The organism is Providencia sp. 6390 (assembly GCF_058148425.1).
Genome location: NZ_JBYVYL010000003.1, coordinates 230686 through 288356 on the forward strand (window position 1 = coordinate 230686; position 57671 = coordinate 288356).

At 40.1% G+C, this 57671-nt stretch carries 43 protein-coding genes (2 of these 43 only partly in view); 15 read left to right on the forward strand and 28 right to left on the reverse strand.

What is annotated here, in order from left to right; translation table 11 throughout:
- Positions 1–943, reverse strand: the 5' portion of a protein-coding gene (gene celB / locus AC3Z9T_RS08465) for a PTS cellobiose transporter subunit IIC (RefSeq protein WP_490125754.1). 341 nt of this gene lie to the left of the window's left edge; only the first 943 of its 1284 coding nucleotides appear in the window; its start codon is at positions 941–943; its stop codon lies off the left edge, out of view.
- Between the two features lie 190 nt (positions 944–1133).
- Between celB and AC3Z9T_RS08470 the strand changes: the two genes are divergently transcribed.
- The 3 genes from AC3Z9T_RS08470 to ybaK all read left to right on the forward strand — a co-directional run bounded on the left by AC3Z9T_RS08470 (position 1134) and on the right by ybaK (position 3367).
- A complete protein-coding gene (locus tag AC3Z9T_RS08470) occupies positions 1134–2009 on the forward strand; it encodes a hypothetical protein (protein ID WP_490125755.1) in 876 nt (291 codons plus the stop codon).
- A gap of 62 nt (positions 2010–2071) precedes the next feature.
- A complete protein-coding gene (locus AC3Z9T_RS08475) occupies positions 2072–2872 on the forward strand; it encodes a TraB/GumN family protein (RefSeq protein ID WP_490125756.1) in 801 nt (266 codons plus the stop codon).
- 18 nt (positions 2873–2890) lie between these two features.
- Positions 2891–3367 carry a Cys-tRNA(Pro)/Cys-tRNA(Cys) deacylase YbaK gene (gene ybaK / locus AC3Z9T_RS08480; protein WP_490125757.1) on the forward strand — a complete coding sequence of 159 codons (477 nt, stop codon included), beginning with the start codon at positions 2891–2893 and terminating at the stop codon, positions 3365–3367.
- Between the two features lie 202 nt (positions 3368–3569).
- Here ybaK and ushA read toward each other — a convergent pair whose 3' ends face one another.
- Positions 3570–5240 carry a bifunctional UDP-sugar hydrolase/5'-nucleotidase UshA gene (ushA, locus tag AC3Z9T_RS08485; protein WP_490125758.1) on the reverse strand — a complete coding sequence of 557 codons (1671 nt, stop codon included), beginning with the start codon at positions 5238–5240 and terminating at the stop codon, positions 3570–3572.
- A 271-nt stretch (positions 5241–5511) separates the two neighbouring features.
- On the opposite strand from ushA, the gene AC3Z9T_RS08490 reads away from it, so the two are divergent.
- Entirely contained in the window at positions 5512–6735 is a 1224-nt protein-coding gene (locus AC3Z9T_RS08490) for an MFS transporter (RefSeq protein ID WP_490125759.1), read from the forward strand.
- Between the two features lie 353 nt (positions 6736–7088).
- Positions 7089–8831: a YbaL family putative K(+) efflux transporter gene (ybaL, locus tag AC3Z9T_RS08495; protein ID WP_490125760.1), complete on the forward strand. Its 1743-nt coding sequence runs from the start codon at positions 7089–7091 to the stop codon at positions 8829–8831.
- Positions 8832–8892: 61 nt separating this feature from the next.
- Here the strand turns inward: ybaL and AC3Z9T_RS08500 are convergent, their stop codons facing one another.
- From AC3Z9T_RS08500 to apt, 13 genes are all read right to left on the reverse strand, one after another.
- Positions 8893–10329, reverse strand: coding sequence for a hypothetical protein (locus tag AC3Z9T_RS08500; RefSeq protein ID WP_490125761.1), 1437 nt, complete (start codon positions 10327–10329; stop codon positions 8893–8895).
- 144 nt (positions 10330–10473) lie between these two features.
- Entirely contained in the window at positions 10474–10575 is a 102-nt protein-coding gene (locus tag AC3Z9T_RS08505; RefSeq protein ID WP_490125762.1) for a hypothetical protein, read from the reverse strand.
- Between the two features lie 5 nt (positions 10576–10580).
- On the reverse strand, positions 10581–10724 hold the full coding sequence (locus AC3Z9T_RS08510; RefSeq protein ID WP_490125763.1) for a hypothetical protein: 144 nt from the start codon (positions 10722–10724) through the stop codon (positions 10581–10583).
- Between the two features lie 185 nt (positions 10725–10909).
- Entirely contained in the window at positions 10910–11686 is a 777-nt protein-coding gene (locus AC3Z9T_RS08515; protein ID WP_490125764.1) for a DeoR/GlpR family DNA-binding transcription regulator, read from the reverse strand.
- Between the two features lie 706 nt (positions 11687–12392).
- Positions 12393–13706, reverse strand: coding sequence for an inosine/guanosine kinase (locus AC3Z9T_RS08520; RefSeq protein ID WP_490125765.1), 1314 nt, complete (start codon positions 13704–13706; stop codon positions 12393–12395).
- A 191-nt stretch (positions 13707–13897) separates the two neighbouring features.
- Positions 13898–15025 (reverse strand): LPS O-antigen length regulator Wzz(fepE), encoded by a 1128-nt coding sequence (gene wzz(fepE) / locus AC3Z9T_RS08525; RefSeq protein WP_490125766.1) that lies wholly within the window; start codon positions 15023–15025, stop codon positions 13898–13900.
- 123 nt (positions 15026–15148) lie between these two features.
- Positions 15149–16114 carry a ferrochelatase gene (hemH, locus tag AC3Z9T_RS08530; RefSeq protein WP_490125767.1) on the reverse strand — a complete coding sequence of 322 codons (966 nt, stop codon included), beginning with the start codon at positions 16112–16114 and terminating at the stop codon, positions 15149–15151.
- A 119-nt stretch (positions 16115–16233) separates the two neighbouring features.
- Positions 16234–16878 (reverse strand): adenylate kinase, encoded by a 645-nt coding sequence (gene adk / locus AC3Z9T_RS08535; RefSeq protein WP_490125768.1) that lies wholly within the window; start codon positions 16876–16878, stop codon positions 16234–16236.
- A gap of 192 nt (positions 16879–17070) precedes the next feature.
- On the reverse strand, positions 17071–18945 hold the full coding sequence (gene htpG, locus AC3Z9T_RS08540) for a molecular chaperone HtpG (protein WP_490125769.1): 1875 nt from the start codon (positions 18943–18945) through the stop codon (positions 17071–17073).
- 198 nt (positions 18946–19143) lie between these two features.
- Complete coding sequence (recR, locus tag AC3Z9T_RS08545; protein ID WP_070925174.1) at positions 19144–19743, reverse strand: recombination mediator RecR; 600 nt, start codon at positions 19741–19743, stop codon at positions 19144–19146.
- Entirely contained in the window at positions 19743–20072 is a 330-nt protein-coding gene (locus AC3Z9T_RS08550; RefSeq protein WP_070925175.1) for a YbaB/EbfC family nucleoid-associated protein, read from the reverse strand. The genes recR and AC3Z9T_RS08550 overlap by 1 nt, the downstream gene beginning before the upstream one ends.
- 49 nt (positions 20073–20121) lie before the next feature.
- Positions 20122–22038, reverse strand: coding sequence for a DNA polymerase III subunit gamma/tau (gene dnaX / locus AC3Z9T_RS08555; RefSeq protein WP_490125770.1), 1917 nt, complete (start codon positions 22036–22038; stop codon positions 20122–20124).
- A 95-nt stretch (positions 22039–22133) separates the two neighbouring features.
- The gene (gene apt, locus AC3Z9T_RS08560) at positions 22134–22685 is read right to left on the reverse strand and encodes an adenine phosphoribosyltransferase (RefSeq protein ID WP_490125771.1); all 552 of its coding nucleotides are present in this window, start codon (positions 22683–22685) and stop codon (positions 22134–22136) included.
- Positions 22686–22823: 138 nt separating this feature from the next.
- On the opposite strand from apt, the gene priC reads away from it, so the two are divergent.
- The gene (gene priC / locus AC3Z9T_RS08565) at positions 22824–23372 is read left to right on the forward strand and encodes a primosomal replication protein PriC (protein WP_490125772.1); all 549 of its coding nucleotides are present in this window, start codon (positions 22824–22826) and stop codon (positions 23370–23372) included.
- On the opposite strand, the gene AC3Z9T_RS08570 is transcribed toward priC, so the two are convergent.
- The gene (locus tag AC3Z9T_RS08570; RefSeq protein ID WP_490125773.1) at positions 23357–24349 is read right to left on the reverse strand and encodes an FUSC family protein; all 993 of its coding nucleotides are present in this window, start codon (positions 24347–24349) and stop codon (positions 23357–23359) included. The two genes, priC and AC3Z9T_RS08570, sit on opposite strands and share 16 nt — an antisense overlap.
- Before the next feature lie 422 nt (positions 24350–24771).
- On the opposite strand from AC3Z9T_RS08570, the gene AC3Z9T_RS08575 reads away from it, so the two are divergent.
- Positions 24772–24942 carry a DUF2496 domain-containing protein gene (locus AC3Z9T_RS08575; protein WP_490125774.1) on the forward strand — a complete coding sequence of 57 codons (171 nt, stop codon included), beginning with the start codon at positions 24772–24774 and terminating at the stop codon, positions 24940–24942.
- On the opposite strand, the gene mscK is transcribed toward AC3Z9T_RS08575, so the two are convergent.
- The 3 genes from mscK to acrR all read right to left on the reverse strand — a co-directional run bounded on the left by mscK (position 24939) and on the right by acrR (position 29534).
- Positions 24939–28316: a mechanosensitive channel MscK gene (gene mscK / locus AC3Z9T_RS08580; RefSeq protein ID WP_490125775.1), complete on the reverse strand. Its 3378-nt coding sequence runs from the start codon at positions 28314–28316 to the stop codon at positions 24939–24941. The genes AC3Z9T_RS08575 and mscK overlap by 4 nt on opposite strands.
- Positions 28317–28396: 80 nt before the next feature.
- Positions 28397–28750 carry a DsrE/DsrF/TusD sulfur relay family protein gene (locus AC3Z9T_RS08585; RefSeq protein ID WP_490125776.1) on the reverse strand — a complete coding sequence of 118 codons (354 nt, stop codon included), beginning with the start codon at positions 28748–28750 and terminating at the stop codon, positions 28397–28399.
- A 136-nt stretch (positions 28751–28886) separates the two neighbouring features.
- The gene (gene acrR / locus AC3Z9T_RS08590) at positions 28887–29534 is read right to left on the reverse strand and encodes a multidrug efflux transporter transcriptional repressor AcrR (protein WP_490125777.1); all 648 of its coding nucleotides are present in this window, start codon (positions 29532–29534) and stop codon (positions 28887–28889) included.
- A gap of 137 nt (positions 29535–29671) precedes the next feature.
- Here acrR and AC3Z9T_RS08595 point away from each other — a divergent pair, with 137 nt between their 5' ends.
- The 4 genes from AC3Z9T_RS08595 to AC3Z9T_RS08610 all read left to right on the forward strand — a co-directional run bounded on the left by AC3Z9T_RS08595 (position 29672) and on the right by AC3Z9T_RS08610 (position 40261).
- Positions 29672–30859: an efflux RND transporter periplasmic adaptor subunit gene (locus AC3Z9T_RS08595; RefSeq protein WP_490125778.1), complete on the forward strand. Its 1188-nt coding sequence runs from the start codon at positions 29672–29674 to the stop codon at positions 30857–30859.
- Positions 30860–30874: 15 nt separating this feature from the next.
- Complete coding sequence (locus AC3Z9T_RS08600; RefSeq protein WP_490125779.1) at positions 30875–34036, forward strand: efflux RND transporter permease subunit; 3162 nt, start codon at positions 30875–30877, stop codon at positions 34034–34036.
- A 191-nt stretch (positions 34037–34227) separates the two neighbouring features.
- Complete coding sequence (locus AC3Z9T_RS08605) at positions 34228–35154, forward strand: two-partner secretion domain-containing protein (protein ID WP_490125780.1); 927 nt, start codon at positions 34228–34230, stop codon at positions 35152–35154.
- Positions 35155–35416: 262 nt separating this feature from the next.
- A complete protein-coding gene (locus AC3Z9T_RS08610) occupies positions 35417–40261 on the forward strand; it encodes a TcdA/TcdB pore-forming domain-containing protein (RefSeq protein WP_490125781.1) in 4845 nt (1614 codons plus the stop codon).
- A 65-nt stretch (positions 40262–40326) separates the two neighbouring features.
- On the opposite strand, the gene AC3Z9T_RS08615 is transcribed toward AC3Z9T_RS08610, so the two are convergent.
- From AC3Z9T_RS08615 to dgt, 7 genes are all read right to left on the reverse strand, one after another.
- Positions 40327–41712, reverse strand: a complete 1386-nt coding sequence (locus AC3Z9T_RS08615) for a DASS family sodium-coupled anion symporter (RefSeq protein WP_490125782.1) — start codon at positions 41710–41712, stop codon at positions 40327–40329.
- A 266-nt stretch (positions 41713–41978) separates the two neighbouring features.
- Positions 41979–43280: a phosphopyruvate hydratase gene (eno, locus tag AC3Z9T_RS08620; protein WP_369514715.1), complete on the reverse strand. Its 1302-nt coding sequence runs from the start codon at positions 43278–43280 to the stop codon at positions 41979–41981.
- A 62-nt stretch (positions 43281–43342) separates the two neighbouring features.
- The gene (gene pyrG / locus AC3Z9T_RS08625) at positions 43343–44980 is read right to left on the reverse strand and encodes a glutamine hydrolyzing CTP synthase (RefSeq protein WP_369514716.1); all 1638 of its coding nucleotides are present in this window, start codon (positions 44978–44980) and stop codon (positions 43343–43345) included.
- Between the two features lie 818 nt (positions 44981–45798).
- Positions 45799–46593 (reverse strand): nucleoside triphosphate pyrophosphohydrolase, encoded by a 795-nt coding sequence (gene mazG, locus AC3Z9T_RS08630; protein WP_490125783.1) that lies wholly within the window; start codon positions 46591–46593, stop codon positions 45799–45801.
- Between the two features lie 84 nt (positions 46594–46677).
- Positions 46678–48915, reverse strand: coding sequence for a GTP diphosphokinase (relA, locus tag AC3Z9T_RS08635; protein WP_490125784.1), 2238 nt, complete (start codon positions 48913–48915; stop codon positions 46678–46680).
- A gap of 9 nt (positions 48916–48924) precedes the next feature.
- Entirely contained in the window at positions 48925–50259 is a 1335-nt protein-coding gene (gene rlmD, locus AC3Z9T_RS08640; RefSeq protein WP_490125785.1) for a 23S rRNA (uracil(1939)-C(5))-methyltransferase RlmD, read from the reverse strand.
- A gap of 185 nt (positions 50260–50444) precedes the next feature.
- Positions 50445–51968, reverse strand: coding sequence for a dGTPase (dgt, locus tag AC3Z9T_RS08645; protein WP_490125786.1), 1524 nt, complete (start codon positions 51966–51968; stop codon positions 50445–50447).
- Between the two features lie 113 nt (positions 51969–52081).
- On the opposite strand from dgt, the gene mtnN reads away from it, so the two are divergent.
- Both mtnN and btuF read left to right on the forward strand, forming a co-directional pair.
- A complete protein-coding gene (gene mtnN / locus AC3Z9T_RS08650; protein ID WP_490125787.1) occupies positions 52082–52774 on the forward strand; it encodes a 5'-methylthioadenosine/S-adenosylhomocysteine nucleosidase in 693 nt (230 codons plus the stop codon).
- A 64-nt stretch (positions 52775–52838) separates the two neighbouring features.
- Positions 52839–53654 carry a vitamin B12 ABC transporter substrate-binding protein BtuF gene (btuF, locus tag AC3Z9T_RS08655; protein ID WP_490125788.1) on the forward strand — a complete coding sequence of 272 codons (816 nt, stop codon included), beginning with the start codon at positions 52839–52841 and terminating at the stop codon, positions 53652–53654.
- 53 nt (positions 53655–53707) lie between these two features.
- Here btuF and erpA read toward each other — a convergent pair whose 3' ends face one another.
- A complete protein-coding gene (erpA, locus tag AC3Z9T_RS08660; RefSeq protein WP_070925196.1) occupies positions 53708–54052 on the reverse strand; it encodes an iron-sulfur cluster insertion protein ErpA in 345 nt (114 codons plus the stop codon).
- Between the two features lie 218 nt (positions 54053–54270).
- Here erpA and hemL point away from each other — a divergent pair, with 218 nt between their 5' ends.
- Both hemL and nadS read left to right on the forward strand, forming a co-directional pair.
- Positions 54271–55560, forward strand: coding sequence for a glutamate-1-semialdehyde 2,1-aminomutase (gene hemL / locus AC3Z9T_RS08665; RefSeq protein WP_490125789.1), 1290 nt, complete (start codon positions 54271–54273; stop codon positions 55558–55560).
- Positions 55561–55747: 187 nt separating this feature from the next.
- Positions 55748–56032, forward strand: a complete 285-nt coding sequence (gene nadS, locus AC3Z9T_RS08670) for a NadS family protein (RefSeq protein ID WP_490125790.1) — start codon at positions 55748–55750, stop codon at positions 56030–56032.
- 59 nt (positions 56033–56091) lie between these two features.
- Here nadS and mrcB read toward each other — a convergent pair whose 3' ends face one another.
- Positions 56092–57671, reverse strand: partial view of a bifunctional glycosyl transferase/transpeptidase gene (gene mrcB, locus AC3Z9T_RS08675; RefSeq protein ID WP_490125791.1) — the 3' portion only. 943 nt of this gene lie beyond the right edge of the window; only the last 1580 of its 2523 coding nucleotides appear in the window; its start codon lies off the right edge, out of view; its stop codon occupies positions 56092–56094.

The following is a 57671-nucleotide window of genomic DNA, read 5'->3' on the forward strand; positions in this document are numbered from 1 at the left end:
CTTCGCGAATGCTTTTACTGCGTGCAAAAATCAACATTGCAATCACTAATGACAGTGTTGCACCAGCCCCGCCCATCCAAATCATGTCAAAGAATTGTTCTGTGATGACATGTGGAGGTGTCATACCTGCTTGAATTGCAGCGATGTTATCGGTTTGGTTTTCCATCCATAAAGGACGAATAATGCCGTTGACCATGGAGCCTGAGTTGATCCCAACAGACCACAGCAAAGTGATACTAAGGCCAGTTAACAGTGCACCCACATAGGAGGTGCCGAAATGGCGCATTGGTGTCGCCAGTGTTTGATAAATAAACTGATGAACAGTTTCATAACTGGTTTGTGCCACTAATGTGCGGATCGCTAATACTAAAATCACCACTAATAGAGCAGGGATCAATGCGGCAAATGACTCTTGAACGGCAGGTGGAACCCCTTCAGGCATTTTGATCACCCAATTTTTGCGTTTAATGTAGCAAAATAGTTCCGTCCAGATTAATGAACCGATCATAGCAACGAATAGTCCTTTACTACCAATCCATTCGGTTGAAATAACGGTGACGTTACCCAGTGATTCCGCTTTCAAGAAAGGCGTTAAAATTAAAAAACAAATTAGCCCTAAAATGCCGCAAGAAACCTGATCTTCGTTATAGTGTTCAGCTAATCGATAAGCCACCATAAAACTGATAAACAAAGACATGGTAGAAAATACAGCATTGAAAGGGATTTCAACAATACTTGTCCAGCTCGCGCCAAAAATACCTGTCATGAACTGTTGGTAGGCTTGATTTGGAAAAGAAGAGATAATTAGCATCACCGACCCAACGATGATGAATGGCATAAAAGAGACATATGCGCCGCGAATAGCACACAGATGTCTTTGCTGCGCGGCTTTAGCAGCCAATGGCATCAATTTGGCTTCTAAGTAATCGAGCACCTTACTCATAGTAAATCTCCCGTAAAAGGCGATATCGGATCTAACAGGCTGAGGTTATGGTTAATTTTTTGTTTGCTTGCCGGCGACCTGATTATTGCCCAAGGCAATTTAAATAAAGTTGCGATAGGTCACAGTATTTAGTTCAGAATGAATTAGTCTCATAAGATTAGATACCATCACCGTTAGGGAAAAAGCCAGTATGGAAATCAAATTACATGCGAATGCCACCACCACTCCAAGAGTACGGCGTTACCTACAGCAGTCAGACAAAAGTGACCGAGAACTGGCAAAAGAGTTAGGAATTTCTGTGTCGACAGTACGCCGTTGGCGGGTTAGACAAGAGGTTGAAGACCAAAAATCCACCCCAAAAAATGTACACAAGGTAATGAGACAAGAACAAGTGGATCTTGCTCTTTGGTTAAGAACTCACTTTGTGTTGCCACTGGATGAATTGGTCACCTGCATCAATGAAGGTATGGGGCAAGCTATCTCACGAGCCAGCCTAGATCGCTTACTGAAAAAAGGTGAAATGGTGCATATGAACGTGCTCGGCTCTCGTGTGTTAAAGGGAAAAAAAGCCATTCAAAGTGGTGAACAGTGCGGTAAAGTAAAATTATATTACCGTCGTTTAAATTTACTACCACAGGATGGTGGCCAGTTACATTTATTGTGGCTAGAAGAGCAAGTCAGCGGCTTTTCCTGTGTCGATATTTTTCAAGGTATCTCTGCACAGTTGGTGGTTAATTGGCTAAAAGAAATACAAACCAGACTACCTGCTGATATGCAATGTCTTGAGACTGAAAAAAGAAATTTATTTTTAGAGTCCGTATTTGATGAACACCCGCTACAACAATGGTGTGCCGAGCAAGGGCTCGCACTCAACTATTTCGATGTTGAACATGAATCATCATTACGGCTCGATATTTCATTATCGACCCTATTACCCGCTACCAATGGATTGCCATTAGCTGAATTTCTGCCTTATGTTGTACAAATGTATAATCAGCAGTGGGTACAAAAGAAGCTCGGTGGCTTAACCCCCCACGAATTTTGGCAACAAAATAGCGCGAAGTGAGTCGAAAATTGTGCCAAGATTGTTTAACCTAATGGATTGATGATGAAATACGGGGAAGTACTATGGTCAAGCTGCTCGAAAACTTAAAAAATTGGCTTCATATGGAAGCCGCACCGGCCTACCCTTACCCCGCGATCGATGTCCGTTTATCGAAAAAATTAAAGTTACACATCGTTGGCAGCATCCATATGGGTACTGAAAATATGTTCCCACTGTCTGATATTTTACTCGATAAACTCAACCATGCAGATGCTTTAATTGTTGAAGCCGATATTACGGATATGCGTACGCCCTTCACGCAAGACGAACTTTCACGTGCCCCCATACAGCATCGCTTAACTGACGATGAATACGCCTTGTTTATTCATTACTGCCAAGAAATCCATCAAGATCCAGCACAGTTTGATTCATTACCTTCATGGCAAATAGCGTTGATTTTACAGGCCACCCAAGCTCAAGGGCTAGGGTTGCGAGGGCAATATGGCATTGATTATCAGTTATTACGTAACGCTCAGTCGCAACAAAAAACCATCATTGAGCTTGAAGGCACTGACTCGCAAGTCGAATTGTTGTTAAAACTCCCTCAAGAAGGCTTGCCTTTATTACAAGACACATTAGAACATTGGCGCACCAATGCCCGCTCGCTACAAACTATGATCAGTTGGTGGCTTGATTATCAGCCAGAGAACCACATCACATTGCCTAAAACGTTCAGTGATGATGTTTATCAAGTGCTTATGGCGCAACGTAATCAAGACTGGAGTGCTAGGTTGAAATCATTACCTGATGGCAACTATGTGGTCGCAGTTGGCGCTTTACATTTATTTGGGGATGGTAGTTTAATCGATTATCTACGCAATTGAATACAAATAGGTATAATAATGACTCCCGCAGTAAAATTATTAGAAAAACAAAAAATTAGCTTCACCATTCACCCCTATGAACATGATCCAAATGAGCATAATTTTGGTGATGAAGCGGTCAATAAATTAGGGTTAGATGCCAAACAAGTCTTCAAAACACTACTTGTCGCACTTAATGGTGATCAAAAAAGCCTCGCTGTCGCTGTCACACCCGTGTCAGGGCAACTAGATCTAAAATTGGTTGCTAAAGTATTTAAAGTGAAGAAAGTTGAAATGGCTGATCCTCAAATTGCCCAAAAAACCACGGGCTATTTAATCGGTGGCATTAGTCCATTAGGCCAAAAGAAACGCCTACCGACAGTAATTGATAGCCAAGCACAACAATTTGCCACTATGTTTATTTCGGGTGGCAAACGAGGGTTAGATATTGAATTAGCGCCTGCTGATTTAGCCAGTGTGCTGAATGCGACATTTGCTGAGATCAAAAAAGATTAACCGATATAAACTCAAAATAATTCGAGGTGCAGCTAGGCGACAAGTGAGTGAGTCGCTAGGAGCATAGATAACTATGTAACTGGCACGAGTGAACGCAGTTACTGATACCTTAACGAAAAGCGCTGCAACTTGAAGTATGACGAGTATAAAAAGCAAACAACTTAAGCCACCAACCCATTCAGTGGCTTAAGTTAGACAGTGATTATTTGTTTTTATAAACAATTTCACCTTTTGGTTCATAATCTGCTGCTTTAAGTGGTGAATGTTTTTCAATATAACCTTTCAGCACTTCAGCATCGACAAAGCCAGTATTCACATAGCTTGGATGGCTATCGATTTTCGGATATCCATCACCACCGATCGCATTGAAATTCAATGTCGCCATACGGTAGGTTTTTTGTGGGTCAACTGGTTTGCCGTCGATTTTCACATCACTGATACTACCATCTGCATTTAATGTCAGACTCACATTATAGAATTGTGCATAAGCACCTGAGTCAGGCTTCATATTTGCAGCTGCTTGCAAATAAGGCAGTACCTCACTACCTTTAAAATCCACATACACTAATTCGTTCGTGAAAGGTTGAACCTTCAATACATCTTTATAGGTGATGTCACCACTCTCGATGGAGTCACGAACGCCACCACCACTCATAATCGCAAAATCGGCACCTGCACGTTCTTTTTGTGCAGCTAACAATAAGTGCCCCATATTGGTCTGAACAAAACGCACTTTACTGCGGTCACCTTCAAGCTTACCGTCAACAGCACCCACTTTAACATTCAGTTGTTCGCCACCTTTCTCTTGATAAGGAGTCAAAAGCTTCATCATTTCTGGGTTATGTGCGATTTCTTGAGTGTAATAAACACGTTCACTTGTCCCGTCATCTTTAGTGACTTTTTTCTTCAAGTTAATTGGGATCAGTTGATAGTGTTTTAGCGTGAATTTGCCATTTTTAAATTCAAAATCAGCTCGACCCACATATTTACCCCACTCATGGGCTTGTACTATCCATGTGCCATTTTGATTATCAGGGGCACAAGGCGTTCCCGGTACATAATCAACTTGTTTGTAATTTTTATTCTCTGCTGACATGCAAACGGGATCTTGTGAATGCCCACCGACGATCATATCCAAATAACCTTCAGGTAAGCTACGAGCCATTTCCACATCACCCGGTGCATTTGAACCATGTTGCCCATCATCATAATGCCCCATATGGGTTGCTGCGATAATGATATCTGGCTTCTCTGTTGCACGAAGCTCTTCGACGACTTTTTTTGCTTCAATTGCGGGGGTTCTAAACTCTACATCAGGGAAGTTGGCTGGATTGCCCAATTTTGCCGTGTCATCGGTGGTTAAACCTAATACTGCAATTTTCACACCTTGCTTATCAAAGACTTGATAAGGCTTGAATAAGCGTTTGCCAGTACTGGTTTGGTAAATATTTGCTGATAAAAATGGGAAGTTGGCCCATTTTTCTTGAGTACGTAACACATCAAGTGGATTATCAAATTCATGGTTACCTAATGCCATCGCATCGTAACCTACTAAATTCATGCCTTTGAAATCAGGCTCTGCATCTTGTAAATCTGACTCAGGAACACCTGTATTGATATCACCGCCTGAAAGTAATAAAAGACTGCCACCTTGTTTAGCTACTTCATCACGGATTTCATCAACAACGGTTTTTTGTGCCGCTAAACCGTATTCGCCATGGTCATTATGCCAAAAATGGCCATGATGGTCATTGGTATGCAAGATAGTAATATTATAGGTTTTATCTTTTTCCCAAGCATTTGCCAATGCAGCAGGCAACAATGCTAAAGATACCGTCAATGCACAGACGGATGCTTTAAAGGTTAACTTCATTTTTTTCTCCCTGCTAATATAAATTTCATGCGTTATGTGTAGATAATAAGCTTAATATTAAAAGACTGTTTATAGCATAAAACTGCGATCATAATCGGTTACAGCCTGCATAAATCAGCGCTTGTTTCATCAAATTGAGACATCAATCAAATTAATACCGTAAGTGATTTTATTACACGCAATATTTATTGATTTTAATAAATTGTAGATCAGTTATATTGATAACAATTACGCAACACCATTTTACAACCACAACCAGAAGTTAATCATTATGAGTGAACAAGCAAGCAACCCCAGTAATACGACGCCAACCAAACCCATAGGCAAAACAGGAAAAACCGTTTTTAGTATCCTAAGTGCGATCAGCTTTTCTCATTTACTCAATGATATGATCCAGTCGCTGATATTAGCTATCTACCCGTTGTTACAATCTGACTTTTCATTAAGCTTTGCACAAATTGGCTTGATAACTCTAACTTATCAAATAACAGCCTCATTATTGCAACCCATTATTGGTTACTATACCGATAAGCACCCACAACCTTATTCACTACCAATCGGGATGGGTTTCACCTTAACTGGCCTTCTGCTGTTAGCAATGGCTGAAACTTTCCCTGTGATCTTGTTAGCCGCAGCACTAGTGGGTACAGGCTCTTCAGTGTTCCATCCTGAGTCGTCGCGTGTTGCTCGTATGGCTTCAGGTGGTCGTCATGGACTTGCACAATCCTTTTTCCAAGTTGGTGGTAATTTAGGTGCCTCTTTAGGACCTCTATTAGCAGCATTGGTGATTGAACCTTATGGTAAAGGCAATGTAGGTTGGTTCTCACTCGCAGCGCTTTTAGCCATTGTTGTGCTATTACAAGTGAGCCGTTGGTACAAACAACAGCATCGCGCAGCCAGCAAAAAACCGGCTCATCATGTTGAGATTAAAGTTATTCCACGTAAAGTGGTGGTCGGCTCGTTAGCTGTGCTACTAGTTTTAGTGTTTTCTAAATACTTCTATTTAGCCAGTATTAGTAGCTACTACACCTTTTATTTAATTGATAAGTTCGGCGTTTCAGTACAAAACGCACAGATACACTTATTTATTTTCTTATTTGCTGTTGCAGCAGGCACCATGATCGGTGGGCCTGTCGGTGATAAAATCGGTCGTAAATACGTTATATGGTTTTCTATCTTAGGTGTTGCGCCTTTCACACTGCTGCTTCCTCATGCTTCTCTTTTCTGGACTAGCATTTTGACCGTTATTATTGGGTTGATACTGGCGTCTGCGTTTTCTGCCATTTTAGTCTATGCACAGGAGCTGATCCCCGGTAAAACAGGCATGGTTTCAGGGCTATTTTTTGGATTAGCGTTTGGCATGGGAGGCGTTGGTGCAGCCGTGCTAGGCCAAATTGCTGATAAGACCAGTATTGAGCAAGTCTATCAATATTGTGCTTTTTTACCCTTACTTGGCATTTTTACTGTATTATTACCAAATCTAGAACAAAAATAGCCATTTTTCTTTATTTTGCCCATAGTTATCGAAACATAAGTATGGGCAGTTCCCTCTATATCCCACTTAAAATTCAACAAAAAATCATATAAATGACATCTTTGTAACGATTTAGCACTAAAAAAGCACTTTTATTTGAAAAACATTGAAATTTTTTAAGGAAATTTTTCTCAAATAACGCTAAAATAGCAACTCTGCCATTCACAACATCAATTAATACCCTAAATAATTAGAATTGTAGCTAATCAAAAAGTGACTGAATGCCTAAATCACACAGATGATTTTGTGACTTGGGCTAACGAAACCAATAATGCTGCGCTTCAAAGTATGATGGGAATTTTAGAGGAGACTAAATGGAGCATTCTACGCCCTTAATCACAACCATTGTTGGTGGTCTCGCCCTTGCATATTTGTTAGGTATGATCGCTCAGCGATTAAAAATCTCCCCTCTCGTGGGTTACCTAGCCGCAGGTGTTTTAGCCGGTCCTTTTACACCGGGTTTTGTTGCCGATACGACTCTTGCGCCTGAATTAGCTGAAATTGGCGTTATTCTGCTAATGTTTGGCGTTGGTTTACATTTTTCGTTAAAAGATCTGTTAGCCGTTAAAGCGATAGCCATCCCCGGCGCTATTGCACAAATTGCCGTCGCCACCCTATTAGGTTTAGGTCTTTCCACGCTATTTGGCTGGGGAACGTTCTCAGGGATTGTATTTGGCCTGTGTTTATCAACCGCCAGTACCGTTGTATTGCTACGGGCCTTAGAAGAACGACAGCTGATTGAAAGCCAGCGTGGGCAAATCGCTATCGGTTGGTTGATTGTTGAAGACCTAGCGATGGTACTGACGTTAGTGCTGTTACCTGCTGCTGCGGCTATTATGAATTCTGAGCAAGCAAGCTTTAGTGAATTACTATTAGGGCTTGCTTGGACTATTGGTAAAGTAGTCGCCTTTATTTTCATTATGATAGTGATTGGTCGCCGCGTTATTCCATGGATCTTATCGCGTACCGCCTCGACGGGTTCTCGTGAGTTATTTACCCTTGCCGTGCTTGCCTTAGCTTTGGGTATCGCATATGCAGCTGTTGCGCTATTTGATGCCTCGTTTGCCCTAGGTGCCTTCTTTGCAGGCATGGTACTCAATGAGTCAGAGCTGAGCCATCGTGCAGCACAAGATACTTTGCCACTGAGAGATGCATTCGCGGTTCTGTTCTTTGTTTCTGTCGGTATGCTGTTTGACCCAGTAGTACTGATTGAGCACCCATTAGGGGTAATTGCGGTTCTTGCGATTATTATTATTGGTAAATCCGCCGCCGCATTATTACTCGTACGAATGTTTGGCCACTCGCGGCGAACTGCGCTTACCATTTCTGTCAGCCTTGCTCAAATAGGTGAATTTGCCTTTATCTTAGCAGGTATGGGTATGGCTCTCGGTGTGATGGATAAAGAAGCGCAAAACCTCGTTCTCGCCGGTGCTATTGTTTCGATTATGCTCAACCCAGTATTGTTTAGCTTGTTAGATAAATACTTAGAAAAAACCGAAACGATTGAGGAGCAGTTGCTCGAAGAAACATTGGAAGAGGAAACACAAATTCCTGTCGATATTTGTGGTCATGCAATTATCGTTGGCTATGGTCGTGTGGGTGGAATGCTAGCGGATAAACTACGTCGTCGTAATATTCCATTAGTGGTAGTTGAAGATACTCGAGCGAAGTTTGAAGAGCTGGCAGAAAATGGTTTCAGTGCCATTTTAGGTAACGGTGCAAATAAAGATATCATTAGCCTTGCACGTATTGAATGTGCCAAAACCCTTCTACTGACCATTCCAAATGGTTATGAAGCAGGTGAGATCGTGGCCCATGCAAAAGAGCTTAATCCAGATATTACCGTGATTGTCCGTGCTCACTATGATGATGAAGTCAGCTTTATTAAAGAACGTGGCGCCGATCATATCATTATCGGTGAACATGAAATTGCCAAAGCGATGGCAACCTTTATGTGTAATGATGTGACCGAATATGGTTGTTCTATTGATGATGAACCAACATCAAAAGACAGTGAAGCAAAAAGCCTTGATGAGTACCTAAAACCATCTCATTAATGTTACAAGGGAAGCTCCGGCTTCCCTTAGATTTTTAACAAAAAGAAAGCAAAAGCCTCCCTTATTTTAAATGTTTTATGAAAGGGGTCGGTTGTTTTTTTTGCTTAACACTATTGATATTTAATAAAATATTTAATTTGCGTTCAATTTTTTTATTGGGTTGAATAATAATATCCCCTGATTTTTTGGTAATATTATCAACATTATCACGAATTATATCGACCAACTCCCTTACATCATTCATCTTCGAATAAATCGTTTTCTTTTTTTTACCATTATACAACTTTAATTTTATTTTATTTTTTTCAACATTATAATCATCAAATTTGAGTTTCCACTCATCTAATAATTTAATTTCAACTTTATCTTCTGATAAATACTTTTTTGTTGTTGTAAAAACATCATTATCATCAACTTTTCTGATATTGATTTTTTTATTATTTTCTCTAATTGGCATATAATTTTCAAACCTAATTCTAAAATTAGACTCTTCACCATCTACTCTTCTAAATTTAAGCTCTTGATCATACGTACTAAAAAAATCCATAAAACTGCTAAAATCATTATATTTTATCATTCCTTTATTTGGATCAAAAAACTCATAGCTGTAACATTTATTTATAGCATCATAATTTACTACTAATGCCATTGTATGTTCAACACTAGCTATACTTAAATATAAAGGTTCTTTAATACAAAATGACTCATGTTTTTCTAATTTTAGGCGTAAATCAGATAATGTAATTTCATGGATCCCGAGATTAACCATTTCATCTTTGCTATAATTTTCATAAGTAGACAATCCACTAATGTTATTTAATAAATTCATATTTAATATTAAGCTTTCACTATAATATTCAAATGCATTCCACATAAACTCCTTAATTTTCATTACTCTATCCATACATTTAGATTTAAGTATTTTTCTTGCAATAGATATATATTTATTATTATCATTGATATTATTACCCATTAACTTAGTATGAATACACCCTATTATTTCAGATAGAGAATCCAAGTGAACTTTAACATCACCTTCAGCCTTTACATCAGCTAACTTTCTATTTATATACTTAATATCAGACTCTCCTATAATGGGAGGAGTAAAATCCATATAAAATATAATATTATTAATCAAAGCTATTACATCATGATTAGTTCGCGTATTTAATATAGGTAAAGATAAATTATTTAATAATACCCTATAATGTTCTCTTAAGGATTTATCATAATAAAAGTCAATCGAATCACCAGATATAGCTGGAAGCATGATAATATTAATGCTTTCATTTAGCTGATTAATCAAATCTTTCTGTAAACCAGAATGAGAGCAACGCAATATTAAATTACTCAAGCCATAGCAAAGACCTGATTCTGCTGCTGTTACATTATATGCCTGAGTTATTTTATCTTTAAATCCTTTTCCATTTAAACCATCAATATATTTAATCAATTTATTTTGTGAAAATTCCACATCAAATTTAAAATTACTTATCATTTAATTCTTTCCCTATAATTAATCAATCATAGGTTAATAAATCAATATTAATAACTCTATTAATAAATGATTATTTAAATATTTTCGCAACTAAGTACCTAACAATAAAATAATTAATTTATATTTATCACGGCATTAAATTTCCTAGATAAATTTATCATAGGTCCAAACAGGCATCCCTTTCTGCTTAAAGTAATCTACCTCTGCGGCAACACCACTGCTTCTATCCCAGCCATCAAGCGCCAATACAATTAAGCCATCACAGAAAGAAATGCCATATCAATCGATGACCAAGCCACTTTGTTACCTTGCTGAACTAAATATTCATTAATCGGGTATATCATCGTAATTCGGCTATAAATTGCAATACCTTTTAACGCAAGCTCAGCAGCCACTTTGCTACATTCTTAAAAACGCATTTCAACCACATTACTGTCTGGATCTGAATAAGGACAAGCAATAAAATATAATTCCATAATTAAATCCTGATGTTGACAAGTTAAATTTTAGGTAAAAAATCCATAAAGAATAAGCAACATTATTCTTTAGTAAAGTTTTAATTATTTTTTAGTAAAAGTTTTTATTCTAATTCGGCCACAATAATTTTAGTTTTAGGGCGTTTTTTATTATCAGATAATTTAAACTCTTTAGAAGTTGTTATTAAATAATCAATATTTTCCCATCCAGTCACAACATTAATCGCATGCTTATCTGTTTTAGTTGAGTCCGCTAATACCATTAATTTATCGCTATTTTCCATCATTTTTTGTGCAATTGCGGCTTCATCAACATGTTGATCCATCACACCATGCAAACTGTGTATTGCACTTGCACCAATCACAGCATAATCAGCAAAAAATTCACTAATATTTTTTAGCGCAATGGCACCCAAGCAAGCATTCTGTGCCGCATTAAATTGCCCACCAATTAGGATCGTTTCTATTGTCGGGTTTTCTTGCAATGTATTGGCTAATAAAGGTGAATTAGTGATAACTGTTATATTATCAATCAATTTAACTCGTTGGCTAAATTCAAACGTTGTGGTACCAAAATCGATAAATAATGTATCTCCCGGTTTTATTAGCGATGCCGCTTTTGTGGCAATCGCTTTTTTCTCTTCCACTGCGGCCTGAGCTCGTTCAGAAAAATTACGCTCAAACTTTGATTGAATATTTACTGCCCCTCCATGGACTTTTTTTAATAATTTTTGAGATCCCAACTTGCTGAGGTCCCGCCGGATAGTCTCTTGCGCAACATCAAAATGCTTCGCAAGCTCCTGTACATACACCTGCCCTTGAGCTGAAAGTAACTCGATAATAGTTTGGTGCCGTACCTTAGAAGAACGCCCCTCAGACATAGTTTTACCCCTCTCAATTATTTAACATTTACTGCACTATACAACACTGATGCAAATTTCCGTAGCATCAGGTTGAATTTTTGTTAAATCGATATCTTTCAATAGGATACGAAGAGTTGGTAAACAACGTATTTTTTTCTTATTCAGTAGAAAATATTCCTCAAGAGCAGCCGATAGCTCTCGCCAAACAAGCGTAACCTTTCTGACTAACAGTGCCTTTGTCGCAAAAACACTGGAGGTTGTTGACGAAGCGGGATAAAAGCGTGGTTTTTCCCGCTCCGTGTTATCAACCGAAAATCAATAAATTGATTTTCCTCTTTTATTTCAAAAACCTTAACGACCGCAGACAAACAAAATACGTTTGTCAGCAGTCTGAGTGTCTTTGCTACAAAAACACTGTTTTCTTTTTTTAATTAAGGATCAATTAAATAACAATCTATTTTGCTGGCTGTATTCCAAATCATGACATTTAATTTCAAATTTAGTCTGAAATGGAATAATCAATAATAGATAGATTCATAATTTCTTCATTTTTTAGAACATATAGGTAGTTATACTCAATCTCGCCTAAACCATTATTAATGATATTTTTTGTGTCCTCTTTCCCCCACTGTGTGGGGGGTTTTTTCTTTTAAGCCCTCATAAAAAATGCCCCGTGGTTTTTAATTCACCATGAGGCATTGTTTAGAGTGTAACCCGTAAAAAATTAGCGTTCCCAATAAGACTCTTCTAAGCTATCTTCTTTTTCTGGTAAGCCACGTGTCAGACGAGGTGAATGCTGTGAAAGTACTTGGTAGCTAACACGATTAGCGTACTTACAAACCTGAGCCAATGATGAGTAGGTTAAATATTGGCGGCTATGTTTACTTGAATTAGGCACATTCATGCGATGATAGGAGTTAGCTGTAATATCATGCAATAAGGCCGATAAAGCACCATCACCAGCCCCATTGGTATTCATGATTTTTTCAGGACCGCCCATGTAAGGCTCAATGTGTGAGTAAATGCGCATTGGAAAGTCACAATCCTGTCTACGCATAGCCCGACTGAATTCATACAAATTAAATTCAGCGATCGCACCGGGTAGCAATGGATGCTGAGTTGTCCGTTTAAATGCTTCTTCAGTGTAGCCAGCCATATATAGCCCCGATGGCCCTGCGGTACATAAAACGAGATCAACCCAATTCAGTGCCATATCAGAAGCAAGTAATGGATCATTAAAACCCGTTAACTCTAGTGCTTCATCTTCATTCATTGCCACCACCGATACGTGCTCTGCAAGAAAATCACGCCAAAATTGCGGATCCTGTGCAATCACAAATTTAGTTCCTAGTGTTAAAACCACTGGCACATTGTGTTTCTTTGCATAATGAATAGCTTGCATTGTGGCTTCAGGCATGGTCTCACCTGGTTTGCAACGAACTAAATAAGCAGTCAATACTAATGCAGAAGCCCCAGCAATAATATCTTCAGGAATACTTTCAGGACGTAAGCGATTCATATGACCAGGGCTAATCGCAAATGTCCGTTCACCGTTTTCAGTGATCAACGTAAAACAACGACCAATTGGGCCATCAACCCCTTGTAGATAGTTAAGATCCATACGGCTTGAAGTATGGCAAAGGTAACGGTAGGAATAACTACCGATTTGAATGTTATTACACATAGTGCCTAATAACACAGAGCGATCATCAGCAAGCACTGAATAATTGTGCAATGTGTTACCGATGGTTCCCCCTGCAAACTCATGGGTTATTAACGAATTGCTGGTTAGCTCTTCATACAATGCTTCTGCTGCATCATCTTCAATGACTAACGAATGACCTTTGCTAAGCTGATAGCGCTCAATAAACGAATCATCAACTTTAGCTTCAATATCGACCAGTGTTTGGTCAATACCAACAATATAAGATTTACAGTTTTCACTGTCATCCATACGTTCTTGAATAGGCTGCAACAGTGGATCTTTAAGACTAACAGGAAAGTAATGCTTTGATTTACGTTGACCGGGGAATTTCATAGTGAACAAGTTAGAAAGTATACATTACCGTTATTCTATCACGATAAATAAAAGCCGGCACCTTTCATCAAAATACGGGCTAAGGTTGTTAACAAGCGGGATAAAAGCGTGGTTTTTCCCGCTCCTTGTTACCAGTCGAAAATCAATAAATTGATTTAAAACACCTTAACCACTACCGGCAAGCTTATTGGCTATTTAGTCAGTGTGTTATTCTTTTTAAAATCACGATACAACTCGCGAGTTAGTACATATGAGCAGCTTAAAATAACACCTAATATAGCACTCAGCGCAACGATCAATGACGATTTTGGTGAATCCTTTCTCGCCGGCAAGTCTGGCGCTAATATAAACTTAACTGGCATAAATTCGATAGTATCAATATCTAGCTCGGAAAGGTTTTTAATATAGTGTTGGCGAATTTGTAAGTTTTCACTTAACAAAGCGATATCACGGTTTTGTAATTCAATCGCCAGTTTTTTCTCCAACGCTTCTGTACCTAACGCAATAGGGTAATCAGGATCATCACTGATAATCGCTGAATCGGTCACGATAGGTTTACGTACACCCGCTGCTTTAGCAATATCAATAGCACGTTTCAACCTTTCAACTTTCACATCATATTCAGTACGAATTTTAGTGACTTCTTGTTTAAAAGTTTCATTGGCAAACACTAACTGACGTGCAATGGCATTTTGAATATCAAGTTTAAACTGCTCCCTGACTTTCGTTGCAGTATAACGAACATAGCCCGCTAACAGATCTTGTGCCTCTGAAGGTTGTGGAGCAGTAAAAGTCAACACGATATCGCTTGATATACTGTTTTTCTCTTTTGACTGATCTTGGAGCTGAATACTATTTGCGATAATGGTATTCACCAAACGCTGATCACCATTTGCTTTATCAACAGGATCAACTTTTTCAGCAAGCTTTTTATAGTAATCAGTACTACGAACATAAGCTTCTTGATTAACTTTAGAACGATATTGGTCAACAAAAGAGCCAAAAATACGCTGAGCTGATAAATCAATCTTGACATCTAACACGGAGAGTTGAGCACCCAAGGTATTGATATCTTTGATTTCTTCAGACGATGGTGGAATTATAATCGCTGTACTGCTCCATTTTTGTGGTAATTGGGTTACCACTAATGCACTGATGAGCGTGATAACAACAGTGATAGCAATAATAAGAAACTTATTTCTCACTAAAACAGCAAACAGGGCCATCAAATCAATTTCGTCGCTTTGCTGCATATTAAATTGTGGGACCTGTATTTTTGGTGCTGTTTTACCATCCTGCGATTCTTTATCAGTGCTCATATAATTTCCAATTAAATACCAAATTAAGAATACTACTAATTTTTGTATCGGCTAGTATAATGATTTTTCCAATTTATGATATATCGATTAACGCCAGTTTTTATATCAATTTAACGCTTAAACCTATCGAATTATACTACTGATAAGTGATTTAAATAAGTTAATATTGTCATCATTATCATTTAAAGCCGGTATATAATGGAACGATTTACCACCATTACTTTTAAAAAAGTGTTGATTTTGCTCACTAATTTCTTCTAGTGTCTCTAAGCAATCCGCTGAAAAACCTGGGCAAATAACTTGAACTGATGTTACTCCCTCAGCAGGTAATTGGCTCATAGTTTTATCAGTATAAGGCGTTAACCACGGTTCTCTGCCAAAACGAGATTGATAAGTTAGCAAAACACGATCTTGTGGGTAGTTTAATGTTTGTTTAATTAACTCGGTCGTTTTTTGACAATCTTGCTCGTATATATCGCCAGTATCTATATATCTTTTTGGGATCCCATGAAACGAAATAACTAATCTGTCGGGTTCACCATATTGCGCAAAACTTTTCTCAATAGAATTCACTAACCCCTGAATATAAGTAGGGTGTGATGCGTAACTACGAATAAAATGTAATGATGGTATTGTGCGCATTTTTTTCAAAATAGCCGAGATACCATCATAAACTGCAGCTGTCGTGGTACATGAATATTGTGGATAGAGTGGCAACACGACTAATTCAGTCACCCCTTGGCTCATCAACGAATCAATCGCGCTTTTCAATGACGGCGAGCCATAACTCATCCCGACTTCCATTGGTATATTAGGGAAATGAGGAGCAAGTTTTTCCTTTTGACGTAAAGTATAGGCTAATAATGGAGAACCTTCCTCTGTCCAAATAGATTGATACAACTTAGCCACTTTTGGAGAGCGAAACGGTAAAATAGCGCCGTGTAAGATAGGTTTCCAAATAATCCTAGGAACATCAATGACCCGTTCATCACTTAAAAACTCAGCAAGATAACGCTTAATTGCAGGGGTTGTTGGGGAATCAGGGGTTCCTAAGTTAACCAATAAAATGCCATATTTACATTCCGACACAATGATCACTCCTAAAATGATAACTATTCCCAACTTTATAACACATAATGATGTCTTTTTATTGCCTAAAAGCAAAGGCAGCGGTTATCGCTGCCTTTATTCATAACTATCATTGATGATTAACCAAGAATTTTAGCTAATTCAGCACTCACTTCAGTCACTTTACGTGTACCATCAAGCTTAAAGTATTTAGTATTACCTACATCAGCTTCTTTTTGATAATAAGCAACCAAAGGTGCTGTCAAATCATGGTACTCAACCAAACGCTTACGCACCGTATCTTCTTGGTCATCTTTACGAATGGTCAGCTCATCACCTGTGACATCATCTTTATTTTCAACTTTAGGTGGGTTGAATGTCACATGGTAAACACGGCCTGAAGGCGCATGTACACGGCGACCAATGATACGCTCAACAATGATTTCATCGGGTACATCGAATTCAAGGACAAAATCTACGTTAATACCAGCTTCTTTCATCGCATCGGCTTGTGGGATCGTACGCGGAAACCCATCCAACAAGAAGCCATTGCGGCAGTCATCTTGTTTGATGCGCTCTTTAACCAATGCAATCACTAATTCATCAGTAACTAACTTACCGTTATCCATTAGCTCTTTTGCTTGTAAACCTAGCTCACTACCTGCTTTAACTGCGGCACGTAGCATATCGCCAGTTGAAATTTGTGGGATCCCAAATTTCTCCATAATAAATTGAGCTTGAGTGCCCTTACCGGCGCCTGGAGCACCGAGCAGAATGATACGCATTGCGTAAACCCCTTGCTATTTAGTTTTTTATAATTTGAAAAGAAAACAAGATACCATACCATTAGCATGGCGCTTTACTCAAGAACACACGTAAACGTTTTCGCATTTAACTTCTTTCGCAAAAGAAAAAAACCACGCTAAAGCACAAGCTAAAACGTGGTTTTTGCTCAAAAACGAAACCTCATCAATGCATTACTTCAACAATAATTCATTGATTTTACGAATAAACAAGTTTGGATCTTCAAGTGTTCCACGCTCAGCTAACAATGCTTGATCTAATAACACATCAACCCAATCAGCAAACAAGGCTTCATCTGTCACCTCAGAGGCTTTTTTAACCAACGGGTGTGCTGGGTTTAATTCGAAGTTATATTTAACTTCTGGAGCAGCCTGACCCGCGGCAGCAAATAATTTTGCCATTTGAGTGCTCATTTCATCAGCATTAGTGGTCACAATTGCCGGTGTATCCGTTAAACGGTGAGTCAGTTTAACTTCTTTAACACGTTCACCCAGCAAAGTTTTCACACGCTCAACGAATGGCTCTAATTGCTTTTCAGCTTCCTCTTGTTCTGCTTTGTTTTCGTCTGCCAATTTATCCAGCGACTCATCCGCTTTACTCACTGATTGGAACTGCTTGCCATCAAACTCAGACAAGTAATTCATCATCCATTCATCGATGCGATCAGAAAGCAGTAAGACTTCGATGCCTTTTTTACGGAACAACTCTAAATGAGGACTACTCTTCGCCGCAGCATAGCTATCAGCAGTGATGTAATAAATTTTGTCCTGGCCATCGACCATACGGCTGATATATTCATCTAAAGAAACATTCTGCTCGCTGCTATCATTATGCGTTGATGCAAAACGTAATAACTTAGCAATCGCCTCACCATTACTGCTATCTTCCGCAGGGCCTTCTTTCATCACAAGCCCAAATTGCTGCCAGAATGTTTGATATTTCTCTGCGTCGCTCTTGGCTAGTTTTTCCAGCATTTGTAAAACACGTTTAGTCAATGCGCTACGTAGGCTACGGGTCAACGCGCTATCTTGTAGAATTTCGCGAGAAACGTTGAGCGGTAAATCATTCGAGTCCAGCACACCACGCACAAAACGCAGATAATTAGGCATAAATTGTTCAGCGTCATCCATGATAAACACGCGCTGAACGTACAGTTTTAAACCATGGCGCTGTTCACGATTCCACATATCAAATGGTGCCTGTGAAGGGATATACAGCAAGCTAGTATACTCTTGCTTACCTTCAACACGGTTGTGCGACCACGTCAGTGGATCTGCATAGTCATGGGAAATGTGCTTATAAAATTCAGTGTATTCTTCATCTGAAATTTCAGATTTATTACGTGTCCATAGTGCTTTTGCTTGGTTGATTTTTTCCCAAGTGATTGTGCCGTCTTCTTCGTTCTTAACTTCGATTTCAACAGGCAGAGCAATATGATCCGAATATTTGCTGATCACTGAGCGTAAACGCCAGTTATCTAAGAATTCGCTTTCATCGGCACGCAAGTGCAAAGTGATTTCAGTACCACGTTCAGCTTTTTCGATATCAGCAATGGTATATTCACCTTCGCCAGCAGATTCCCAAAATACACCTTGATCCGCTGCTGCTCCCGCAGCGCGACTGCGTACAGTAACTTTATCCGCCACAATAAATGCAGAGTAAAAACCAACACCAAATTGGCCAATCATTTGGCTGTCTTTTGCTTGGTCAGTACCCAAAGTTTCTAAAAAGGCTTTTGTACCTGATTTAGCGATAGTCCCTAAGTTATCAATAACTTCGTCACGGCTCATACCAATACCGTTATCGCTAATCGTCAGTGTCCCATTCTCTTTATCGGCGCTGATGCGAACACGCAGCTCACCATCGTTTTCATACAGCTCTGGCTTAGACAGTGCACGAAAACGCAGTTTATCTGCCGCATCGGATGCGTTTGAAATAAGTTCACGCAAAAAGATTTCTTTGTTTGAGTAAAGAGAGTGGATCATCAACTGAAGAAGTTGTTTTACTTCTGATTGGAACCCGCGAGTTTCTTGTCCTTTCATACTCATTAATGGCCTCTATATCATCAATCTAATGGAATAGTTTTGACTTATCGATGAAGTTTAACTGGGGGCAAAAAATTGGAATTCAACTCAGTAAGATAAAAAAGCTGTGAAGCGAGAGGGATTATGATGTGATTAATGAATATTATTGATATGATTGCTCATCAATTGAGCTACAGCTAAGCACTGTAGCTAGAAAAATAATTATATTCTTTGCCTTCCCGCTAAGGAATGAGAAAGTGTTGTGCCATCAACCATTTCTAGCTCGCCTCCCACAGGAACACCATGAGCAATACGACTAGCAGTTACCCCATATTGTGCGCACATTTGCCCAATATAGTTGGCCGTTGCTTCCCCCTCTACTGTTGGATTAGTTGCAAGTATCACCTCGGTAATGGTTTCTGAAGATAATCGCTCTTCTAACCTATCAAGCCCAATATCCATTGGACCAATACCATCAAGAGGAGACAAATGCCCCATCAATACAAAGTAACGTCCTGAAAACTGGCCTGTTTGCTCAACAGCATAGATATCTGCGGGACTTTCAACAACACAGATCAAACCATTTTGTTGGCGACGTGGGTTTTCACAGATGTTGCACACTTCTTGTTCAGTAAAGGTACGGCAATCACGGCAATGGCCTATTTCTGACATCGCCCGAGTGAGCGACTGCGCTAAGCGCATGCCGCCACTACGATCACGCTGGAGCAGATGAAAAGCCATTCGCTGCGCTGACTTAGGCCCCACTCCAGGGAGACAGCGCAGGGCTTCCATTAACGACTCTAGAAGCGGACTGGTTTGCATTAGAATGGCATCTTAAAGCCAGGTGGTAGTTGCATACCACTTGAAACACTCGCCATTTTCTCTTTTTGCGTTTCTTCGATACGACGTGCCGCATCATTGAATGCAGCAGCAATCAAATCTTCCAACATGTCTTTATCGTCTTCTAACAGGCTTGGATCGATTTCAACACGGCGGCAGTTATGTGAACCATTAATCGTCACTTTAACCAGACCAGCTCCAGATTCGCCTGTCGCTTCTAGATTGGCGATTTCTTCTTGAACTTTCTGCATTTTATCTTGCATTTGTTGGGCCTGCTTCATCAGGTTACCCAAACCACCTTTACCGAACATAGTTATCTCTCACTACTGAGGCTACAGCTTACTCACAGAGACTGTAGCGTTAAACGGGGCGGATACTCTCTTCATCCAACTGAGCATCAAACATTGAACGCAGTTTTTGAATTGTTTTATCCGCAATAATTGACTGGCGAGCTTGCGCCAGCTTCTCTTCATAAATCGCTTGTCGCCATTCTAGCGGTGTTTTCACCTCATTATTATCATCTTGAACGATATTCAATTCAACAGAATGACCATAATGTTGGCTTAATGCATTTTGCAACGCATCTTGTGCAGAAGGCTTATTCAGGTGACGCTGTGCGGAACGCAAATGCAAAACCATTTGCGACTCACCTATTCTCTCTATATATGAATTCAAAGCTAATTGTTCAACTAGCTTAGGAATTTTTAATTGTGCAATTTCTGCTGACCAACTATCTCTTTCACGCCCTTCTTCAATAATTTTTACCGCTAATTCAGGCGTTTTTTCGTATTCAAGCGCCTCTTTTATTTCAGTTGGGGTTGTAACCGCTTCTTTTGTTTGATTATCTTCAAACTGCGGACGCCACTGATAAGGTTGAGGCTTCGCTGGTTTCTTTGCTTCGGTAGCACGGTTCGCAATATTTTGCTGATGTTGGCTGGTGACAGCGGCCAGCCTCTCAAGTGCTGACATCGCCGGCTTAGCCTTTTCAGGCGCGGCCGGTTTATTCTTTTTTGCGTTAAAGCCCTCATTCTGTGAGGACTGTAATGACTCCCTTGCCTTTAATAATTGCGAGGTTGGACTATTTTCTGCTATCGCAGCGGGGGCAGCCCTCGATGGTGGAGCTGTTCGAGTCACCGCCGCAGGTGATGGCGGAGCAATAAGTGCAGGCGCTGTTGGCTCTTCAATCACATTCTTAGGATGAAAGGCCAAAGCACGCAACAATGCCATCTCAACGCCCATTCGACGTTCAGGTGCATAAGGAAGATCACGACGCCCAACAAGTAGCGTCTGATAAAATAGTTGTAGATCCGCAGGCGAAATCATACGTGCAATTTGCCTGAGTCGCCCTTCCGTTGAAGACGGATCCGTTTCTTTTGCCGCTGGTAATAGTTGGATCATCGCAACACGGTGCAATAGCGAAAGTATCTCCACCAACAAGTTTTCCCAGTCAGCGCCTCGCGTTGCAGCTTGTTCTACCTCAGACATCACCGCAATGCCATCTGCACGAACTAGTGCTTCAATAATGGCTAATGGTTGCTCATCATCAAGCGTTCCTAACATTTGGCTAACGATGTCCGCCGTTACCTTTCCTTGCCCCATCGCAATGGCTTGGTCGGTTAAACTGAGTGCATCACGTAAACTGCCATCAGCAGCACGTGAAATCAGTTGTCGTGCACGGCTATCATGTTCAATGCCTTCTGCATTCAAAACATGTTCCAGTTGCTCGCTGATTTGGGTGACATCCAGCGCCTTTAAATGGAACTGTAAGCAACGCGATAAAATTGTCACCGGCAGTTTTTGCGGATCAGTCGTTGCGAGTAGAAACTTGACATGCTCAGGCGGCTCTTCAAGGGTTTTTAACAACGCATTGAAGCTATGACGAGATAACATGTGTACTTCATCAATAAGGTATACTTTAAAACGCCCACGCGCGGGGGCGTACTGCACGTTATCTAATAACTCGCGGGTATCCTCAACCTTTGTTCTTGATGCGGCATCAATTTCAATCAAATCAACAAAACGACCTTGTTCTATTTCAAGGCAATTTGCACATTTACCGCAAGGTGTCGCGGTGATCCCTGTTTCGCAATTAAGACCTTTAGCAAATAGACGAGCAATAGTTGTTTTACCGACACCACGAGTGCCAGAAAACAAATAGGCGTGATGAAGCCTCTGGTGCTCCAGCCCATTAGCAAGTGCAGTCAACACATGTTGTTGACCAACAACATCAGAAAATTTTTGAGGGCGCCACTTACGGGCAAGTACCTGATAGCTCATGAATTATGCAGTTTCTAAACAGGGTGATAGCACCATGCTACCACAGCCTCAGCCCTTACGGCGAGACTGCGATAAAAATAGTGGCAAAATTAGGATTAGTGGCCTGGGAATTCAACTAAACTAAATGAATTGATCCCTTGAGCAGCAAGGCGCTCTACACCACCTAAGTCAGGTAGGCTGATAATAAATGCAGCATCGACAATATTTGCGCCTAACTGTTTAATCATTTTAACTGTGGCTTCAACAGTACCACCTGTCGCAAGTAGATCATCAATGACCAACACATTGTCTTCAGGCAAAATACTGTCTTTATGAATTTCAAGCGTATCGGTGCCATATTCCAAATCATAGGTCATACTCAACACTTCGCGTGGCAGTTTGCCTTTTTTACGTACAGGAACAAATCCAACACCTAAACGCAATGCAACAGGTGCACCGAAAAGAAAACCACGGGCTTCCGTACCGACAATTTTAGTCACCCCTTTGTCTTTATAATGCTCCACCAGCAGGTCAATCGTTGCCTGATAAGCAGCAGGGTTGTTTAACAGTGTCGTAATATCACGAAATAGCACACCTTCCTTTGGATAATCAGGGATTGATGCGATACTTTCTTTAATTAATTGCAGTTGTTGCTCTCTAGCGGTCATAATAATAGGTGCCAATTTAATTTAAACACGAAAAGATAGAATCTATTTAAAGTACCATAAAAATGCAATAAGCGGCCGTATATTTACGGTCAGTTTTATTAACACACATCAACTTTTTAACTTTTATTGGAATGCAAAATGAAAGTACAAGCTCTTTTAGATGCGCTAAAAATGCAAATCGAGGCGTTGCAAATACGGATTGCCCCCATCGCGGATCAAGAGTTTTCGCATTCCCGTTTTGATAGTCAGCTGTTTAGTAGTAAATCAACCCATCTCGGTGATTGTCAGAAAGAACTCAATAAACTGTATCAACAGCTATGTCATAGCGTGTCACTCAATCACAAAGAGCAAGTGAACTTTCTAACAGAGAAAATTACCCACCAGATCCAAGCACTTTCACGGGAGCTTTCGACACAATCCTTACGAGAGAAAGAAAATGCCTTTCAAGAAAAGAAAGAGCAAGTTGACCTCTATGAACGCTTAGCACAACATCAAGACTATGAACGCCGACTAGTGGGTATGATGAATGAACGTGAACTGCAACTAAACACCTTAGACGATCACACAAAACGTCACCAATGCCAAAAAGAGATTGCGACATTGGCTGGGCGACTATACCGCTGTCGCCAAGCCCTGATCCGCATTGAAAAGGCAATTGAACATCAGGAAAATCAATTTTTAGAATGAAGCTTTACTGTTGATTGCTTCATGAGCGATTTAATACAGTAGCTACAAACGATAGCGAATAAGCCACCTATCAAGGTTTCCATGATCCTCTCGGACAATAAATGGTAGTCAACATTATTAAAGTAAATTGACATTTCAATCAGTGATAATACCAACCCCGTAATGCAAAATGTACCAAACACATTATTTTTCTTATTGTTGCTTATCGGGATCAAGAATGAAAATAGTAAGATAAGTGCAAAACCAATGTAAGGCATTAGCGCCGCTGTATTAAAGGACAAATATAATACTAACACCACAACTAATGTGCCAATAACTCTATCCCGAGTAAGCTTAATAATATTTTTTAGTTTCGGATTTAATACAAAAATAAAAGTCAATGGAGCCCAGAAGAAATGGTCAACATTAATAGCCCTAGAGACTAAAACGCATAACAATAGCCCAATAGAGTAAATCAACGATTGATAAATTAAGCTAATATTTAGTTTATCTCTTTTTAATGAAATATATTTTTTAATCTGAAATAATGATATTTTTTCACGTTTACTCATGCTATAGCAGAAAACAAGCGTGATAAATGTCCCGATCAGTAAACCAATCACTAGCCCATCAAAACTGGCTTTGTTTAGTGTCGCCCCGATGATATAGAAGATCATAAAATACTTAATCGACATATCTAAAGATGAATCGATATTATAAAACTGGTAGTAGAAAAAAGGAGCTAAAAATAAAACCACAAAAAACAAATAATTAATTCCAAGGTAGTAACCGAGAGCGGAACCCACAAATACAAATAAAGAGCATAACAAAGAGTAAATAATATTTTTATAACGACTCGCTTTATTGAAAATAGTATAACCGTGTAGCGTTGACAGCGAACTCCATAATGTCGCATCAATACCTGCTACCTGATAAGTAATGAGAAAGCTCACCACAACACAAAATGTTAAGTAAAAACTTTCTGATAATTTTGTCACAACATCACCTAATCATATTTATACCAATAAAAAAGCATTAATACACTAGCATGCCTCTATAGCGATAACAACACAAAGTAGCAGGTGATATCTCATTGTCTTTTAAGGACAATCCAATTAATACCTTTATCTAATTAGATTACAGATAATAGTTTATTATTTAATATATGCGCTATTTTATCATGCGATAGCCCCCCTTCTATCTTGATATAAAACCTAGAATCGGCTTGCTCTGATTATGATAAAAATCTATTATTTATAGAAACCTTAAATGATTTGAAGGGCAGCTAGGCACCAAGTGAATGAGTCACTAGGAGCGTAGAAGTGTATGTGGCTGGCACGAATCAACGCAGTTACCATGCCTTAACGAAAACACTACCGTATGACAAATATATTCACTTTGCCAATCATAGGGAGCATGTATGGACTTACTAAAGAACGCGCCAAAAGAGACCCAACTTGCTGTTGATTTAATCTATCTTCTGGAAACATCTGATATTGATACTGATGTTGTATTGAAAGCCCTTGAAATTGTCAAAAGTGATTATCTCACTAAACAGGCCACTGAAGCGACCTGTCTAGCAAACGATTAATTGTCAGAATCTGTTTTTTTGTTAGGGTCCCGTTTGATTTCTTGTACCTCATCACCTTGATTATTATGTAAATGAACTTCTAATTGGTTAAAGGCTATATTAATATCATTTTCTCGACATAATCTATCTATCGCACGATTAACTTCATCACTGGTCGTTCCTCTGTCACCAATTTGGCGGACATAAAAACGCAGCTCATGATCTAAAGTACTCGCCCCAAATCCAGTAAAATAAACAGCTGGCCCAGGCTCTGTCATCACCTTGCTGTTCGATGTAGCAGCACTTAATAATACTTGTTTCACTTTATCAAGATCAGAGCCATAAGCCACGCCAATAGCTACCGTGATCCTCGTCACTGTGTCTGAAAGCGACCAGTTAATTAAACGTTCAGTTACAAATGCCTTATTCGGTATGATCACCTCTTTGCGATCAAAATCAATGATCGTCGTTGCTCGAATTCGAATTTTACTGACTGTTCCTGAATAAGTACCAATGGTGACGGTATCACCTATGCGGATCGGCCTTTCGAACAATAAAATGATCCCCGATACAAAGTTCGCAAATATTTCTTGTAAACCAAACCCTAGACCAACCGTTAAAGCAGCCGCCAGCCATTGAAGCTTACTCCAGGTGATCCCTAACATGCCTAGTGAAGTAATCGCACCAATCCCAACAATAATATAAGTAAGGATCGTCGTAATCGCATAAGTTGAACCTTGACGGAGTTTCAAGCGCGATAAGACTAAAACTTCTAACAGGCCCGGCAAGTTGCGCGTCATAATCCATGCAACCACAATGATTACCAACGCTAATATAAGATTAGCGAGTGTCACCGATTGTAAAACATTGGTTCCTTCTGCCGTTGTCCCAGTGTAATGCCATAAATCAACGCTATCTAAGAACGAGAAAATAGTTATAAAATCAGACCAAATAGCATAAAAGCCTAATGCAAAAATAATAAACAACACCATCGATGTTAAACGCAACGATTGCTGGCTGATGAGCTCAATAGTCATTGGAGGTTCTTTAATCGGCTCATTTTCGCCATTTTCTTCTTGGCTTTGTGCTTTCCTGCGCTCAAGCGCCCGCTGATAGGCGAGCTTACGTGCCACTAAAGTCAGGCCGCGCAAACATGCGTTATAGGTAATATACCAAAGCAAAAATAAATACAGGCTGTCTAACCAACGATTAGCTAAGCGTAACGTAGTATAATAATAACCCGCCATCATCAAGCCAATTAATATTAATGGTGAAAATGTGAGTAGTGTTATGACGACTGAACGCGTTAAATGACTACCTTTTTCCTGCCAAATCTGTTTGCAAAATGGCAAGGTAAAAATAAAGAGTACCAATAGAGACACTAAAACGATTAGCTGACCAATAACATCTTCAGAAACCTTTAATGGATTAATAACCCCATAAGTTGAAAAGTAAATCAGTGGTAATAGTGGAATAGATAGCCGAGTTAGTCGCCGCCGTGTTTGCGAGACCACCTGAGAGTCAATGCCAAAATGTTTTTCAGCAATGCCTTTTGGTTTTAATACTCGCCATATTAATTCGAAGAGGATCCAGAAAACCGCCAATTGCTGACATAGAGCCCACACAAACCCACCTTGTGCATTGCCTGTTTTCAAGAACCAGTAGCCCACAGCCAACAGAAATAGTGCGGCTGGTAAGGTTTGCAGCATAGTGAGTAGCAATGCAATTGGCGTATTCAGTATGCTATCTTGTCTTAAACTGGATAGTCGATGGTCAATTTCTTGTAAACGTACTGATATCTTACGGTATAACCAAATAAACATCAGCGCGAGTAGCAACAGCGGGATCACCACTAATAATGAATTAGTGAGCCCTCTCTTGATATTGCCTTTCGACAAACTAAAATCAAAATTACTAATTTGCTGTGCTGCCGCCTCAGGAAAAGCTTGTACCCATGTAAGATCAATAGGTTTATTACTGTTTACCCAAAAAATTTGCTGTGCCAGTGTATTCTCTAACGACTTCACAACACCCAGTAATTGATTTTGATCGAGCTGTAAATTAATCGCTTGGGAAATTTGGCTACCTAACTGTAGATTTAGTTCATCTAACAGCTCACGTCTGACATCCAATAGCTTAATTAGCGCATCACGATCTTCAGGAGACAATAACTCTTTTTCTGTTTCAACACCTGATTTCTCTGCTAGCTGCTTCTCAATATTGGTAATATAAGTATTAACTTGATATAGCGAATCCCTCTGTTGTGCGACATCAAATTGTTCAAGACGTAAATCTGCAATAGTGACGGGCAAATTTTTGGTTAGAATATCGTTTGGCAAATCAATTTGCTGTTGGAACAAAATACGCGATAACAACAGGCTTCCACGTAGCACGCTGATTTGCTCTTTCAAATTGCGTTCAGACTGCGTTGCGCGCTCAAGCCATGCCTTTACTCTAATACTATTTTGCATCATACGGTTATTAGCTTGAGTCACTTCAATCAAGCGCTCACTTAATCCATTGTTAATCGTTAATTCTTTCTGGATAAGCGGATTTTGTTTTAACTGTAAATTATTTTCTGTTGAGCTTTGCGCCTCACGTGCAGTCGCCTCTGAATCGTTCAATCGTTTGTCGCTAATAAAAGACTGCAAAAGCTGAATGCGTGTTTCTAATTGTTCAATATACAACGTGGTGTAATCACGCTGCTTTTGTAATACATCCTGTAATTGAGTATTTCCCTGTAACACATGTTTTTGATACTCATTTTGCTGCTGTAAATAGTTTTGCTCTATCTGTAATAACTCAACCTGCGTATCACGCAGTTTTGCTGATTCATTAAACACACTATTTAATTCATTACGAATTTCCTGTAGACGGCGTGCGTTATCCAACATAATGGCCTGCGCCCTTTCAGGCTGTGTTTGCAAGCTGATTAAATAGCTATTGTAATTAGCGAGATCATTTTGTTCTGTTTGCAGCTGCTCCAATGCGCTACTGAGCATAGTTTCAAGCTGAGACTGCGAAGCGTTTTTAATGCTATTAGCAAAGTTCAGGGTTTCTTCTTCACTGCTGTTTTTTAATTGTAATAGTAAACGCACTGCATGTTTTGCATCATCACTCGCTCTATCAAGGCTTTTTTGCAGATCGTCCGACTTACTGTCTAATTTATTTAATTCATCATAAAACGTGAGCGCTTTTTCTAAATCAGCTATTGAGAGCTTATCTTCAGCACTTTGATTGCTTTTTTTGCTTAATGTGTTTAGCTGATTTTGAATATCGTTTTTACTTGGTAGGGAATTGTTGGTTGCGGCAAAGCTATAACTGGAAAACAGCAAAATGAGTAGTGTTAAGAGCCCACCGACTTGCCTAACCCATTGACTTTTCATTGTCTGCATGACCGAACCCATGATAGGTTGTATTTATGTGTTTTTTAATCGATACGCCGTATTAATGACAAACAACGTATCGCTAATCCCTAAAAAGTTAAAACTTTATCGGCTTCTAGAGTCCAGGCCGCAAGCTCTACCAAGGTTCCAATCTCTACACCATCGGCTAAAGGCAGCTCACTCACTCCACGGGCGTCAGTACATGTTTTACACAGCTTAACCGCAACTTGTTGTGCGGTTAAAATCTCTAACATTTGTTGAATATTATAACCTTCTTTAGGCTTTTGAGCACTTAGCCCAGCGGTAACAGCATCTGACATTAAAAACAATCTAAGTTCAGTTTGTGGGTGCTGTTCTTTAAGTGTGATTGCTAAACGTAATGAATTAAATAAAGTTTCATTACCATAAGGTGCACCATTAGCAATGATCAGAATGGATGGCATGGTATTTCTCCAATTTCTTAGTCTATACCCGAAATCCTTCAAGCTGCAGTGTTGTTGACTACGTTCAGCTAACCGAGTCACCTAGTTTATCTATGCTCCCCGCCTATCTTCAATTATTGCCTAACTGCAACTCGAATTATTTTGAGTCTATTTTTATGCGCAATGATGGACTGTATTTTAATGTTTCTAACATAGAATCCACCAACGTTTCTGTTCGTGACCGCATATTAAAACTATCAGGCTGTAATAACCAGTTTTCCAATAAACCACAAACCATAGCACGTAGCATGATGGCGGAACACTCTAAATCAAGGTTTGCAGGCAGTTGCCCTAAATCAACACAATTGCGTAAATGCTCAACAATACGGTAGTGGCTAGCCATGAAGTTTTCTCTTTTGAGATCAACAATCGCCGCCATTTCCCCCACCAATTCACATTTGTGAAACAGAATATCCATCAAAGCACGATTTTTAGGGCTTTCAATAAAATCCGTCAAAATATAAACTAAAATTTCTTTTAGAATTGCCAGTGGATCATTACTATACTTCGAACGATAATAGTTCTCAGCCTGTAGTATCTGACTGTCACTGAATTCACAAGCTTGTTGAAACAGATCGACCTTATTTTTGAAATGCCAGTATATCGCACCACGGGTTACACCAGCGGCTTTTGCGATGTCGGCTAAAGATGTCGCCGAAACGCCTCGCTCAGAAAAGGTTTTGATGGCAGCATCTAAAATTTCCTGACGGGTTTCTTCGGCCTGTTGTTTAGTTTTTCGTGCCATTGCAACTCGTTTATATACAAAGCTGATTTACATACAATAGTGTATGTTTGTACTATAGCATAGTGAAAAATCTTATTGTTTACCATTTTTCTTATTTTGTATTGTACTCATAATTATTGATTAATTGAGGTTAACTTATGCGAAAAAACAGAGGGGTGTTACCTCTGGCTCTGTTGGTTCTTTCAGGTGGCTTAGCTTTATCAGGTTGTAACGATGAACAAAAAGGTGGCGGTGAACGCCCGGCGCCTGAAGTAGGAATTGTTACGCTTAAAGCCGAACCTCTGACTATCAAGACCGAATTACCGGGCCGTACATCTGCATTTCGTATCGCAGAAGTCCGCCCACAGGTAAGTGGCATTATACTCAAACGCAACTATAAAGAAGGTAGCGATGTTGAGGCCGGAACGTCTTTATATCAGATAGATCCAGCGCCTTTCCAAGCCACTTTTGATAGCGCTAAAGCTTCGCTTGCTCAAGCACAAGCTAACGCGAATATTGCCGGTTTGACAGTTAAACGCTACAAGCCACTTTTAGGCACTAAATATATTAGTCAGCAAGAATACGATCAGGCAACCTCAACATATGCTCAAGCCTTAGCCGCAGTTAAAGTCGCTGAAGCAGCTGTTGAAACTGCACGTATTAACTTGAACTATACCAAAGTCACAGCACCAATTAGTGGTCGTGCTGGGATTTCAAATGTGACTGAAGGTGCATTAGTTTCAACTGGACAAACTACTGAGTTAATGCGAGTTCAACAGCTTGACCCTATTTATGTTGACGTTACGCAATCCAGTGAGGATTTCTTACGTTTACGCAGTGAGATAGAAAAAGGTGCTCTACAAAAAGAGCCGGGCAAAGCCCCTGTTAGCTTAGTCATTAATAATGGCCAAGAGTATGCACAAAAAGGTGCTCTGGAATTTTCTGACGTTACAGTGGATGAGACAACAGGCTCAATCACAATGCGTGCAATCTTCCCGAACCCCAACAAAGAGCTGATGCCAGGCATGTTCGTGCGCGCCATCTTAGAAGATGGTGTGAGAGAAAATGCGATTTTGGTTCCTCAACAAGGTTTATCTCGTACCCCACAAGGTGACTCTCAGGTCATGGTTGTTGGAAAAGAGAATAAAGTTGAAGTCAGAAAAGTGAAAGCAGCACAAGCTGTCGGCAACAAATGGCTGGTGACTGATGGTTTGCAAGACGGCGATCGTGTGATTGTGATAGGTCTGCAAAAAATCAAACCAGGTATTACTGTCGTACCTAAAGAAGCTAATTTAGAAACGCAATCTATAGACAATCAGGCACAACCTGAACAAAAGTCTAAATAAGGGAGCGGTTGATTAATGCCTAAGTTTTTTATAGATAGACCAATTTTTGCATGGGTAATCGCAATTATTACTATGCTTGCTGGTCTGCTGGCAATTATCAAGTTACCTGTAGCTCAGTACCCAACTATTGCACCGCCATCCGTATCCATTTCGGCTAACTACCCTGGCGCTGATGCATCGACGGTACAGAACACAGTGACTCAGGTTATCGAACAGAACATGAACGGTATCGATAACTTGGTGTATATGTCATCAACCAGTGATTCATCAGGCTCCGCCAGTATCATGCTGACTTTTGAAGCAGGTACTGATGGTGATATCGCACAGGTTCAGGTTCAAAACAAACTGCAACTCGCGATGCCATTGCTGCCACAAGAAGTTCAGCAACAAGGTATCAGCGTTGATAAATCTACCAGTTCCTTCTTAATGGTAGCCGGTTTCGTTTCTGCCGATAACTCAATGGGTCAATATGATATTGCCGACTATGTAGGTTCTAATATTAAGGATCCACTTAGCCGAGTTAACGGTGTTGGTGAAACTCAGTTGTTTGGTACGCAATACGCGATGCGTATCTGGTTAAAACCAGAGCAGCTCGTGAAGTACAACATGACAACAACCGATGTTATCAATGCCATTAAAGTACAAAACAACCAAGTGGCGGCAGGTCAATTGGGTGGAACACCTCCTGTTGGCGGTCAACGCTTAAACGTTTCAATTATTGCTCAGACGCGTTTAAACAACCCTGAAGAATTTGCCAATATCCTGTTACGTGTTAATCAGGATGGTTCTCAAGTTCGTTTAAAAGATCTTGCGACAGTTGAGCTTGGCGCTGAAAACTACAGCACCATTGCACGATTTAATGGTAAACCAGCTGCTGGTATTGGTATCAAACTCGCGACGGGTGCTAACGCACTGGATACTGCTAACAACGTTCGTGCAGCATTAGCAGGTATGGAGCCGTTCTTCCCTGAAGGGTTAGAAATCGTTTATCCATATGATACAACGCCATTCGTTAAGATTTCGATTAACGAGGTAGTCAAAACGCTGGTTGAAGCGATCATGTTGGTTGTTGTAGTTATGTATCTGTTCTTACAGAACATTCGCGCAACATTGATACCGACTATCGCAGTACCTGTCGTATTGCTAGGAACATTCGCGATCCTCGCCGCGTTTGGGTATTCGATAAACACCTTAACCATGTTTGCGATGGTGCTTGCCATCGGTCTTCTTGTTGATGATGCCATCGTTGTTGTTGAAAACGTTGAGCGTGTAATGCAAGAGGAAGGCTTACCACCAAAAGAAGCGACCAAGAAGTCCATGGGGCAAATTCAAGGCGCATTGGTGGGGATTGCAATGGTACTGTCTGCGGTATTTATCCCAATGGCCTTCTTTGGTGGCTCAACAGGGGCTATTTACCGTCAGTTCTCAATTACCATCGTATCGGCCATGATCTTGTCAGTATTGGTTGCGATGATTTTGACCCCAGCACTTTGTGCGACCATGCTGAAGCCTATCGAAAAAGGCGGCCATGGAAGCCAAAAAGGGTTCTTTGGTTGGTTTAACCGTACTTTTGAAAAACAAGCTCACCACTATACTGATAGTGTTAGCCGCATGTTGAATGGTACAGGTCGCTACCTGATTATTTATTTAGTTTTAGTCGCGGCCATGGCAGTCATGTTTGTGCGCCTCCCCTCTTCCTTCTTACCAGAAGAAGACCAAGGGGTATTCTTAACGATGGTTCAATTACCACCAGGATCAACGCAAGAACAAACACAAGCTGTATTGGATGAAGTTAACACTTACTTCCACACAGACGAAAAACGTAACGTAGAGTCAGTGTTTACGGTTGGTGGCTTCAGCTTCGCAGGCCAAGGTCAAAACATGGGTCTGGCGTTCGTTGTATTGAAAAACTGGGATGAACGTAAAGGCGATGAAAACCACGTTGAAGCCATTGTTCAACGAGCCAATATCGCCTTGTCACAGAAACAAGAGGCAATGATTTACGCCTTTAACCTGCCAGCAATTGTTGAGTTAGGTACAGCAAACGGCTTTGACTTTGAATTGGTTGACCAAGGCAACTTGGGACATGATGCCTTAATGGCAGCACGTAACCAACTACTTGGTTTAGCGGCACAGCACCCTGAAATGTTGCAAGGGGTTCGCCCCAACGGCCAAGATGATACCTCACAGTATCGTATCTACATTGACCAACAAAAAGCTCAAGCTCAAGGTGTTGCTATCTCTGATATTAATGCAACATTAAGCTCAGTATTTGGTGGAACTTATGTAAATGACTTTATCGACCGCGGTCGTGTTAAGAAAGTTTATGTTCAAGGTGATGCAGAAAGCCGCATGCTGCCATCCGACATCAGTGCACTCTACGTGCGTAATGCTCAAGGCAACATGGTTCCTTTCTCCGCGTTCTTGGATGAATCACAAGATCCATGGAAATATGGTTCGCCGCGTTTAGAGCGTTATAACGGTGTTCCATCAATGAACATTCAAGGTCAAGCAGCACCTGGTCAAAGTACTGGTGACGCCATGCTGATGATGGAGCAATTGACAACAGAAAACCTGCCGAAAGGTATTGGTTATGAATGGACAGGTATGTCATATCAGGAACGTCTGTCTGGTAATCAGGCACCGGCTCTGTATGCCATCTCATTAATCGTCGTCTTCCTATGTTTGGCGGCATTGTATGAGAGCTGGTCAGTACCATTCTCGGTTATGTTAGTTGTTCCATTGGGTATTATTGGTGCATTACTGTTTACCTCTGTGCGTGGCCTATCGAATGACGTGTACTTTAAGGTAGGTCTCTTAACAACCATTGGCTTATCGGCGAAGAACGCAATCTTGATTGTTGAATTCGCCAAAGACTTGATGGAAAAAGAAGGTAAAGGGCTAGTCGAAGCAACACTTAACGCTGTTAAGATGCGTTTACGACCAATCCTGATGACATCATTAGCCTTTATGTTAGGTGTTATCCCTCTGGTATTTAGTAATGGTGCAGGCTCTGCGGCACAGAACTCCGTTGGTACAGGTGTACTTGGTGGTATGTTCGCAGCGACTTCGTTGGCTATCTTCTTTGTTCCGGTATTCTTCGTGGTGATCCGTCGCCGCTTTAATAAGAAATCGGATGATATTGAACATAGCCATCCACCGGCAAAGACTGAATAACCTGTTCAGATAAAATAATCGCTAAGGGCCACAACAGTGGCCCTTTTTTATGAAGCATCTTCGATAAAAATAGGTATTTCGGTGTAAGTATTCTTATTTACGTATTTTATTTTTTAACACATCACCATGAAAAGATGTTGCTATGCTATCTCTAAATAACAGGGATCATTCACAGCAAGGAGCATCATCTTATGAGAGTTATCATTATTCCGTTAATTGCTTTACTGACTCACCATTCAACGCTTGCAGAAGTAAATTCTGACCTTAATTTAGCTAAAACAATCAATATCACCGCACCACTTGAAAATCATGTTTCATTTAATAGCTTTGAGAGTCTTTCATCTAATGAGCATGGTTTAGTCTTTAATAATGATATTAATGACAATAGAGCGCTAGATGGAAAGGCAGCACAATTAATACTAGCTGAAGTAACAGGTAACGAAGCCACTAATCTACAAGGCGTACTGGGTATCAAAGGTCAAACAGCTAACCTAGTGATTGCTAACCCAAATGGCATTACGTGGACGAACGGGTCAGCAAGTAATATAGGCAGCCTATCACTAATCGCTGGGAATTTTGAACGGCAATTTATAAAAGACAAAACAGATCCTAATAAGCTGCTTCCTAAGCCACTAAAAGATTATACGCAGCTAAAATTTACTGTTGTCCCCGGTAGCCAAGTCTCAATTAGTCAACAGCAAGCAAGCCCTATTCAGTTGTCAAAAGTTAATGTATTTGCCGACCGAATTAAACTGCAAAATGCAGTAAACATCACTGCTGCCATGCAAAACTATCTCAGTACTTCTGGCGGAGCAACGCTTTCTATTCGTGAAGGTGTATTACGTTCAACGGCAAAATATAAGCCAACAACTCTTCATAGCGAAGGAAGCCTATTTGAGCTAAATGAAAATGCAAAGCTTATGGGTCGTTCTATTTTGCTAGAGAGTCATCAATATCAGTGCAAAGACAGCTTTATGTGCCCGCAAAATAAAATTGATATTAAAGGACTGATAGAAGCAATGAGTTTATCACTTCAAGGTGATAGTCAATTAGCTGTTACCGGAAGGATCCGGTTAGGAAGTAACCAACAAACTTTAGTTGGACAAGACCCAAACTAACTGGATAACTTGATGCATTAGAGTAATAAATATTGATCATTGCAAAACACTATATCTGGGGATCACTGCAATCCCCCTCTTTATTCATCCAAAATCTATGATTGCTTTTACATTTATAGACTAAAAATTAGATTTAAATTGATTTAAAAATTAAACATTAGATAAATCTTTATTAAGATAAAGTTCAAGAAAGCTCAAAGATATAACATGGTATTGTTCATACTTATTAACAATAAAAGCACACTAAATAATGGAGATAAGAATGCATAATACAAAGGACAACTCATCAATAACTAGCCAGTATGATAGTGCTGTCAGAGAGCATCTGAGAATTAAAAACACACTTTTTTTACGAGGTATAGCTAATTACGCTGAAATTGAAATCCCAGACTTTAATAAACAAATGACTTCATTACAAATGAAAGAATTATACGTTACAAAAGGTGTCACTAGTAATAATTTATCACTATCCCAGCTAGGTGCTTTATATCAACACATCAAATTTAAATCTCAAGAAGAGCATATCAACTATATTTTAAATACGACTGAAAAATTCAGTGAATTATTTACCCAAAATGGCTGTACCTCAAAAAGACTTATTCCACAAAGTTTTTATTTAGCCTTAGTTGGAGATAAATATACTGGTCGTTGTTATCCCTTAGTACGTGTAATGTCGGTCGCATTAGCGACTAATGGAACGTCAAGTGCAAATAATTTTGTTGATAGCCTTTTTCTCGCCTCTGCATCACCTAATGAGAATAGTACCGAATTACTTAAACATGCATTAGCAAACCTGCATTCCAATTTAGATGCAACATCTGCATCTTCTCTTTTAGGAAAATTCAACCTATCTGAAATTAAACATTTATTTCATGAAAATAATCGAGATTTCATGTATGCCCTAAATAGTAAAAAACATTCGATGTTACTTGGTAAAAAAATTGAAAATGGCATTCCTCATTATTATTTTTTCGATCCTAATTTCGGATTATTTACCTTCGATGATAATAGTAAATTATTTATTGCTTTAAACGAATTTCTGGTCACAAAAAAAATGGCCAAATATTATTCAGCTGAAGGAACATCATCAGTCCCTCTATTTGATATTTTAGAAATCGATACAGAGAAAATGGCCAATGTTCACATTGGTAATGGTTTATATGTTTCTGATTTAATCAACTCAAGTGACCTCACTGAGGTTTCCCAAAGTCGCCAAGAAATCACCCCTATTCTTGAAAATCAACAGCAAGTCATGTCAGATCTACAGTTACGCTGTTCGCTAGAAATTGTAGAAGCCCAACAATGGGGAGACAAACTAGAAAAAATCATGTCATCAATAGCAGAACAATATGAATTGAATAATAAGTGGTTACCTGTATTTTCCAATATTCGAAAGTTAGATGATGGAAGTTACCTAGTCCCATTTGTTTATCAAGATATATCTGAAGAACCTCAATGGTTAGGAATATCTGATGAAGCATTTATTGAGTTCTTTGACTATTTTTATGAAAAAGTGAGTACATTAAATGAATATTATACTTTTAATGATAATGAACTTGAGCTTGCTGAACCCATTGAAAACACAAATGTTAGTGGGGGACTAAATAGTATCATTGCCATTCAAGCACTCATTCAATCTGTTGAAAATCATAATTCAACATCTACTTCAAAAAATAATATTTCAAAAAACCTAGCTACCGCATTAAACATCAATACTTATGTGAATTATTCAATGATAGCTCAAGGTGGTATCAATGATACTACAAAAATTACAGATTTAGTCGCTAGGCTTTGGCGTCAAACAGAGCCTGCTCTTCATAATAGCTCGGTTAATTTTACCTTAGCTTTAGCCAGTAAGGCTAATGAGGGTCTTGGCTATATTTTTAATGTCACACAAATAAGTTTAGACATTTATGAATTAGCAAATTCAACGACAGAGGCACAAAAATCTATTTTTGGCACTCAACTAGCATTTGATACAATGACTCTAGCCGCTGGAATGGCTGGTTCTTACGCAAATATAGTAGGTGCATCAGCAACAGCAACCGTTTTTGGTAGTGTCGGAGTCATTCTCAATGGACTCGGTATCGGATTTATTGCTCTCAGCCGTGCTTTTTCCAAAGTTGCTGATGATGCTAAATCTGTTGGCATGTACTTTAAGTATTTAGATAAAGCTTATAAAGGTAATGGCTATGACTACCAAGAAGAACATCAAGTTCTCATTCCTCGTTTTGGAGCTGTTATCAAAAAAATTAATTTGCATACAGGTAATATAGAGTTTGATAGCCAATATATTTATCGAACAAGTGAAAGATCAGCCGCTGGTGGTCGACATAATTACATTTTTTGGGCCGGCGACTTCCCTCATGTTATTCATGATAGAAATCAGGCGCTAAATATTAGAGAAAATATTGGTTATACCGAAACAACCCATGACCTTAAAGATAGCCAAAATATTATTCTACCTATCACACCTAAATCCTATATAGATTATACTTATAATATACTTCCTGGATCGACAACTCGTAATGATTTAGGGTTCGACGTTATTCGTCGCTTAGAACAAACAGACAAATTTGACTATGACTTTTATATTTTTCCATTCGAAAATACAATTACTAAGTTAACTCAGGAATATGTTTATACGCCGATTGAAATCATATTACCCAATCAAAAACAAAATATTATAATTCCAAAAATACCAACTGAGTGGCATGGTAAGCTCCATTATGATGTAAAAGGAAAAGGCAACGAATATCATATATCAATTAATTATGGCGCTTCACTTTCACTACATAATTATAGTCATAATGAAACACCTGCAACATGGATAATTAATGCAAGTGAGATCAATAGCGATAATATTACGATTGATAATGACAAACTCAATATTGATGGAGTGATTGTTAATATTGGTTATTCATCAGGCAATGATATAATCAAACTAGTTAACTCTAATGGTGAAGTTAAGTTAATTAGTTTATCCAAAAAAACAGCGGATATTTTGATTGAGGATGGAAATCATTGGATAGATAGAAATAATAATATTGAGAAGTATCTAAATGAATTAAGCCAAAATCATAAATTATATGAAAAATATATCGCAATTAATGATTATCACCATGAAGGCATAAATGTTGGCCGTGCTTTTTATGATGTAGAATATCAACGTATCATCTTCACCAACTCAACTGATGAAGAAAATAATCACGCACTTTTAAGTTCGATAGATGATAATAATGCTTACTTTTATACCCCTGAGAAAGCTTTATTTTGGCGAGTTGATATACCAACAGGCACTATTAATATGCGCTATGATGCATCTAACGTTATTGCATCTAACTCAAAAATTACTAGACTATGGCAGGATAACAACCAAACCTATATTAATTTCATACACAACCATAAAAATAGTTTAATATCAAGCGCATATCGCTTATTTAGCAATAGCATAGAGTTATTGAACGTGACAGATAACCAATTACTGATTGATAAGCTTATCAGTACCCCAACAACTTTACTTGAGCAAGATCTCGCTTTATTGTCTTCACATAATTATTTAGTACATCATTTATCACCTAATGAAGAAAAACCAGAGATACTATCCAATACAAATAACCCTATGATATCAAATATTATTTCAATAAAAGGTCATGACCAACATGGTATTAATCAACATTTTTGGCTACGTCTAAGTGATGGTGTTTTAATTAAACCCAATCTTGAATCACCAAATAATGACTCAAGTATAGCTAATCCAATATATCCAGCACAAAGTCAATGGCCAATTCCTTTTGATTTAGTCTTAATTAGTAGTCATGTAAATATAACCGGGGAGGAAGTGTTTTTCTTTTATAGCAAAGAAAAAAAGTGTGTTTTCATTCAGAATGGATTAGGACAAGATATACTTGATGTTAATACTGCTACAGCTAAGCATATTAATATACCAAATATTAAAAACGTAACTAACTGGAAAGATTCTATTCTAGTATCTACTGATGAAGGATATATCTATCAAGTTGATACCAAAGGGGAATCAAAGCTTGTCGCCGTTAATGGGCTATGGTTTAACAATAAAAAAAACTGGATAGAAGAACTAAAAGGCATTGTATCTTCAAATCATTTAGTCACTCTATTTGGTTTAAAAAACATTGATAATTATCAAATCATTCCAGCTTGGTATATGAATAATAAAATTGCACTATTACCGACCATACCCAATGTTAATAATTTAAAGTTCCTAAGTTTTACACCTAATTTTGATAATGCCTTTATATTTAATAGTACAACGGGAGAATTATATCGTCAAAAAACAGTCAGCATGGAAATATTATATTCTGCTTTCAATGAAAAAAACTGGCTACAAAACCCCAGAGCATTACCTAATTATATTAATATTTATCCAGGTCTTCGCTTTAAAAATATCAGAAAAGAAGGTAATGGTTTATTAATGCTTACAACCGAAAATCAATTATTATTTCATATTATATCTGAAAATACCACTAATAAAACATTTAACTCAACACTTATCATTAATGGTCAATCAGCATCTGATAATATTAATCCATCTTTAATTGAAGATGTAGAGACATTAGTTATAAGTGGAGGGGATGGTCCAGATACCTATAAATTTGATTTGGAAAGTTGGAATGGGTATCGCACTATTATTATCAATAATAACTCAACAGATAAAGAAATAGACAGGGTCATTCTACCTATTAGCATTTCACAAGGCATTTATGTTAACAGAAAAGATGACGATCTTGTTTTAACAGATATGGCAAATGCAACAACATTAATAATACGCCAAGTATGGGGATCACAGGCCAGTAATCATCAGCATTTACACTTAAACTTTAAAGATGCACCAAATCCTATTACCGTTACAAAATTAATAGAGTTTTATGATATAAAAAAAGGGGTTATTACTCTAGAACAATATACTAATCCAACTCCAGGGCTTGGACGTGCTAGCGACAATGATCAATTAATTGACTCAATTTCCGCAATAGATAATGAGATGGATCTTAATTTCGCTGATGGATCACCTGAACATTTGTCAGAAAATCATCTAAGAAGAATAATGTTTCCATCAAATCACTATTAACTGCTGATAATCTAACAAAAGTAAAAAAGTGCGGTTTACATCAAAACCACACTTTTTATCACATTTTACAGCCAGAAGAACCAAGCAAATAGTGAAATCACAATGATACAGGCTACGTTTAATACTGCTCCCACTCGTACCATTTCAATCTGCCGGATGTAGCCAGAACCAAATACAATCGCATTCGGCGGTGTGGCAACAGGTAACATAAAAGCACAAGATGCACCAATACCAATAATCATTGTCAGCGCCATCACAGGCATACCTAATGCTTCTGCAACCGTTGCAAAAATAGGCACTAATAATGCAGCACTTGCTGTGTTACTGGTAAATTCAGTTAAGATAATAATAAAGGTGGTGACCGCTAAAATAATAATAAACCAGTGGCTTTGACCAAATGTCATTTGCATCCAGTCAGCCATAATCTTACTTGCACCTGAAGAGCTGAGAATGGCACTGAGTGTTAAGCCACCGCCAAATAGCATCAATACGCCCCACTCGGTATTTTTTTGAATTTGCGCCCAACTAGCAACACCGGTCACGCCAATAAGGATTGCTGCACTGACGGCAATAATTGTGTCGAGGTCTTTAACGCCACCTAATGCATCGCTAATAAAAGTACTGGTGATCCAACAAACCACAGCTAATAAAAAAATCACCATTGCTGTAATACGTTTACCATTCCACTTCACATGTTCTAATTCTAATTCAAAGCGGTGCTTCAAATTTGGGCGTAACATCATAAACATCAGCACAAACATCATCGGTAACAGCACCACCATAATTGGAATGCCGTATTTCATCCATGATAAGAAGTCTAGCCCTAATGCCGATGCGGCAATCGCATTAGGTGGGCTACCTACAATAGTGCCTAAACCACCAATACTTGCACTATAGGCTACACCTAACAGAACAAATACAAAGGTATTGCGCTCATGGCGCACATCTAGGTTAGAGAGAATACCCAATACTAATGGCAACATCATAGCAGCTGTTGCCGTGTTACTGATCCACATTGACAACAATGCAGTCACGCCAAACAGCAATACGACGGCAATGGACAATCGACCACGTGCAACCATTAATAAGCGGTTAGCAATTAAACGGTCGAGCCCTTGAATATGCAAAGCTGTTGCCAACGCAAAACCACCAAAGAACAAAAAGATAATTGGGTTGGCAAATGACTTGAGCGCATCCCCTGTATTCATTAATCCAAGCCCAACCGCTAAGATTGGAATACATAATGCAGTGATAGTGACGTGTATAGCTTCAGTTAACCAAAGCACACCAATAAATACCATCATTGCTAAGCCTGCATTCGCTTTATCATCAAATGGCAGATATTTTAAAAGTAGAATTAGCAATACGATATCAACAGCTAAAATAACCCAACCTCTTACATTCGATGGGGTTGGACCTACAGCGGGTTTTAAGGACTCAGAAGCATCCATATGTACTCCCTCGGCTGATATTAGTGCGAATGCACTTCAAGCTCTTGTTAAGATTTATTTACAGTGAGGGAAATATAAAGTTAATTGAATGAAATTCAAATGTGGACGATCCAATTTTGAGATCTGAAACGCGCAATTTAACTATTTTTTCATTTGAAATACAAAAAACTATCGATTTTATCGACAGTTTTTTAAATTGAGATGCTAGACAAAAAAATGGAGAGCCTAAGCTCCCCATTTTAATCAATGAATTAACATAAATTAAATTATGCTTGGCCTTTAACTTCTTTCAGACCTTTAAATGGAGCACGGTCACCCAATGCTTCTTCAATACGGATCAGTTGATTGTACTTAGCAACACGGTCAGAACGGCTCATTGAACCTGTTTTGATTTGGCCTGCTGCTGTACCTACCGCTAAGTCAGCGATAGTTGCATCTTCAGTTTCGCCTGAACGGTGAGAAATAACCGCAGTGTAGCCAGCATCTTTCGCCATCTTGATTGCAGCTAATGTTTCAGTCAAAGAACCGATTTGGTTAAATTTGATCAGGATTGAGTTAGCGATACCTTTATCGATACCTTCTTTCAGGATCTTAGTGTTAGTTACAAACAGGTCATCACCAACCAGTTGGATTTTGTCACCAAGAACTTTAGTTTGGTATGCGAAACCATCCCAATCTGACTCGTTCAGACCATCTTCGATAGAAACGATTGGGTATTCTTTAGTCAGACCTTCTAAATAGTGAGTGAACTCTTCAGAAGTAAAGGTTTTACCTTCGCCTTTCAGCTCGTAGTTGCCAGTTTCTTTGTTGTAGAACTCAGAAGCTGCGCAGTCCATCGCCAGAGTCACATCTTTACCTAAAACATAACCTGCTTGTTCAACCGCTTCTTTGATAGCAGCCAGCGCAGCAGCGTTAGATTCTAAGTTAGGTGCATAACCACCCTCATCACCAACTGCGGTGTTCATACCTTTAGATTTCAGTACTTTTGCTAGGTGATGGAAAATTTCAGAACCCATACGAACAGCTTCTTTCAGCGTTGGTGCGCCAACAGGCTGGATCATGAATTCTTGGATATCAACGTTGTTATCAGCGTGCTCACCACCATTGATGATGTTCATCATTGGTAGAGGCATTGAATATTGACCGTGAGTACCGTTCAGGTCAGAAATATGCTCATAAAGAGGCATACCTTTTGCCGCCGCAGCTGCTTTAGCGTTTGCTAAAGACACAGCAAGGATCGCGTTCGCACCAAACTTAGATTTGTTATCAGTACCATCCAGATCAATCATGATCTTATCGATATTCGCTTGGTCTTTTGCATTTTGACCAATCAGCGCTTCTGCGATTGGGCCATTAACTGCACCAACTGCTTTCAGAACGCCTTTGCCCAGAAAACGTGATTTATCACCATCACGCAGTTCCAGTGCTTCACGAGAACCAGTAGATGCACCTGATGGCGCAGCAGCTAAACCAACGAAGCCACCTTCTAAATGAACTTCAGCTTCTACAGTTGGGTTACCACGAGAATCAATGATTTCACGACCGATCACTTTAACGATTTTGGACATTAGGTTTTCCTCAGTACAAGTTAAATTGTGGGAGGTAGGCCATTAACCTACCCCGCCATATCTTATTTCAACTCACCTTTCTGGTAGCTACCAGCGGCTTTAACAAAACCTTCAAACAACGGGTGACCATCTCTTGGCGTTGAAGTGAATTCAGGGTGGAACTGGCACGCCACAAACCATGGGTGATTTGGATTTTCGATAATTTCGACCAGTTTGTTATCCACTGAACGACCAGCAATTTTTAAGCCAGCCTCTTCGATGCGTTTTAACAGCAAATTATTCACTTCATAACGATGACGATGACGCTCAACAATAGTTTCTTCGCCATACATATCACGAACCAAGCTGCCTTTAACTAAATGACATGGTTGGCCACCAACACGCATGGTTCCGCCGAGATCGCTCTCTTCAGAACGGACTTCAAGGTTCCCCTCTTCATCGCGCCACTCTGTAATTAATGCAACAACGGGATACTTACAATTCATATCGAATTCAGTTGAGTTTGCACCTTCCATATTGGCAACATTACGTGCAAATTCAATCAGAGCAACCTGCATGCCTAAACAAATCCCTAAATAAGGGACTTTGTTTTCGCGTGCATAACGCGCAGTCATGATCTTACCTTCGATACCACGTTCACCAAAACCACCTGGTACAAGGATAGCATCTAAGCCTTTTAACAGATCAACACCACGAGTCTCAACATCTTGTGAATCAATCAGTTTGATATTAACGCTCAAACGATTTTTCAGGCCACCGTGTTTCAACGCTTCGATGACTGATTTGTAAGCATCAGGTAATTCAACATATTTGCCGACCATACCGATGGTTACTTCACCAGTAGGGTTCGCTTCTTCATAAATCACCTGTTCCCACTCTGCCAAATTGGCTTCACGACAATCTAAGTTGAAACGCTTGCAGATGTATTCATCCAAGCCTTGTGATTTCAACATGCCAGGGATTTTATAGATAGAATCAACATCTTTCAGTGAAATAACCGCTTTCTCAGGAACATTACAGAACAGTGCAATTTTGGCACGTTCATTAGCAGGGATCACACGGTCTGAACGGCAAATCAGCACATCAGGCTGAATACCTATAGACAGCAATTCTTTCACTGAATGTTGAGTTGGTTTAGTTTTCACTTCACCCGCAGCTGCCAAATATGGCACAAGGGTCAAATGCAGATATAGAGTACGTTCACGGCCGACTTCTGCCGCCATTTGACGAATAGCTTCTAAGAATGGCAGTGATTCAATATCACCGACTGTTCCGCCAACTTCGACGAGAACAACATCATGACCTTCACCACCACGGATGATGCGGTCTTTGATTTCATTAGTGATATGAGGGATAACTTGGATGGTAGCGCCTAAGTAGTCGCCACGACGCTCTTTACGCAAAACTTCTGAATACACACGGCCTGTGGTGAAGTTATTACGACGCGTCATTTTAGTACGGATGAAACGCTCATAATGACCTAAATCCAAGTCAGTTTCAGCGCCGTCTTCTGTAACGAAAACTTCCCCGTGTTGGGTTGGGCTCATTGTCCCCGGATCGACGTTAATGTACGGATCCAGTTTCATAATGGTGACATTGAGTCCACGGGCTTCGAGTATAGCCGCCAGAGAGGCTGCGGCAATGCCTTTACCCAGAGAGGATACGACCCCGCCGGTCACAAAAATATAATTAGTTTTCATGCTGAACCTGAAAGTTTAGGTTTAAAAGATGATGGATATAACAGGACGGGAAAACAGTATACCCGAACCTTAATTTCGCTACAAATGTTCTAAGCACAATAAGGTTAATTTTCATCTGTATTCCATTAATATCAGCAAGTTAAAAGGAAAAATATTTTTCGCTCTCCACTGGTTTGCTTAACATCCAAGCACACATATCGCTATCGTGATGCTCATTCAACCACTTAGGTCGTTTTTATCACTACAGCCAAATGACTGCCATACTAAAAATAATTTTGCTTAAGGCTAAATTGCAAAACCTTAGCATCAGTATAATACATATTTCAGACTGATGATTTTGTGCCAACGTGCCTTCATTGTACTCAAAATAGACACTCAGTCCTTGCCGGCTCTATAATCGCTACTTGGAGTAAGACTAGCATAGTTTTTAGAAAAGCTAAATCCTTTCAGCATTAAGAGAGGGCTGTGATTGTTGTTTTATATCAATTTAATGAAACTTTTTTGTTAAACATTTTAATTAATATTGATGAAGGCTTTTAATTGACTGGATATAAACAATATTTTGAGCTATTCCCCTTTTTAAACCAGCTAAAAATGAGCACCAAAAATACCAGATTCAATAATCTTATAATCACTATTTTAGTGTCTAATTAAAGCATATTTATTAATTAGCCTTTTATACTCGTCATACTTCAAGTTGCAGCGTTGTTGAACTACGTTCACTCGCGCCAGTCACAGTGTTTTCTATACTCCTAGCGACTCGCTCACTTGTCACCTAGCTGCACCTCGAATTATTTAGAGCATATACTTGCCATATTTTACTCAGACAATTTAATCTGCTGCCAATGCTGCTCCATCTCTTCCAATGTTGCGGTTTCGGTGGTTTTGCCCTCTTTTGCAAGGCGTGACTCGATTTGACGAAAACGCTTTTCAAACTTCTGGCAGGCTTTGTTAAGTGCCATTTCAGGTTTATGGCCTAGATGGCGTGATAAATTCACAGTAGCAAATAGTAGATCACCAATTTCTTCTTCTAAACGCTGATCATCAATCACCACTTGTGTGGCTTCTTCCATCACCTCATCCAGCTCTTCGCGAACTTTATCGACCACAGGCCCTAAAGTATCCCAATCAAAGCCCACTGATGCGCAACGTTTTTGAATTTTATAAGCTTTCATTAGGGCTGGTAATGAATTTGGAATATCATCAAGCACGGAAAATTGCGCCTTTTGCGCACGTTCAGCAGATTTACGTTTTTCCCACCCAGCTAACGCTGCATGGCCATCAGGGTGATTTTCTGCGTCAAAAATATGTGGGTGGCGATGTTCTAATTTATCACTTACCGCTTGGCAAATTTCCTCAAAATCAAATCGTGACTGCTCCTTTGCCATCTGTGCATAAAACACCACTTGAAACAGCAGATCACCTAACTCACCTTTTAAATCGTCAAAGTCTTCACGCTCAATGGCATCAATCACTTCATATGTCTCCTCCAAGGTGTAGGGAGCGATGGTTTTGAACGTTTGCTGTGTATCCCATGGACAACCTGTTTGTGGGTCACGTAGCTTTGCCATGATTTCCAGTAAACGTTCAATTTGTGGTGTTGTTGAACTCATATTTTTAACCTTTTAAGCATAAAAAATCCCATGTACGAAAGGGGTAACATGGGATTTGGAATTATTTAGAGAGCATAAAACAAGTTATTGTGAATGACGTTTGGCTTCAATCACATCAGGCAACTGGTTAAGTTTCGCTAATACCCTTGCTAACACTTGCAGATTGTATATTTCAATCGTCATATCAATCGTTGCCAGCTGCTGCTTAACATCACTGCGGCTACTCACACCCAACACGTTAACTTTTTCATTGGCTAAAATGGTGGTGATATCACGCAATAAACCACTTCTGTCGTTGGCAACCACACGTACTACCAACGAGTAGCCACTTGAGTAGTTTTCACCCCATACTGCTTCAACAAGGCGTTCAGGAGCATGGCTTTGCAGTTCTGCAAGTTGTTCACAATCGACGCTGTGGATCGAAATCCCTCTGCCTTTGGTGATAAAACCAATGATATCATCGCCTGGAATTGGTTGGCAGCAACGTGCTATATGGTGCATTAGGTTACCAACACCTTCCACTACGACGCGCCCACTGCTATTGCTTTGCGATACTGGGCGCGGCGCTGCTGTTTTGCTTTCCAGCGTTTTCATGGCTTCACGATCAGCTTCCTCAGCAGTAGTCTTTTTAAACTTGCTTTGTAGGAAGTTAACCAATTGGTTGATTCGAATATCACCACCACCAATACCTGCCAATACTTCATCCAGCGAATGTACGTTATAGCGAGCTATCAGTAATTTTTCCGCTTCCTTAATGCCAATATCTAAGTGAGCCAATTCGTTATCGAGGATTTGACGCCCTGCTAGCACGTTTTTATCGCGATCTTGTTTACGGAACCAGTTGTGAATTTTGGCTCGTCCACGGCTAGTGGTCACATAACCTAAGTTTGGATTGAGCCAGTCACGACTTGGGTTTGGGTGTTTTTGCGTAATAATTTCAATTTGATCACCCATCTGTAATTGGTAGCTAAATGGGACTATACGCCCACCAATTTTCGCACCAATACAGCGATGCCCAACATCACTGTGAATATGATAAGCAAAATCTAATGGCGTTGAGCCCGCAGGTAAATCAACCACATCTCCTTTAGGTGTAAACACATATACACGGTCATCAAACACTTGGCTACGTACTTCATCAAGCATTTCGCCTGAATCAGCCATTTCTTCTTGCCATGCAATCAACTTACGTAACCATGCAATACGGTTTTCATAGCCGCCACCTTTACCGCCTGCGGTAGCACCTTCTTTATATTTCCAATGCGCCGCAACCCCAAGTTCTGCATCTTCATGCATTTGTCGTGTACGGATTTGTATTTCAAGTGTTTTACCATTAGGGCCTAACACCACGGTATGAATCGATTGATAACCATTTGGTTTCGGGTTCGCCACATAATCATCGAATTCATCAGGCAAATGCCTAAAGTGGGTGTGCACAATACCTAATGCGGCATAGCAATCTTGTAGGCGTTCAACTACGATACGCACCGCTCGCACATCGAATAACTCATCGAAGGCCAGCGATTTTTTCTTCATTTTGCGCCAAATGCTATAAATGTGCTTGGGACGGCCATATATTTCCGCTTGAATGTGCTCTTTAAGCATTTTCTTACGTAACGTCACTACAAAGTTATCGATATAGTCTTCACGGTCAATACGGCGTTCATGCAGAAGTTTCGCAATCTTCTTATATTCATCGGGATGCAGATAACGGAAGCAAAAGTCTTCTAACTCCCACTTTAGTTGCCCAATCCCTAAACGGTTAGCTAAAGGTGCATAAATATTTGAACACTCTTTAGCTGCTAATACTCGTTCATCTTCTGTGGCATCTTTCACTTCACGTAGATGTGCAATACGCTCGGCAAGTTTGATAACTACACAACGAAAATCTTCCACCATGGATAGCAACATGCGGCGGACATTATCCACTTGGATAGAGCTGGTTTCGCCCGACTGAGTCGCTTTCAATTGGCGGATAGCATCCATTTCAAGGACGCCTTTGACTAAATCGTGTATAGATTGACCAAAATCATCAATCACCGATTGGTCATCGAGTTGTTTTTCTTCAACTAAAGGGAATAGGAGAGCGGCCTGTAAGCTGCCAATATCCATACTGAGCGTCGAGAGAATTTCAGTCATCTCGATCCCACGCCACAGTAGTAAAGGTGCAATTTCTTGCCCCGCTAATTTGTCATGACAGTATTGCCAGGTGTGGATGAGCTTTTGTTCTGATTGTGGATTATTTAGCCCTAACCCGCTCACCCACTTTTCGGGGGCGAACTCACCTGCTGGGGTAAGATGTGCACTTCTTACAGCAACCATATTTTCTCCCTACCTGTTATCTGGGCTATGTATAAATAGCGCCATTGATTCCAGATGACTCGTCTGTGGAAACATATCCAACATTCGCAGCTGTACTAGCTGATATCCGGCCTCAAGCAAAACTTTACTATCCCGTGCCAAAGTGGTCGGGTTACAAGAAACATAGACAATTTTTTCAGGCGCTAGTTTAACTAAATGTTCCATAACACCGGCAGCCCCTGCTCGAGCTGGATCTAACAATACTTTGTTAAACCCTTCAGCAGCCCACGGCTGAGTATGGATTTGCGCTTCTAAGTTTTCATTATAGAAGGTCGCGTTATTAATTGAGTTGCGCAGAGCGTTATTTCGGGCTTGCTTGACTAAATTTTCAACACCCTCAACACCGACAACTGATTTCACCTGCCGTGCAATTGGTAAAGTAAAATTGCCCATGCCACAAAATAGGTCTAAGACACGATCATGAGGGCGGAGTTCAAGCCATTCAAGTGCTTGAGCAACCATCTTTTGGTTAATTTCGCCATTAACTTGAATAAAGTTTAACGGGCTAAACTGTAACGTCTCATCAACAACCTGATATTCAGGCAACACGGCATTTTCACTCAATGGTTGCAAGCTCTCTTCATCACCCGCCAACCAAACAGCAACCCCATGTTGTTGCTCAAAATTTTTAAGTTGCTGTTTATCAGAGGAGACGAGCGCAGCTAAATGGCGAATGAGCACGATCAAGCTATTATCAGCGCGGATCAGCTCAACATGGCCTAATTTTGCGGCTATTTTTAGCTGATTTAAGCAATCTGATAGAGGTTGAATCAATTTATCTAAATCAGGATGCAGGACAGAACATTGCTTGATGTCAACCAGTGTATTGGATTGTGTTTGGCGAAACCCCATCACCAAATGTTGATTTTTATGTTGATACTGCAGACCAAGACGTGCTCTACGGCGGTAGCCATAAGCCTCACCAACAATCACCGGCTGTGCTGCTTGTTGCAGCCCTGTTTCTCGCGCCATTAAATATTGTAATGCGTTGGCTTTGCTTTCTCTTTGCAATGAAATATCAATGTGTTGCTGCTGGCAGCCACCACATTGATTAAAATAACGACAAGGCGGTTTCACGCGCAGTGGGCTAGTTATGAGTCGTTTGACAACTTTGGCTTTTGCAAAACGGCTTTTTTCCTCGACCAATTCGATGAGTGCTTGCTCGCCGGGCAGCAGCCCCGCGACAAAGATGGCTTTGCCATCAGAACGGGCTACCCCTTGGCCTGCAGCATCGAGACTATCGATAGTCACCGTGATTTGACGGCGTTGGGTGGTACGACGGTTTGGCGAGTAAAATTGGGCCATAATCAATCACTACGGAGAATTAAATTTCAAGAATACCGCTGCTAATTAACTCAACAGCGTAGTAAAAAGCGAGCCCATAATAGCAGTTTTTTTGCCAACATGAGTCATCACTTTTTTACTTAACGTATATTTTTTTATTATTTTTAGTCGCTTTATGATTTTTTATCAAAAATGGAAATACGCAATTAGTTAGCTACGATACTTTTACGATACTCTTCATACGCATAGTGATCTGTCATGCCACTGATGTAATCTTGAATTAAACGGGCGCGATAATAGAATTCAAGAATGGATTTCTCGATATCACTGGTTGCACGAATACTTTCAATAGCTTCACTGTATGACAAACGGTGTTTGTTAGATAGCTTATGAAATAAGCGGGTCTCAATGAAAAACTGTTTATGGTAGTTATTTTCCACTAATGAGCTAAAACTTGCTCTTTCTAACAGCAAAAGCGGTTTATAAAAATCCAATAATCCACCAATAATGCGGTAACCTTGTAGCTCAAGCTCCTCAACTTCATGGTGGTTAAACACATGTTTGAACGCAACAGTTTTCAATATTTTAAGCAACCGGTGTTCAGGGCTTTTATCTTCCAATAGAGCACTATTGAAACGCCCTGAATAAATTTCAGGAAGATTTTGGATAAAGCGTTGAGCACTGTAGCGAGCCAACTTGCTGGTAATATTGACACGCAAGTACATAAAAAACTGATCTTGCTGAATACGCTTGGTATGGTTGTCACTGATATTGTTGAATGCTCCCATAATGGTTTCATCAAACAAATCCCCTTTTTTGACCTCCCCCCATTCAGCCTGTAAATACCCCATCAATTGCTCAACCGTAAAGATGCCTTTTTCTGCTGCATCATCCAAATCAGCAATACAATAAGAAATATCATCAGCCGCTTCCATAATATATGAGAGTGGAAAACGACAGTATTTGCCCATGTCCAGTTTTTTACAGAGTTCATTCACAAAACTGAGTTCAGACCAGTAGTAGCCCGGTTTTTTCATTAAATAATCAAACTCGGTAGGGATCGGATCAAGATCATAAGCGCCACGTGTATATTTTAAAATAGAGCCCACTTGCGCATAAGTGAGATTAAGTTTTAGCAAACGGTGCACCATGCGCAGCCCTTGAGCATTACCTTCGAATGAACAGAGGTCTTTTTTTAATTGGCGACGAAAGAGATCGAGACGCTCATCCCCAGTCAAGCGCATTACTGCAATCTTACAGGGATCAGGAGTTTCTCTACTAAATAGGTAATCCGGCGCAAGTAACTGACTAAACCAACTTTGGATCGCGGCCTCGCCAAAGTGACCAAATGGTGGGTTGCCAATGTCATGCATTAAGCAAGACATCTCAACGAGGCTTTCAAAAGCATCGGTGCGTTCATTCAAACCGTATTGTTCTAACAGTTTTTTCTTTTTTAATTCGTGTAACACGGTTTTACTAATGTAACGACCAACTTGCTGCACTTCTAATGAATGCGTTAATCGGCTACGTACAGCGGCATTTTGTTCTAATGGAAACACTTGGGTTTTTTGTTGTAATCGGCGAATAGCGGCGGAGTTGATAATGCGGCCTCGATCACTTTCAAATAAACGGTTAACCGCATCTTCGTTATTGGCTGAAACTTTAGGGCTTTTCGAACTGCTATAATTTCGTTGGTAATTCAATTTAGTCAGGAAATTAATTTCATTCACGCTAATGCCCCATTCTTTTGCCCAAGATTAATTAAAAGAAATCTACCGTTCAATGCTACACTTTAGCCATCTAAGGTATCATTGTCTAATTAATCAACGAGGAACCTAGCATCATGAAAGTGGGTATCATCGGCGCAATGGAGCAAGAAGTTGCTATCCTGCGCGAACAAATTGAAGGTTGCCAAACACTAAGCCGTGCTGGCTGCGAAATTTATACTGGGAAAATTAATGGTGTTGAGGTCGCACTGTTAAAATCAGGTATTGGTAAAGTGGCTGCCGCTGTTGGTACTACGTTGCTATTAGAGCATTGCCAGCCTGATGTGGTCATTAACACAGGTTCAGCGGGTGGTTTAGACCCACGTCTCAATGTTGGTGACATCGTTGTCTCAACAGAAGTTCGTTATCATGATGCAGATGTCACCGCATTTGGTTATGAACCAGGCCAAATGGCACAGTGTCCCCCTGCGTTTATCGCTGATCAAAAACTGATTGCGTTGGCAGAAAAATGCATCCAACAGCTGGGAATGAATGCAGTCCGTGGTTTAGTATGCAGTGGTGATGCTTTTATTAATGGTGCAGAGCCGCTAGCACGTATTAAAAAAACCTTCCCTCAAGTTGCAGCGGTTGAAATGGAAGCAACGGCTATCGGTCAAGTATGCTATCAATTTGCAGTCCCTTTCGTGGTGGTACGAGCCATTTCAGATGTGGCAGATAAAGAGTCACATACCAGTTTTGATGAGTTTTTACCGATCGCCGCACGCCAATCATCATTGATGATCAGCGCTATTTTAGCTGAATTAGCGTAATGCCAAATAGAAAGCGTGGGTTGAAAAACATCCATGCTTTTTTACTTATCTACAGAATTGAATTATGAAATTTTACCTCTCGACACTATTGGCAGTACTACTGTTTTTTAATGTTCAGGCTCTAGCTGAAACTAAGCATCGAGTGATCAGCCTTTCCCCTGCAAATACAGAGTTAGCCTATGCAGCTGGATTCGGTGAAAGTTTAATTGCAGTGAGTGCTTACTCAGATTATCCACCAAAAGCGAAGCAACTCGAGCAAGTTGCCGATTGGCAAGGCATAAATGTCGAACGGATTATTGCGCTAAAACCTGATTTGATACTGGCGTGGCGCGGTGGTAACCCTCAACGCCCTCTCGATCAATTAGCCGCTTTAGGAATTCCAATTATTTATTTCGATTCTAATAGTATTGAGTCCGTTATTTCGGACATTGAACAGCTCGCACAATATAGTCCCAAACCTGATATTGCTCAACAATCAGTCTCGAATATGCGAGAGCAGCTAGCTCAATTAAAGCAACGCTATGGGCAGCAGAAATACAAAAAACCGTTGTTCGTCCAATTAGGAACTCAGCCGCTATTTACTACCGGAAAAGACACCATTCAAAATGATATTATTTCTTTGTGTGGTGGTGAAAATATATTTGCAAACAGTTCAGTGCCTTGGCCACAAGTTAGCCGAGAGCAAGTATTAACTCGCAAACCTGAATTGATTGTTATGACAGGGGATCAATCGCAACAAAAAGTTGTACAACAGTTTTGGAGCACACAGCTGTCTGTACCGATTATTCGTTTAAATGAAGATTGGTTTCACCGGGCAGGGCCTCGATCATTGCTTGCCGCACAATCACTTTGTGCTCAGCTACACCCAGAACAGAAATAGTATTTGAAGTAATTGACGAAGCGGGATAAAACCCGCTCCGCATTATCAATGCGTTATACGCTAAATGAAGAACCACAACCGCAAGTGGATTTAGCATTTGGGTTGGTCACGATAAAACGAGACCCTTCTAACCCTTCAGTGTAGTCAACGCTGCCACCTACTAGATATTGTAGGCTCATTGGATCAACCACCAAAGCAACGCCTTGCTTTTCAATGGTCATATCACCTTCATTGATTTTATCATCAAAGGTAAAGCCATACTGGAAACCGCTACAACCACCACCGGTAATGTAAACGCGTAGACGCAGGTTTGGGTTGTCTTCATCAGAAACTAAATCTTTTACTTTAATTGCTGCCGCATCAGTAAACTGCAACGGCAGAGCTGCATCATCACTCATTTTTTACTCCAAGCCGGTCAACCGGTAATTCAGCGTAAGCAGATAGCCTACTCAGATCAATTAACTTAATTATCCGCCAGCTTAGATATTGATTCAAGCCCTGTTACACAATTCAACACATTGTGCCTACCAATCAATGCATTTGGTTTAATTGGCTATGTGCTTTAATATACAATCACTGTTTTATTTTTTAATTAGTCCCGACTCAGGAGCCCTGCATGAGCCACTCTTTAGATCTCTATAATCAAGCACAACAGCTGATCCCTGGCGGCGTTAACTCACCAGTCCGTGCATTTAATGGTGTTGGCGGTACGCCACTGTTTATTGAACGCGCTGATGGTGCTTATATCTATGATGTTGATGGTAAAGCGTATGTTGATTATGTCGGTTCATGGGGGCCAATGGTTCTTGGCCATAACCACCCTGCTATTCGCGATGCCGTGATCAAAGCCGTTAATAAAGGTTTAAGCTTCGGTGCACCAACCGCAGCAGAAGTTGAAATGGCAAAGCTGGTTTGTGAACTCGTGCCTTCTATCGATATGATCCGTATGGTTAACTCAGGTACTGAAGCAACCATGAGTGCAATCCGCCTTGCGCGTGGCTACACAGGTCGCGATAAAATTATTAAATTTGAAGGCTGCTATCATGGGCATGCTGACTGCCTACTGGTTAAAGCTGGCTCTGGCGCATTAACCATGGGTGAGCCAAACTCTCCAGGTGTACCTGAAGATTTTGTAAAACATACCCTGACTTGTACCTATAACGACCTATCATCGGTTCGCCAAGCATTCGAAAACTATCCTGAAGAAATTGCTTGTGTGATCGTTGAACCCGTTGCTGGCAACATGAACTGTATCCCACCAACCGCAGAGTTTTTACCGGGTCTACGTGCACTGTGTGATGAATTCGATGCATTGCTTATTATTGATGAAGTAATGACGGGTTTTCGTGTCGCACTGGGTGGCGCGCAAGATTATTATGATGTGCAGCCTGACCTAACTTGCTTAGGTAAAATCATTGGCGGAGGTATGCCAGTGGGTGCATTTGGTGGTCGTTATGAAGTGATGGAAAAATTAGCACCAATAGGCCCAGTTTATCAAGCGGGAACATTATCGGGTAACCCAGTCGCTATGGCAGCTGGCCTCGCTTGCTTAAATGAAGTCTCACAACCGGGTGTCCATTCAAGACTGACTGAGCTGACCGATAAACTAGCACGTGGCTTAGAGCGTGTTTCAAAAGCGCAAGGCATCCCAATGGTGATTAACCATGTGGGTGGTATGTTTGGTATTTTCTTTACTGATGCGAAAAACGTGACTTGCTATCAAGATGTGATGAAATGCAATGTTGAGCGTTTTAAAACCTTTTTCCATCTTATGTTAGAACAAGGTATTTATTTAGCGCCATCCGCTTTCGAAGCCGGTTTTATGTCTATCGCGCATAGCGATGAAGACATTGAAAAAACTATCGAAGCCGCGGAAGCCGCATTAGCCAAAATGAAAGCCGCATAACTCTCCTCGCTTTTGGAGGCGATCGCTTCGCCTCCTTATTTATTTTCAGCCAATTTTTATCTTTTTCTTCGCTCATCTCATGCTACATTAGTAAATACATGTACATTGTACACCACCAAAGAAAGTCAACCCTGTATAGAAAAACTGAATTTGAATACGAAGACAATCACTTAAAGTGAGATATCAAATGAGTATTTTCAATGAACTAAAAACTTCATTAGAAGAAGCCGTAGAAATACAAAGCGGTAAAAAGAAGCCATCAAAAGTAACTCGTTATAAAGTGGCTGATGTTAAAGCGATCCGAGAACAGCTGAAAGTTTCACAAGTTGAATTAGCAGATGCGCTAGGCACAAGTGTCGATACCATCAAAAGTTGGGAATTAAAACGACGTAACCCAACTGGATTAGCAGCCAAAGTTTTAATCGCGATTAAAAATAACCCCTCACTGTTTCAAGAGTTAGCAGCCATTTAATCCATAAAAAATGCCCCGTCAGCTTTATCCTAACGGGGCATTTTCATTTACGGTACCAATTAATTATTACCGAACATTTCCTTCACCCAATCAGGTGCATCATCTTTTGCAGGCTGTTCAGAATTATTATTATTTAAATCCCAAACAGGTGCTTGATTGGCTGATGATTGACATAAAGCATCTGGGTTGTCTGTCCAAATTGGCAAGGTACGTCCGCCACCAAAGTCAGAACAGTTAAATTGACCATCTGGCATCACCTTCATATCAACGATCCCTTCAGGCTGACGGTTGATCAAGGCTAATGGTGCCTGATTGTCTAAGTAGCGCTGGTACACTTTTAATGCACCAGTAGAGCCAGTTAGTTGGGTTGGACCATTGTTATCACGGCCAATCCACACTATCGCCACTTCTTTACCGTCAATACCTGCATACCAGCTATCACGTAAATCGTTAGTGGTACCCGTTTTACCCGCTAAGTTATATTTGCTGTATTTAGTGAGCAGAACACGCCCAGTCCCTTGCTGAACCACTTGCTGCATGCCATACAGTGTCAAGTAGGCCGCTTGGGAAGGTATAGCACGCTCTGCAGATGGATAGCTCTGATAAATTTCACTACCATCGCCATCAATCACTGAGCGCAGTGCTGACAATTTCGCGCGGTTACCATTGCCACCAATGGTTTGATAAATTTGTGCCACTTCAGCAGGTGTTAAGTTAATCGCACCAAGCAACATTGCAGGCACTTTTTCCATCGCACTTGCCGGTGCGCCTAGGCGCACAAAAATGTTCATGATCTGATCTAGCCCAACTTCTAACCCTAAGTTTACCGTTGGGATATTTTGTGACCTTGCTAATGCATCAACCAATAACATACCACCAGTGAAATTACGGCTGTAGTTTCTTGGCTGCCATGTTTGGTTGCCCACCTTCACGGATAACGGTTCGTCTTTCAACCATGTGTTCAGGCGGAAACGATCAGGCTCATTTAATGCTGCTAAATAAACAGGCGGTTTTGCCAATGAACCAATGCTACGACGAGCATTCAGCGCTCGGTTAAAACCTGAATATTGTGGCTGCGAACCACCCACCATTGCACGCACTTCACCATTAATACGGTCAACAACGACCATTGCGCCTTCGATATCATTCAAATTACGATCTTTACGTAATTGAGCAACACCTGATTCAACCGCGGTTTCTGCTGCTGTTTGAGCGACAGGATCTAAGGTAGTAAAAATTTTCGCACCCGATAACTGTTGAACTTTATCACCCAGTTTTTCGTTCAGCTCCTGACGTACCATTTGCATAAATGCAGGTTGTGAAGCCACTAAGCCTTCTTTCGTTTTCACCCCCAATGGACGCGCACTTAGTACCTGATACATTTCACTATCAATAACATGGCGCGTTTCTAAGATTTTCAACACAATGTTACGGCGCTTAGTCGCATTTTCAGGCTTAGTCCATGGATTAAAGGTCGAAGCACCTTGCACCATACCAACTAACAGAGCTTGCTGATCAAGGCTTAATTCATTAATAGGGCGTCCGAAATAATACAGGCTGGCAAGAGGGAAACCACGGATTTCATCATTACCATTTTGCCCTAAGAAAACCTCATTGAGGTACAGCTCAAGGATGCGTT

Coding starts and splice junctions, on each gene's coding strand:
- ybaL (WP_490125760.1), top strand. CDS start 7,089: ATGGAGCATTCTACGCCCTTAATCACAACCATTGTTGGTGGTCTCGCC.
- hemL (WP_490125789.1), top strand. CDS start 54,271: ATGAGCCACTCTTTAGATCTCTATAATCAAGCACAACAGCTGATCCCT.
- dnaX (WP_490125770.1), bottom strand. CDS start 22,038: ATGAGCTATCAGGTACTTGCCCGTAAGTGGCGCCCTCAAAAATTTTCT.
- AC3Z9T_RS08490 (WP_490125759.1), top strand. CDS start 5,512: ATGAGTGAACAAGCAAGCAACCCCAGTAATACGACGCCAACCAAACCC.
- rlmD (WP_490125785.1), bottom strand. CDS start 50,259: ATGGCCCAATTTTACTCGCCAAACCGTCGTACCACCCAACGCCGTCAA.
- mscK (WP_490125775.1), bottom strand. CDS start 28,316: ATGCAGACAATGAAAAGTCAATGGGTTAGGCAAGTCGGTGGGCTCTTA.
- AC3Z9T_RS08600 (WP_490125779.1), top strand. CDS start 30,875: ATGCCTAAGTTTTTTATAGATAGACCAATTTTTGCATGGGTAATCGCA.
- AC3Z9T_RS08615 (WP_490125782.1), bottom strand. CDS start 41,712: ATGGATGCTTCTGAGTCCTTAAAACCCGCTGTAGGTCCAACCCCATCG.
- AC3Z9T_RS08610 (WP_490125781.1), top strand. CDS start 35,417: ATGCATAATACAAAGGACAACTCATCAATAACTAGCCAGTATGATAGT.
- ushA (WP_490125758.1), bottom strand. CDS start 5,240: ATGAAGTTAACCTTTAAAGCATCCGTCTGTGCATTGACGGTATCTTTA.
- AC3Z9T_RS08585 (WP_490125776.1), bottom strand. CDS start 28,750: ATGCCATCCATTCTGATCATTGCTAATGGTGCACCTTATGGTAATGAA.
- mazG (WP_490125783.1), bottom strand. CDS start 46,593: ATGAGTTCAACAACACCACAAATTGAACGTTTACTGGAAATCATGGCA.
- nadS (WP_490125790.1), top strand. CDS start 55,748: ATGAGTATTTTCAATGAACTAAAAACTTCATTAGAAGAAGCCGTAGAA.
- relA (WP_490125784.1), bottom strand. CDS start 48,915: ATGGTTGCTGTAAGAAGTGCACATCTTACCCCAGCAGGTGAGTTCGCC.
- acrR (WP_490125777.1), bottom strand. CDS start 29,534: ATGGCACGAAAAACTAAACAACAGGCCGAAGAAACCCGTCAGGAAATT.
- ybaK (WP_490125757.1), top strand. CDS start 2,891: ATGACTCCCGCAGTAAAATTATTAGAAAAACAAAAAATTAGCTTCACC.
- AC3Z9T_RS08595 (WP_490125778.1), top strand. CDS start 29,672: ATGCGAAAAAACAGAGGGGTGTTACCTCTGGCTCTGTTGGTTCTTTCA.
- mtnN (WP_490125787.1), top strand. CDS start 52,082: ATGAAAGTGGGTATCATCGGCGCAATGGAGCAAGAAGTTGCTATCCTG.
- erpA (WP_070925196.1), bottom strand. CDS start 54,052: ATGAGTGATGATGCAGCTCTGCCGTTGCAGTTTACTGATGCGGCAGCA.
- btuF (WP_490125788.1), top strand. CDS start 52,839: ATGAAATTTTACCTCTCGACACTATTGGCAGTACTACTGTTTTTTAAT.
- AC3Z9T_RS08475 (WP_490125756.1), top strand. CDS start 2,072: ATGGTCAAGCTGCTCGAAAACTTAAAAAATTGGCTTCATATGGAAGCC.
- eno (WP_369514715.1), bottom strand. CDS start 43,280: ATGTCCAAAATCGTTAAAGTGATCGGTCGTGAAATCATTGATTCTCGT.
- pyrG (WP_369514716.1), bottom strand. CDS start 44,980: ATGAAAACTAATTATATTTTTGTGACCGGCGGGGTCGTATCCTCTCTG.
- htpG (WP_490125769.1), bottom strand. CDS start 18,945: ATGAGTATGAAAGGACAAGAAACTCGCGGGTTCCAATCAGAAGTAAAA.
- AC3Z9T_RS08470 (WP_490125755.1), top strand. CDS start 1,134: ATGGAAATCAAATTACATGCGAATGCCACCACCACTCCAAGAGTACGG.
- adk (WP_490125768.1), bottom strand. CDS start 16,878: ATGCGTATCATTCTGCTCGGTGCTCCAGGCGCCGGTAAGGGCACTCAA.
- recR (WP_070925174.1), bottom strand. CDS start 19,743: ATGCAAACCAGTCCGCTTCTAGAGTCGTTAATGGAAGCCCTGCGCTGT.
- AC3Z9T_RS08605 (WP_490125780.1), top strand. CDS start 34,228: ATGAGAGTTATCATTATTCCGTTAATTGCTTTACTGACTCACCATTCA.
- AC3Z9T_RS08550 (WP_070925175.1), bottom strand. CDS start 20,072: ATGTTCGGTAAAGGTGGTTTGGGTAACCTGATGAAGCAGGCCCAACAA.
- priC (WP_490125772.1), top strand. CDS start 22,824: ATGAAAGTACAAGCTCTTTTAGATGCGCTAAAAATGCAAATCGAGGCG.
- apt (WP_490125771.1), bottom strand. CDS start 22,685: ATGACCGCTAGAGAGCAACAACTGCAATTAATTAAAGAAAGTATCGCA.
- AC3Z9T_RS08500 (WP_490125761.1), bottom strand. CDS start 10,329: ATGATAAGTAATTTTAAATTTGATGTGGAATTTTCACAAAATAAATTG.
- AC3Z9T_RS08520 (WP_490125765.1), bottom strand. CDS start 13,706: ATGAAATTCCCCGGTCAACGTAAATCAAAGCATTACTTTCCTGTTAGT.
- AC3Z9T_RS08515 (WP_490125764.1), bottom strand. CDS start 11,686: ATGTCTGAGGGGCGTTCTTCTAAGGTACGGCACCAAACTATTATCGAG.
- AC3Z9T_RS08575 (WP_490125774.1), top strand. CDS start 24,772: ATGGACTTACTAAAGAACGCGCCAAAAGAGACCCAACTTGCTGTTGAT.